The organism is Aquimarina celericrescens (assembly GCF_042682765.1).
In the GTDB taxonomy this organism is placed as follows: domain Bacteria; phylum Bacteroidota; class Bacteroidia; order Flavobacteriales; family Flavobacteriaceae; genus Aquimarina; species Aquimarina celericrescens.
This window is the reverse complement of record NZ_JBHUHY010000002.1, coordinates 576,714-634,384: the sequence shown is the minus strand read 5'-3', so window position 1 is coordinate 634,384 and position 57,671 is coordinate 576,714. Positions and strand designations below refer to the sequence as shown.

The 57,671-nt window shown below is 34.3% G+C and carries 52 protein-coding genes (1 of these 52 only partly in view); 25 read left to right on the top strand and 27 right to left on the bottom strand.

Annotation, left to right across the window (positions count from 1 at the left end):
• The 5 genes from ACFSJT_RS02860 to ACFSJT_RS02840 form a co-directional block, all read left to right on the top strand.
• Nucleotides 1-252, top strand: the final stretch of a protein-coding gene (locus ACFSJT_RS02860; protein WP_378318690.1) for a YncE family protein. The gene continues 1,047 nt to the left of window position 1, outside the view; 252 of the gene's 1,299 nt are visible here — the last part of the coding sequence; its start codon lies off the left edge, out of view; it ends in the stop codon at nucleotides 250-252.
• 461 nt (nucleotides 253-713) lie between these two features.
• Nucleotides 714-1,385 (top strand): hypothetical protein, encoded by a 672-nt coding sequence (locus tag ACFSJT_RS02855; protein ID WP_378318689.1) that lies wholly within the window; start codon nucleotides 714-716, stop codon nucleotides 1,383-1,385.
• 7 nt (nucleotides 1,386-1,392) lie between these two features.
• Nucleotides 1,393-1,977 (top strand): hypothetical protein, encoded by a 585-nt coding sequence (locus ACFSJT_RS02850; protein ID WP_378318688.1) that lies wholly within the window; start codon nucleotides 1,393-1,395, stop codon nucleotides 1,975-1,977.
• Between the two features lie 396 nt (nucleotides 1,978-2,373).
• On the top strand, nucleotides 2,374-4,122 hold the full coding sequence (locus ACFSJT_RS02845; protein ID WP_378318687.1) for a tetratricopeptide repeat protein: 1,749 nt from the start codon (nucleotides 2,374-2,376) through the stop codon (nucleotides 4,120-4,122).
• A gap of 271 nt (nucleotides 4,123-4,393) precedes the next feature.
• Nucleotides 4,394-5,320 carry a helix-turn-helix domain-containing protein gene (locus ACFSJT_RS02840; protein WP_378318686.1) on the top strand — a complete coding sequence of 309 codons (927 nt, stop codon included), beginning with the start codon at nucleotides 4,394-4,396 and terminating at the stop codon, nucleotides 5,318-5,320.
• 28 nt (nucleotides 5,321-5,348) lie between these two features.
• Here the strand turns inward: ACFSJT_RS02840 and ACFSJT_RS02835 are convergent, their stop codons facing one another.
• Genes ACFSJT_RS02835 through ACFSJT_RS02815 form a run of 5 tightly spaced genes read right to left on the bottom strand, consistent with a single transcriptional unit; the run spans nucleotide 5,349 to nucleotide 10,428 of the window.
• Nucleotides 5,349-6,503, bottom strand: coding sequence for a hypothetical protein (locus tag ACFSJT_RS02835; RefSeq protein WP_378318684.1), 1,155 nt, complete (start codon nucleotides 6,501-6,503; stop codon nucleotides 5,349-5,351).
• A 5-nt stretch (nucleotides 6,504-6,508) separates the two neighbouring features.
• Entirely contained in the window at nucleotides 6,509-7,207 is a 699-nt protein-coding gene (locus ACFSJT_RS02830; protein WP_378318683.1) for an ABC transporter ATP-binding protein, read from the bottom strand.
• A gap of 10 nt (nucleotides 7,208-7,217) precedes the next feature.
• Entirely contained in the window at nucleotides 7,218-8,435 is a 1,218-nt protein-coding gene (locus ACFSJT_RS02825; RefSeq protein WP_378318682.1) for an ABC transporter permease, read from the bottom strand.
• Nucleotides 8,436-8,437: 2 nt separating this feature from the next.
• Nucleotides 8,438-9,661, bottom strand: a complete 1,224-nt coding sequence (locus ACFSJT_RS02820; protein WP_378318681.1) for an ABC transporter permease — start codon at nucleotides 9,659-9,661, stop codon at nucleotides 8,438-8,440.
• The gene (locus tag ACFSJT_RS02815) at nucleotides 9,658-10,428 is read right to left on the bottom strand and encodes an outer membrane lipoprotein-sorting protein (protein WP_378318680.1); all 771 of its coding nucleotides are present in this window, start codon (nucleotides 10,426-10,428) and stop codon (nucleotides 9,658-9,660) included. The genes ACFSJT_RS02820 and ACFSJT_RS02815 overlap by 4 nt, the downstream gene beginning before the upstream one ends.
• 267 nt (nucleotides 10,429-10,695) lie before the next feature.
• Here ACFSJT_RS02815 and ACFSJT_RS02810 point away from each other — a divergent pair, with 267 nt between their 5' ends.
• The 4 genes from ACFSJT_RS02810 to ACFSJT_RS02795 all read left to right on the top strand — a co-directional run bounded on the left by ACFSJT_RS02810 (nucleotide 10,696) and on the right by ACFSJT_RS02795 (nucleotide 14,361).
• Nucleotides 10,696-11,346 (top strand): DUF6799 domain-containing protein, encoded by a 651-nt coding sequence (locus ACFSJT_RS02810; RefSeq protein ID WP_378318679.1) that lies wholly within the window; start codon nucleotides 10,696-10,698, stop codon nucleotides 11,344-11,346.
• A 68-nt stretch (nucleotides 11,347-11,414) separates the two neighbouring features.
• Nucleotides 11,415-12,302 (top strand): hypothetical protein, encoded by an 888-nt coding sequence (locus tag ACFSJT_RS02805; RefSeq protein WP_378318678.1) that lies wholly within the window; start codon nucleotides 11,415-11,417, stop codon nucleotides 12,300-12,302.
• A 104-nt stretch (nucleotides 12,303-12,406) separates the two neighbouring features.
• A complete protein-coding gene (locus ACFSJT_RS02800) occupies nucleotides 12,407-13,672 on the top strand; it encodes an NAD(P)/FAD-dependent oxidoreductase (RefSeq protein WP_378318677.1) in 1,266 nt (421 codons plus the stop codon).
• Between the two features lie 65 nt (nucleotides 13,673-13,737).
• The gene (locus ACFSJT_RS02795; protein ID WP_378318676.1) at nucleotides 13,738-14,361 is read left to right on the top strand and encodes an urease accessory protein UreH domain-containing protein; all 624 of its coding nucleotides are present in this window, start codon (nucleotides 13,738-13,740) and stop codon (nucleotides 14,359-14,361) included.
• Here the strand turns inward: ACFSJT_RS02795 and ACFSJT_RS02790 are convergent.
• From ACFSJT_RS02790 to ACFSJT_RS02720, 15 genes are all read right to left on the bottom strand, one after another.
• A complete protein-coding gene (locus ACFSJT_RS02790; RefSeq protein WP_378318675.1) occupies nucleotides 14,358-15,452 on the bottom strand; it encodes an NHL repeat-containing protein in 1,095 nt (364 codons plus the stop codon). The two genes, ACFSJT_RS02795 and ACFSJT_RS02790, sit on opposite strands and share 4 nt — an antisense overlap.
• A gap of 3 nt (nucleotides 15,453-15,455) precedes the next feature.
• Entirely contained in the window at nucleotides 15,456-16,517 is a 1,062-nt protein-coding gene (hypE, locus tag ACFSJT_RS02785; protein ID WP_378318673.1) for a hydrogenase expression/formation protein HypE, read from the bottom strand.
• 17 nt (nucleotides 16,518-16,534) lie between these two features.
• The gene (hypD, locus tag ACFSJT_RS02780; protein WP_378318672.1) at nucleotides 16,535-17,629 is read right to left on the bottom strand and encodes a hydrogenase formation protein HypD; all 1,095 of its coding nucleotides are present in this window, start codon (nucleotides 17,627-17,629) and stop codon (nucleotides 16,535-16,537) included.
• 2 nt (nucleotides 17,630-17,631) lie between these two features.
• Nucleotides 17,632-17,907 (bottom strand): HypC/HybG/HupF family hydrogenase formation chaperone, encoded by a 276-nt coding sequence (locus ACFSJT_RS02775; protein ID WP_378318671.1) that lies wholly within the window; start codon nucleotides 17,905-17,907, stop codon nucleotides 17,632-17,634.
• 4 nt (nucleotides 17,908-17,911) lie between these two features.
• Nucleotides 17,912-20,170: a carbamoyltransferase HypF gene (gene hypF, locus ACFSJT_RS02770; RefSeq protein WP_378318670.1), complete on the bottom strand. Its 2,259-nt coding sequence runs from the start codon at nucleotides 20,168-20,170 to the stop codon at nucleotides 17,912-17,914.
• A 9-nt stretch (nucleotides 20,171-20,179) separates the two neighbouring features.
• Complete coding sequence (gene hypB / locus ACFSJT_RS02765) at nucleotides 20,180-20,881, bottom strand: hydrogenase nickel incorporation protein HypB (protein ID WP_378318669.1); 702 nt, start codon at nucleotides 20,879-20,881, stop codon at nucleotides 20,180-20,182.
• A 71-nt stretch (nucleotides 20,882-20,952) separates the two neighbouring features.
• A complete protein-coding gene (locus ACFSJT_RS02760; protein WP_378318668.1) occupies nucleotides 20,953-21,300 on the bottom strand; it encodes a hydrogenase maturation nickel metallochaperone HypA/HybF in 348 nt (115 codons plus the stop codon).
• A 4-nt stretch (nucleotides 21,301-21,304) separates the two neighbouring features.
• Nucleotides 21,305-22,792 carry a hypothetical protein gene (locus ACFSJT_RS02755; protein WP_378318667.1) on the bottom strand — a complete coding sequence of 496 codons (1,488 nt, stop codon included), beginning with the start codon at nucleotides 22,790-22,792 and terminating at the stop codon, nucleotides 21,305-21,307.
• Entirely contained in the window at nucleotides 22,767-23,036 is a 270-nt protein-coding gene (locus tag ACFSJT_RS02750; RefSeq protein WP_378318666.1) for a hypothetical protein, read from the bottom strand. The genes ACFSJT_RS02755 and ACFSJT_RS02750 overlap by 26 nt, the downstream gene beginning before the upstream one ends.
• A 20-nt stretch (nucleotides 23,037-23,056) precedes the next feature.
• Nucleotides 23,057-23,374, bottom strand: coding sequence for a hypothetical protein (locus tag ACFSJT_RS02745; protein WP_378318665.1), 318 nt, complete (start codon nucleotides 23,372-23,374; stop codon nucleotides 23,057-23,059).
• On the bottom strand, nucleotides 23,371-23,850 hold the full coding sequence (locus ACFSJT_RS02740; protein WP_378318664.1) for a hydrogenase maturation protease: 480 nt from the start codon (nucleotides 23,848-23,850) through the stop codon (nucleotides 23,371-23,373). Before ACFSJT_RS02740 ends, ACFSJT_RS02745 begins: the two co-directional genes overlap by 4 nt.
• Before the next feature lie 30 nt (nucleotides 23,851-23,880).
• Nucleotides 23,881-25,473 (bottom strand): nickel-dependent hydrogenase large subunit, encoded by a 1,593-nt coding sequence (locus ACFSJT_RS02735; protein WP_378318663.1) that lies wholly within the window; start codon nucleotides 25,471-25,473, stop codon nucleotides 23,881-23,883.
• A gap of 18 nt (nucleotides 25,474-25,491) precedes the next feature.
• Entirely contained in the window at nucleotides 25,492-26,451 is a 960-nt protein-coding gene (locus tag ACFSJT_RS02730; RefSeq protein WP_378318662.1) for an NADH-quinone oxidoreductase subunit B family protein, read from the bottom strand.
• Nucleotides 26,452-26,841: 390 nt separating this feature from the next.
• Nucleotides 26,842-28,092, bottom strand: a complete 1,251-nt coding sequence (locus ACFSJT_RS02725) for an NAD(P)/FAD-dependent oxidoreductase (RefSeq protein ID WP_378318661.1) — start codon at nucleotides 28,090-28,092, stop codon at nucleotides 26,842-26,844.
• A 168-nt stretch (nucleotides 28,093-28,260) separates the two neighbouring features.
• Nucleotides 28,261-29,682, bottom strand: a complete 1,422-nt coding sequence (locus ACFSJT_RS02720; RefSeq protein ID WP_378318660.1) for an MBL fold metallo-hydrolase — start codon at nucleotides 29,680-29,682, stop codon at nucleotides 28,261-28,263.
• A gap of 227 nt (nucleotides 29,683-29,909) precedes the next feature.
• Here ACFSJT_RS02720 and ACFSJT_RS02715 point away from each other — a divergent pair, with 227 nt between their 5' ends.
• The 3 genes from ACFSJT_RS02715 (at nucleotide 29,910) to ACFSJT_RS02705 (ending at nucleotide 34,965) form a co-directional block, all read left to right on the top strand.
• Nucleotides 29,910-32,555, top strand: coding sequence for a cation-translocating P-type ATPase (locus ACFSJT_RS02715; protein ID WP_378318659.1), 2,646 nt, complete (start codon nucleotides 29,910-29,912; stop codon nucleotides 32,553-32,555).
• Nucleotides 32,552-34,267 (top strand): adenosylcobalamin-dependent ribonucleoside-diphosphate reductase, encoded by a 1,716-nt coding sequence (locus ACFSJT_RS02710; RefSeq protein WP_378318658.1) that lies wholly within the window; start codon nucleotides 32,552-32,554, stop codon nucleotides 34,265-34,267. The genes ACFSJT_RS02715 and ACFSJT_RS02710 overlap by 4 nt, the downstream gene beginning before the upstream one ends.
• Before the next feature lie 149 nt (nucleotides 34,268-34,416).
• Nucleotides 34,417-34,965 (top strand): hypothetical protein, encoded by a 549-nt coding sequence (locus tag ACFSJT_RS02705; RefSeq protein ID WP_378318657.1) that lies wholly within the window; start codon nucleotides 34,417-34,419, stop codon nucleotides 34,963-34,965.
• Between the two features lie 49 nt (nucleotides 34,966-35,014).
• On the opposite strand, the gene ACFSJT_RS02700 is transcribed toward ACFSJT_RS02705, so the two are convergent.
• On the bottom strand, nucleotides 35,015-35,548 hold the full coding sequence (locus ACFSJT_RS02700) for a hypothetical protein (protein WP_378318656.1): 534 nt from the start codon (nucleotides 35,546-35,548) through the stop codon (nucleotides 35,015-35,017).
• 143 nt (nucleotides 35,549-35,691) lie between these two features.
• A complete protein-coding gene (locus tag ACFSJT_RS02695) occupies nucleotides 35,692-36,282 on the bottom strand; it encodes a CDP-alcohol phosphatidyltransferase family protein (RefSeq protein ID WP_378318655.1) in 591 nt (196 codons plus the stop codon).
• Between the two features lie 679 nt (nucleotides 36,283-36,961).
• Between ACFSJT_RS02695 and corA the strand changes: the two genes are divergently transcribed.
• Entirely contained in the window at nucleotides 36,962-38,029 is a 1,068-nt protein-coding gene (gene corA / locus ACFSJT_RS02690; protein WP_378318654.1) for a magnesium/cobalt transporter CorA, read from the top strand.
• Nucleotides 38,030-38,107: 78 nt separating this feature from the next.
• On the opposite strand, the gene ACFSJT_RS02685 is transcribed toward corA, so the two are convergent.
• The 4 genes from ACFSJT_RS02685 to ACFSJT_RS02670 all read right to left on the bottom strand — a co-directional run bounded on the left by ACFSJT_RS02685 (nucleotide 38,108) and on the right by ACFSJT_RS02670 (nucleotide 42,110).
• Nucleotides 38,108-39,250, bottom strand: a complete 1,143-nt coding sequence (locus tag ACFSJT_RS02685; protein WP_378318653.1) for a saccharopine dehydrogenase family protein — start codon at nucleotides 39,248-39,250, stop codon at nucleotides 38,108-38,110.
• 169 nt (nucleotides 39,251-39,419) lie between these two features.
• On the bottom strand, nucleotides 39,420-39,815 hold the full coding sequence (locus ACFSJT_RS02680; RefSeq protein ID WP_378318652.1) for a hypothetical protein: 396 nt from the start codon (nucleotides 39,813-39,815) through the stop codon (nucleotides 39,420-39,422).
• A complete protein-coding gene (locus ACFSJT_RS02675; protein WP_378318651.1) occupies nucleotides 39,805-40,770 on the bottom strand; it encodes an ROK family protein in 966 nt (321 codons plus the stop codon). The genes ACFSJT_RS02680 and ACFSJT_RS02675 overlap by 11 nt, the downstream gene beginning before the upstream one ends.
• Nucleotides 40,771-40,943: 173 nt before the next feature.
• A complete protein-coding gene (locus ACFSJT_RS02670) occupies nucleotides 40,944-42,110 on the bottom strand; it encodes a baeRF7 domain-containing protein (protein ID WP_378318650.1) in 1,167 nt (388 codons plus the stop codon).
• Nucleotides 42,111-42,347: 237 nt separating this feature from the next.
• Here ACFSJT_RS02670 and acsA point away from each other — a divergent pair, with 237 nt between their 5' ends.
• From acsA to ACFSJT_RS02620, 10 genes are all read left to right on the top strand, one after another.
• Nucleotides 42,348-44,081 (top strand): acetate--CoA ligase, encoded by a 1,734-nt coding sequence (acsA, locus tag ACFSJT_RS02665; protein ID WP_378318649.1) that lies wholly within the window; start codon nucleotides 42,348-42,350, stop codon nucleotides 44,079-44,081.
• Between the two features lies 1 nt (nucleotide 44,082).
• On the top strand, nucleotides 44,083-45,072 hold the full coding sequence (pdhA, locus tag ACFSJT_RS02660) for a pyruvate dehydrogenase (acetyl-transferring) E1 component subunit alpha (RefSeq protein WP_378318648.1): 990 nt from the start codon (nucleotides 44,083-44,085) through the stop codon (nucleotides 45,070-45,072).
• A 2-nt stretch (nucleotides 45,073-45,074) separates the two neighbouring features.
• A complete protein-coding gene (locus ACFSJT_RS02655; RefSeq protein ID WP_378318647.1) occupies nucleotides 45,075-46,076 on the top strand; it encodes an alpha-ketoacid dehydrogenase subunit beta in 1,002 nt (333 codons plus the stop codon).
• Nucleotides 46,063-47,190: a dihydrolipoamide acetyltransferase family protein gene (locus ACFSJT_RS02650; protein WP_378318646.1), complete on the top strand. Its 1,128-nt coding sequence runs from the start codon at nucleotides 46,063-46,065 to the stop codon at nucleotides 47,188-47,190. Before ACFSJT_RS02655 ends, ACFSJT_RS02650 begins: the two co-directional genes overlap by 14 nt.
• Nucleotides 47,187-47,429: an acyl carrier protein gene (locus ACFSJT_RS02645; protein WP_378318645.1), complete on the top strand. Its 243-nt coding sequence runs from the start codon at nucleotides 47,187-47,189 to the stop codon at nucleotides 47,427-47,429. The genes ACFSJT_RS02650 and ACFSJT_RS02645 overlap by 4 nt, the downstream gene beginning before the upstream one ends.
• Before the next feature lie 219 nt (nucleotides 47,430-47,648).
• Nucleotides 47,649-48,740: a fatty acid desaturase family protein gene (locus ACFSJT_RS02640; protein ID WP_378318644.1), complete on the top strand. Its 1,092-nt coding sequence runs from the start codon at nucleotides 47,649-47,651 to the stop codon at nucleotides 48,738-48,740.
• A 1,223-nt stretch (nucleotides 48,741-49,963) separates the two neighbouring features.
• Entirely contained in the window at nucleotides 49,964-52,129 is a 2,166-nt protein-coding gene (locus ACFSJT_RS02635) for an ATP-binding protein (protein WP_378318643.1), read from the top strand.
• Nucleotides 52,107-53,177 (top strand): response regulator, encoded by a 1,071-nt coding sequence (locus tag ACFSJT_RS02630; protein ID WP_378318642.1) that lies wholly within the window; start codon nucleotides 52,107-52,109, stop codon nucleotides 53,175-53,177. Before ACFSJT_RS02635 ends, ACFSJT_RS02630 begins: the two co-directional genes overlap by 23 nt.
• A gap of 260 nt (nucleotides 53,178-53,437) precedes the next feature.
• Nucleotides 53,438-53,908 carry a hypothetical protein gene (locus tag ACFSJT_RS02625; RefSeq protein ID WP_378318641.1) on the top strand — a complete coding sequence of 157 codons (471 nt, stop codon included), beginning with the start codon at nucleotides 53,438-53,440 and terminating at the stop codon, nucleotides 53,906-53,908.
• Between the two features lie 49 nt (nucleotides 53,909-53,957).
• Complete coding sequence (locus tag ACFSJT_RS02620) at nucleotides 53,958-54,629, top strand: NeuD/PglB/VioB family sugar acetyltransferase (protein WP_378318640.1); 672 nt, start codon at nucleotides 53,958-53,960, stop codon at nucleotides 54,627-54,629.
• A gap of 182 nt (nucleotides 54,630-54,811) precedes the next feature.
• On the opposite strand, the gene ACFSJT_RS02615 is transcribed toward ACFSJT_RS02620, so the two are convergent.
• Nucleotides 54,812-55,837, bottom strand: a complete 1,026-nt coding sequence (locus ACFSJT_RS02615) for a hypothetical protein (protein ID WP_378318639.1) — start codon at nucleotides 55,835-55,837, stop codon at nucleotides 54,812-54,814.
• A gap of 1,075 nt (nucleotides 55,838-56,912) precedes the next feature.
• On the opposite strand from ACFSJT_RS02615, the gene ACFSJT_RS02610 reads away from it, so the two are divergent.
• A complete protein-coding gene (locus ACFSJT_RS02610) occupies nucleotides 56,913-57,377 on the top strand; it encodes an Hsp20/alpha crystallin family protein (RefSeq protein ID WP_378318638.1) in 465 nt (154 codons plus the stop codon).
• Nucleotides 57,378-57,473: 96 nt separating this feature from the next.
• On the top strand, nucleotides 57,474-57,599 hold the full coding sequence (locus ACFSJT_RS02605; RefSeq protein WP_378318637.1) for a hypothetical protein: 126 nt from the start codon (nucleotides 57,474-57,476) through the stop codon (nucleotides 57,597-57,599).
• The last annotated feature ends 72 nt before the right edge of the window (nucleotides 57,600-57,671 follow it).

Below are 57,671 nucleotides of genomic sequence, written 5' to 3'. Positions count from 1 at the left end.
ATACCACAGTTAAATTCTAAAGAATTAGATTCAGAAATAAGTATTTTAAGAAAAATGGAAGAACCAAGTCCGGTTTTGGTTTGTTCAGATAAATTTTTATATGTGTTGGCACCCAACCGAATACAAATTAAAGTACTGGAGATAAAAAGTTTAGAACATGTACATACTATCGAACTATTTAGTCCGATAAATAGTTTGATGAAAAATGGTTTCTCTATTGAAGGAGATCAAAATCCTGATTATGAGCATTAAGCATTCTTTTACTCGATAATTGAGATTTGAATGTCTCTTAAGCGCTCCTGGAGATTGTTTATTACTACCGGAAATGTTTCCAAATTTCCGGTAGTAATATTAAACATTGATTAAAGTAGAATTATCATGGGATATTTAATTATATACGTTTTCATAAGATAAACTGTCCTATCTATATTTTGCAAGTGCACTTTTCTAACGCAAGAAGAAATTCTTAATCTCTGACATACTGTAAATGCTAATTAAGAGGTACTTATAAATAGAGTGATTTTTTGAAGAATTTTTCCAATTTTAGAAAATGAAACTGTCTTTTACCATACTTTTAGCTAAGATATATACCGAGTCGTAAAATTACCTGGATTTGTCGTGTTTGTAATAGTAAAATAGGTAGCATTGCTTGTAAATTTGATCGTTGTATCAAAACATGAAAATTTAATAACAAAAAGTAAAAACGATTACATATGAAAAATTTCTACAAGTTCGCATTCACGTTTTGTATTGCTATTTTCATATATGGTTGTGCTAGTTACAAGTCAAAAGATAACAACCTTACTGTTGTCTTATCAAAAACCGAACAAGCAATAACAAAGCTTTCAGAAAAAATAGCTACCACAGATAATGACAGTCTTGCCATAGTACACAGCAAATTAGAAAAAAAGAGTAAAGAATTATTTCCTGCGTTAGAAAAGTGTAACGAAAAATACAGACTCACCAAGAACTATATGGTAACCCTTGAAGTTGCGCAAAAAAAATTGGAACACTTACACGATAATTTTGAAACCTTATCCCATAAAGCTTTTGTGTTAGATGCCATCTACAGGGACTATGATGCCAAGTTAACGTCAATTAATAGCAGTGCGAAGAACGATGCCAATACCAAAGTTAGAGTTATTGTAGATTCTAGCGAGGATGAGGGCTTTTTCGTTTTTGGTAAATTATCTTATGAGCAAGAGTTGGATATCAAGCGTTTTCGGTTTAACAGGCCAACACATAATGCTTCGCTGGACTTTGTGCCTGGTTATTATTTGTTATGGTTAGAAAAAGAGGATAGAGTAGGAGAGCCAGAATTACATCTTATTACGGATAATGGGAAAGAAGAAGAAAAAAAACTGGTTCTAAAAACACCCAAATAACATCAAAATGCCTGTTGCCAAATTAAAAGAAGTCTGGAAAGAAATTACCCTACTTAGTACCTGGATCGCTGCGGTAACAGGTGCTTTTATCATACCGTTACCCTCATGGCATTCGAATGATGAGAATACTTCTTTTCTCATGAAGTTTGGAGTGTTTATAGCTACTGTACTGGCCGGGTTTTTAATTTTGTACTCGCTTAAAAATAAAAAGATCAAAACATGGATGCGTTTATCTATCGAATTTATCGTTTTTTTTATAGGAATTTATGCAGCATATCATTTTACCAGAGAAGCCAAAACCTTGCCTTATCTCGACAAAGATATTGTTATTGGTAATGAATTTGTCGATAATAACCCTTTTGAGGCATTTAAGGCATCGCATGGTTTTTCGCCAGCCAGAGATGAAAAGATGATGGTGATATTGGGTGATCCAGAGAAGGCATGGACCAAAGAAGGTATTATGTTTAATCGAATACAATTAATGGTGCTTTTGTTTTTCTGCTATCTATTTTCTGCGGGTTTTATCATCTCCTTTTGTAATCTGATTATTTTATATAAAGAAAAATATAAGATCAAGATTGAAAAGAAATAGTTATACTGCGTCAATACCTATACTTGTGCGAAGAGGTATGCTATTATTTTTAGATGTCAATCTTTAGTTTGTCTTGAGGATTTTTACAAGATCAACACATATAATATTGCAGAATTTAAATCTTAGGGTTTGTTCTTTTTTAGTTTTTTTTATTCTATTATGATAGATTGAGGTTGTCGAAATGTAGGCTGGCATCTAATTTACTACCAAAATAGAGACCTAATTTAGAACAGTAAGGCCTCATCATTAGAGTTACGTAATTACGCTATTAAGCTCTTTTTGAGTCTTAAACATAGGATTTAACATTTATTACAGGTTCCATTAAAAAAATGATAAGTAGTTTTATAGCTAATTTAAAAAGCTTAAAACTTTTACTACCTGTAACCACAATTTTTCATGAATTTTTCTAATGTTTCTTTATGTCAAATAGAAAGATATTTAGTTATAAAAAATTTAACTGTTGGTATTGTTATTGGAGTTCTTTTCTCTCTTAATCTCACATATGCTGTAGAAAAAACTAAGACAATTGACAGTTTACTACAACAATTAAACTTACATAAAGAAAATGATATGGCAAGGGTTGATCTTCTTAATGCCATTGGTTTTGAATATTGGATTATTAATGCTAATGAGTCCATTGTTTTTGGTAAAAAAGCATTACGATTGTCAAGTACTTTATCGTATGTTGATGGTTTGGCAAAAGCAAATCGTATTATAGGAGTAGCACATTGGGCGCAGGGTAATCTAAATAGGGCTTTAGAATATCTAAATACTTCTCATGAGTTTTATAAGAAGATACAAGATAGAACAGGACTGGCCAATACTAGACTCAATATAGGTATGGTGTATGCAGATCTCAAAGAATATGAAAAGGCACTGCATCACTATGAGCAGGCGATCAACGAATTTACTGCCTTGGGATTAAAGGGCAGAATAGCCACTACCTTTACCAAAATAGGAACTATTCTGATAGAACAGCATAAAGATGCAGAGGCACTACAATATCTAACAGATGCACTACAAATGCATATTGCTAATAATTTTACATACGGAATAGCCGAGGCGCATAATAGACTAGGAGTATTGTATCTTCATAAAAATGAAATTGAACAGGCTTCTTACCACATAAAGAAATCAATGGAACTGGGTAGTGTAGTAAATGATATTGACGGATTGACCAATAACTTAATTATCTACGGAAAAATTTTGAGACTATCTGATCATCTTGATCAAGCAGTAATTAAATTGAACAAAGGTTTAGAGCTAGCTAAAGAAAATAACTTAAAAAAGTATGAATTATCGGCATACGACGAATTAAAAGAATTAAAGAAACAACAATATAAACCTGAAGAGGCTTTATTATTTTATGATAAATATGTAACACTAAAAGACTCTCTTTTTAATTCAGAAAAATCAAAGCAAATAGCTTATTTAGAGTTTGAAAACGAGTTAGATAGAAAAGATAAAGAACTGTTGGCACTCAAAGCACAGGAAAAAAAAGATAGTCTTATTAAAATCATTTTAATTCTCGGGTTTATAATCATATCGATCTGTGGATATATCATCTTTATTATATCAAAACAACGCGCCAAAAAGAGCAAAGAATTATCTGCAAAAAACCAAGAACTTTTAGAATCGGCATATATACTTACTCAAAAAGATTTAGAGAACTCAGAATTAAAGCAACAGGAATTAAAACGACAATTAGACTTTAAAAATAAAGAACTCACTTCATATACACTCAATTTTATAAAAAAGAATGAAGTGGTGCAGCAATTGAAAAGCACTATACAGGATATCAAAAAATCTTCTTCCATTGAAGAAGATAAATTAATTGCTGATCTCAACAAAATAATACGAAAAAACTTAAGTATTGATAGAGATTGGGAAGATTTTACTAGATTTTTTGAAGATGCGCATCAGGGCTTCTATACTAAGCTAAAATCAAAGCACCAGGATTTGAGTACAAATGACCTTAAAATTTGCTCTTTGGTTCGATTGAATCTCAATATTAAAGAAACAGCCAGTATTCTTGGAATATCGCCAGAGAGTGTAAAAACTGCACGTTATCGTCTTCGCAAAAAGCTGGGATTAGACCCCCAACAAGAAATTCTTACCTATCTATTACAATTAGAACAGGGATAAGAGGATGCTTAACACGATTTAACTTTAAATTATAAAATAATGATTATCAGAGTTTTGCAATCTTAATGTCTATCTATTGTACCCCTTTTTTTAATAATTTATGCCCCTGGGTATACGTTTTGTATACGTCGTTTCTATTGAACATATTTAAGTCTTTTTTACTTTTACTTATGAAATCATGGGGTGACGACTATTGCGATTCTCGTACCAATACAATCTTGAGATATTCCTTATGGTTACATAACGTTTTATCTTATAAAAATAGTATTTTATGAAACCTGATACCAGATATGCCAAGAGTGGCGACATTAATATTGCCTATCAGGTTTTTGGTTCAGGCGTACACATCGTTCCCAAACAAAATTACCAAAAGCGACTCTTCACAATTGTTGCAGCGCGAATAATATCTCCAAAAGAGTTGAATTCGAATTCGAAAGAACTTATAGAACAATATGTAACTCAATTTCGCGGAAAAGTTATTCAACATAAGAATGATATCCTTATAGCTGTCTTTAAGGGGCCAAGTAAGGCAGTACATTGCTCTATCAAAATAAAGAATGCTTTTGAAGCCTTGAATATACAAATAGCAATTGGCATAGATATAAGAGAACTCGCAGAGGAAGAGGTCAAAGCAGGAAGTAATAAAATGGAAAACCTGACAGCGGCGATACTTCATCAAGCGAAGTCAAATCAGATTTTGACAACACAAACCGTAAAATTTCTACTCTCGCGATCTGAATTTCATATTACTCAGCACAAATCAATTTTTAATGTGACTACAGAAGAAACCCTTCATTTATACAGTGTTTCTAGTAATTCTGAACCAGATGAGAATCTCGACAATGTTTCTAACGTCCATCTATCTCAAAATGATTCTTTTTTAGAAGATGTACTCAAATACATTGATGATAATCTAGACAATGAGTTGTTTAGAGTAGATACACTGTGTTTAGAGATAGGAATGAGTGTTCGTCAACTACAACGAAAACTAAAAGCTATCATCAATAAATCTCCTAATCAGTTAATTTCTTCTGTACGTCTTCATAGAGCCAAAGAGTTATTACTCGAGAACAGGCATAGCATTGCAGAAGTAGCTTATAAAACTGGATTTTCTAATCCTTCCTATTTTTCAAAATCTTTTAAAAAGGAATTTAATTTGACCCCATCTGTCTTCCTTCAAAAGCAATTTTATAATTAATAATAGTTTCCAATTGAATTATAGTAGATCAAAAACTCCAACGTAGCCTTCCATAAAAGCTATTGCCCAGAGTTTGATATTCGTCAAATTCGAAGAAAGATTGTCCTGTAAAGTCGATCTCCCAGTTCGTTGCTAGCGAATATTTAAAAAAAGGGATGAGTATAGCAGAATGATTTGTTGGCGAATAGATTGCACTCACACTAGCAGAAAAAATTGGAGAAAAATCCTTGGATAGCTGAAGAAAACCAGAATACTCGAATGGCATAAGGTTCTTGGCTGTTATATCTGCAAATAATAGATTTTCTACACTTCTTAAAAAATCATCAGAAGAACTGTTATACAAAACTGATCCATTTATATAGATCCCATTTTTAAAACCATAATCAACTGAAATAGAAGTACTCAATACATTTTCGGTTTCATCTGAACGCTCATATGGGATAAAATAGGAAATCTCTCCTTTAAATCCGGTATTTTTCAGGTTTCCGGCCCAACCAGCACCAATTACCCAATCCTTTTGATAGATACCAGTGAGCACTTGAATATCATAAGACCATGTATTAAATTGATACATCGTGGCAATAATATAATCGTTATCATCTCTTCCCATTTTTGCTGCCAATTCGATTTTACTAAAATCACTTGTGTAATATTGTAATCGCAGCGCATCACTTCCGGGCCTTTCTTCATAGTCGAAATCCAAAAAATTATAGGTATTAAAAATGTCATTAGGATTCCATACTAAATTCCTTCCCCAATTAACACGTTGTCTTCCTAAAGTAATATCCCAATTATCTTCGTTATAGTTAACCAATGCCCTGTCGATGGTTGCATTAAATATGACACTACTATTATCAATTAGATTCCAGGAAAGATTAATCCAGCCATTATCACGAGAAATGACATCAGAAAATGCCGGAATATTTTTAATGTTATCTCCATAAAAAAATCGATTTCTAAACTCTAATCTGGCGGTAATGGTTTCTGAAGGAGTATATTTAAAATTGAGTCTATTGTGCAGAAAAGTGGTCCATTGTATTTGTTCGAGTTGATCAACAAAGCTAAATTCATGGAGGTTTTTGATATATCCTCTTAAAAATAATTTAGTATCCTTTTCTTGGCTAAAAATACTGAAAACAGTTAGCTGGAATAATAGTAGTATTATTTTGGAAAACAGACACATCACATTTAACTTGAAGTCTGTTGTACATCAGAATCTACCTTACCATCTACGAGAGTAATTACTCTCCTTGCTTTTTTTATTACTCTTTGGTCATGAGTAGAGAACAAAAAGGTGATTTTCTCTTCTTTGTTCAATTTTGCCATAATATCCATTAAGTTCTCTGCAGATTTTGAGTCCAAATTAGCCGTAGGTTCGTCAGCTAATATAATTTTTGGTTTAGATGCCAAAGCTCTGGCTACAGCCACACGTTGCTGTTGACCTCCGGATAGTTCACCTGGTTTACTCTTTACTTTATCTTCAAGACCTACTTGCTGTAACAATTCCATAACACGTTCTTCTCTTTCTTTTTTCGGCATCTTTTGTAGTTGAAGCACAAAACCCACATTCTCTTTTGAAGTGAGTACAGGAATAAGGTTAAATGACTGGAAAACAAAGCCTATATTTTTAAGCCTAAAGTCAATTAGTCTATTTTCAGAAAGTTTTGTAATCTCTACTCCGTCTACTATTACCTTACCAGAGGTAGGCTCATCCAATCCACCAATCATGTTTAGGAGTGTAGATTTTCCCGAGCCTGATGGACCAACAAGAGCAATGAATTCTCCTTCTTCAATATGTAAGTGCACATCCTGTAATGCTTTTACAGGCACCATTTTTTTATTATAGGTTTTACTTATGTTATGTGCATCGATAATCGTTTTAGCCATAATTCTAATTCTATATTTTTCGAATTGCTTCTGAGGGGTTTAATTGCAATGCTTTATATGCTGGGTAAATAGCCGATACTATAGCTGTTATCAAACACATAGTCACAATAATCACATATTTTTCTTGATCTAAAGCTGGATAAATCATCGAACTGAATCCGTAGGATGCTAACCCTTCAGAAAACATAGAAATATTAATTCCAGTTTTTCCTAATACAATAACAGTCAACCATCCTATGAGCAAACCAATTGGAGCACCTATGACTGTTAAATAAATCGTTTCCAGCATAATCATTATAAATATTTTACGCTTATTCAATCCAATAGCCATCAACATTCCGAGTTCTCGAATGCGCTCCAAAACAGACATCAGCATTGTATTTATGATGCCAAATGTCAATGCCAAAAGAATGATACCGCTAATGATGTAGGTATAAAGATTAAAGGACTCTATAATCATTCCCAATTCAGGAGACAATTCTTTCCAATCTTCAATCTTACCTTTTGAAACTAAAGTTGCACTGTATTTTTTAATGCTATCTAACTGTTTTTCATCTTTTACCAATATGGCTATTTCATTGCTCTCAGAAGGCTTCAGTTTTAACAGTTCTCGCAAATGTTCTTGTTGGACATAGACATTCACTTCATCTAAAGAAATGTTTTTAGATCTATAAATACCTCCAACTCTAAATGCTCCCGAAACGATTTCCGAATTAATACTGGTAAAGGTTAATACGACTTTACTCTTCAGTTTGATTTTAAGTTTTCTGGCTAGTTTTTCACCAATGAGTATCTCATTGTCTTTTCCCGAATCAAAATATGTGCCTTCTCTCACACTTTTGTTTAAAGCAATCTGTGGAATTTCAGAAGCAGGGTTGATTCCGTAAATCTTTACACCACTTGCTGTTGTTGGAGATGTTATCATTCCTGTTGAAATAACGCGTGAACTTACTGAGGCAATTCGATCATCGGATCGGAATTGTTTTACAATCTCATCTGTATTTTGTATGGTGAATTTAGCATCCTTTTCTTCTTCAAAAGCTGGATGATGTATTTGAATATGAGATAATTGCTTATATACCGATTCATTAATATTATTCTTATATAAACCCCAAGAAAAGGACAAAATAAAAATACCTGCCCACACTCCAATAATGATTGAGCTTATAACCACCAAACTTCTGGATCTATTACGCCATATATTTCGCCAAGCAATTTGAAATAACATAACTAACTATTTATAGCTTCAACAGGTTTTAATTTCATCACTTTAAAGCCCGGATAAAAGGCTAATAAAATGGACAATATCAAAACGATTAAAGTTTGAACAATAAAAATTTTCTCGTGACTAGAAAAATATATGATAGATTCTATGCCGTAATCTTCATAAACTTCCTTTAGCTCACCGGTTAAATGAATTGGATATTTTGTAAACCATTGCACCACAACAATACCCCCTAATATTCCCGCAACACAGCCTATCAAGGAAATCATAATTGATTCCAGCAAAAGAACAAAAGCCAGTAAATGTTTTTTCATTCCTATAGCTATTAATATACCTAGTTCATGTTTTCTTTCGAAGACCATCATTAATAATGTACCAAATAATCCGAATGAAATGATGAAATACAGGATACCTATAATGATATAATGCGCTGTACTATCAGCTTCTATATATTGATCCATTTCGGGCATCATTTCTTTCCAACTCATTACTTCATATGCATCAGAATCGATAGATGCTTGTAAAGAATGTTTCAGTTTTTCCAAATTGGTGGCTTTCTCTAACATCACCGAAACGGAGGTCAACCTATTTTCGGCTCCATGCATGTATTGCGATTGTTTTATGGGCATATACACCACATTGTTATTCAATTCAAGCGCGCCTAATTTTATGAGGCCTTTTACTCTAAATTTTGCAGCAGCACTACTTGCGTGATATCCTTGTCCTAGTAGTACCAATGTATCATTCACTTTTAGTTTTAAGTGAGAGGCTAATCCTTCTCCTAAAACAACTGCAGTATCGTTAATATTTTCGATATATTCACCAGCAACAATTTTATCGTGTAGACTATTAACCTCTCTTTCTTTAACGGGATCTATTCCTAAAACAAGAACACCTTTTGTTTTGTTGGAATATGAGGCTAATGCAAATGTTTGTAAACGAGGTATTATTTGCGTCACCTCGGGGTTTTTGAGTAAGTCTTGATACAATTGTGCATCTTCTGGAAATGTATTATCTATAGATTGCTCATCCCAGTAACCTTTTTGGTGGATTTGCACATAGCCGGAAGAATAACTTACCACATTATGAATCATATTATCGTAAACACCATCCGTTAAGGAACGGAAAATTATTGCCAAAAGCACTGCAAAAAATACCGAAGTAGCAGTGATGATTGTTCGACGTTTATTACGCCATATATTTAACCAGGCTAACTTTAAAAGCATCATTTTAATTGCTTTATATTTCTTGTAGTGAAAAAATTATCGTCTATATCTTTATCAAAAATGATATCATTGTAAATGATCACCGTACTGTTACCTTCCTTATCAACAGGGACCATCTCTAACTTTGAAGTAACTTTTCTTCCTCCTAGCAGTTTTACTTCACTTGAGTTCATGATATTTATTAATTCTCCATCTTCATCGTAGAACGCTGCTTTTAACTGTAAAAAATCTTCAGAATCTACCCACACGATCACTTTTTCCCAGACTATTGCGGCTGTTGGTTTGGGTATCATTTCAATTTTATAACAGTCTCTTCCCCGAATGGTCTCTCTGCCTAAGTGCTTGTGGTCATAATCTACTACAGAAGAAGCTTCTTTTACCAGATCATCGTTAGTAAAATCGGTGCCCATCCAACTTTGTGACATCATAGATGGAGGTAATTTTATAGTGCGCTCTATTGCAGGAATCCAGTTCCAGACTTCTTTTATACGTTTTAGAAAAACAATACCTTTTTCCTTGGCGGGAGCCTTGACTAAGATCATAGTGTAGTCATCTCCTTTTGTCCATGCCTTCATATTCATTTCCCTATTCCAGGTAGGCCGGATAATTTTGACTGTAATATCTGCCTGTGAAGTATTACCACGCATATTATCATCTGCTTTTTTTATAACACTCTTAGCAGTTAAGTCCTGTTGGCTTTGAATGGTCAACATGGGTACCATAAAGATGAAAAAGCCGACGAAATATTTAAGCAGTTGAATTTTTTCCATACTATCAAAACTAGATGATTACAGTATAAAAAAATATGATACTTATCATGGGTAAAAGTATTCTTGTAGATTACAATAGGTGCGTTTGAAAACTCTGGAGAATTATGATGGTTGTTATTTATCGGGGCGATTATTATGATATGTTCTTTAAAGAGAATGTTGTTGAGTTAATATTAAGTTAATATCAAAGTTTACTGATGGAAATCATTTTTTTGACTAGTAAAAGAAAATACATTCAGTTGATCTTAATTTTAAATATAAAACGTGATGAAAAAAATATTATTATTAACGCTAATGGTGTTAGGAACCATAACGTTAACAGCCCAGGATCAGGATAGAGATCGTGACCAAACACGCCTTATGCTAGTGGATGGTGATGTGCTCCAAATCAGAGATCGTGATCAAATACGACTACAGGATAGGATTACATTAAATGATGGCACAGTTTTAAACCCTGATGGTACTTATCAAACAAGGGACCGCAAACAATTACGTCTTCAAGATGGTGAATGTTTGGATATGGACGGTATCAAGTATCGCAATGAGTACCAATACCGATACAAAGTAAAACAAGAAAACAAAGGTCTTGCAGAGGCACGGATACATGAGCGTAATCAGAATAGGGTTCATTTCATGTTTGTAGACGGAGAGGTGTTACAAGTAAGAAATCAATCTCAAAATCGATTACAAAACCAACTTAATCTGGCTAGTGGAGGAATAGTAAATCCTGATGGCACCTATCAAACAAGGGATCGTAAGCAATTACGTCTTCAGGATGGGGAATGTCTCAATATGGACGGAGAGAAGTTCCAGAATATGCATCAGCATCGTAAAACGATGATAAAAAAGCAGATGAAGAAAAAAGGGATAAAAAAACCTGTAATTCCTAAAAAGAAAGGAAAGAAAAGTTCTAGTTAAATATTCAAATAGGAGTTCACCAAATTTGGTAAACTCCTTGTTTATTTTTTAGTGTAATTAGCTCTGTAATGAAAAATCAGATAATCTTATTTGTGTTGTTTTTGGCCATGCAGTCAGTAACGGTTATTGCCCAAAACGACAAAGATACAGAAGATGCCAAATCATACGTTTTAGCAGATGTTAGTTATATTAGCGATGCGGTCTTTATGGGAAGAAGAGATTCTATTAGTGTTCCATATCTTTTGCCTACACTGGGATATTTTGATAAATCCGGCTTTTATGCAAATGCATCTTTATCTTATCTGACTCGATCTAATGAGAGCAGGGTTGACCTTTCTTTGATCACTGTTGGATATAATTTTACTCGTAAAAAATTTACCACAGGAGTCGCTGGAACAGCTTATTTTTTTAATGAAGATAGTTATAATGTACAGTCAGAGATATTAGGAGGCATTACGGCAACTCTGGGCTATGATTTCAAGATCTTAGAAACTTCGTTAACTGCAAGTAGTTATTTCAATGATAATAGTGACGCAGATTTTTTTATTGGCCTACAATTAGAGCGAACTTTCTATGCACTCAAAAAGAACCTTTTAATCATCCCTTCTTTAACCGTGCATGCCGGATCTCAATATTTCTATGAAGAGTATTATCGAAATAATCGTCTGGGTAACGGTAATCGTCAAGGACAAGGAAGAGAAGGAATGGGTGCAGGTGGCATAAACTCTTCTACAGTTAATATTCAGGAAGCGGATCAATTTGATATTTTGAGTTATGAACTCAGTATTCCTTTTCATTTTTATTATAAATCGTTTATTTTTTCTTTCACTCCCGAATTTGCTTTCCCACAAAGTACAGCAACTATAATTACCGAAGAAGAAATATTCCAAGAAGATTTGGATAATGCTTTTTATTGGTCTTTAGGTATTAGTTATTGGTTTTACACAAAAAAATAAGATGAATACATTATTCGATAGTATGACATAAGTCAATTTTTATAAGACTGTGGTTTACTACCTTTAATTTGAATTACAAACACAAGAACAAGGAAGCATTTAAAATGAAATCGAATTATCAAATTCTTATAATAGGGGGAGGTACCGCAGGCATAATGTCTGCAGCTCAACTATTAAAAAAGGATAAAAATCTTGATATAGGTCTTATTGAGCCCTCAGAAACTCATTATTATCAACCTGCCTGGACACTAGTTGGAGCAGGCAGTTATGATTTTGAGAAAACCTCCAGGCCAATGAAAAGTATTATACCAAAAGATGTAACATGGATTAAGGATTATGCTACGGGCTTTGATCCTGAAAATAATTTGGTTCTAACAAAATCCAGTGGAAATATTACTTATAATTACTTAATCGTAGCTCCTGGGTTATCTATTGATACTTCTTTGATAGAAGGTTTACCAGAAGCCATTGATAAAGGATTGGTTTGCAGCAATTATATTGATCCAAAATATACCTGGGAAGTAATTAAAAACTTTGAAGGAGGTAATGCTGTATTTACACAACCAGCCACTCCTATTAAGTGTGGCGGAGCTGCACAAAAAACAACTTATCTTGCGTCTCACTACTTTAAGAAAAGAGGCCTTCTCGACAAAACAAATGTGATTTTTGCTACTCCAGGAACCGTTATTTTTGGTGTTGAGCCTATCAAAAAAACACTTTTAAAAGTTGTGGAAAGATATGGGATACACTTCAGGCCATTATATATACCCTTCAAAATCGATACGACTACAAAGGAGATTTATTTTAGATATAGAGAAGATAAAGCAAAAAAACCTCTTCAATTAACTGAAAGTAATAAAACTAAAGAGAAGATAGTCGATGATAATATCATCAAAATCCCTTTTGATATGCTTCATTTGGCACCACCTCAAGTAGCTCCAAAGTTTGTAAAAGAGTCTGTTTTGGCAGATGATTCCGGCTGGTTAGATGTAAATCATCACTCGCTACAACATAATACGTTCAAAAATATATTTGGGTTGGGTGATGTAGCATCTTTACCTACTGGTAAAACCGGAGCGGCCATTAGAAAACAAGTGCCAGTTGTTGTAGATAATATCTTAAGACTGCTACAAGGCCGGAAAGCTAACAATGGATCCTACAATGGATATTCTTCTTGTCCAATGATCACCGCTTATGGAAAAATGGCACTTGCCGAATTTGATTACCATAATAACTTTACACCAGATCCAAAATTGAAGCAAATGTTAATTTTTGATAGTTCTAAAGAACATTGGCGATTATGGATTCTAAAAAAATACATACTACCTTATCTCTATTGGAACAAAATACTAAAAGGTAAGAAAGTATAGCAGGGGTTTTAACATCATTCAATTACTAAAATTAGTATCTTGAAGTTCAGTTTTGAAATATCAGAATGATAGACTTTCCATTAATAGCAGGTATCTTGGCTTCTATGCTTCATGTGATTTCCGGACCGGACCACCTGGCAGCTGTAACACCGTTAGCAATTGAAACCGAGAAAAAAACCTGGAAAATTGGTCTTTTCTGGGGAATAGGTCACATAGCAGGAATGCTACTTATCGGAGGGCTTTTCCTGGTATTTGCCGCACATATTCCAGTAGAGCGAATATCTGAACATAGCGAGAAATTAGTAGGTATAGTGTTGATAGGAGTAGGGCTTTGGGCTTTTTACAAATTGTTTAATGAGAAAAGAAGTCCGTCTAAAATCCTATCCAGAACAGATAAAAAAAGTATTTTGTCATCCTTGGGGATAGGAATCCTACATGGTTTTGCGGGAATAGCACACTTTTTATTATTACTTCCGGTTTTAGGTTTTAAAACTAATTTTGAGGGAACTCAATATATCATTGGTTTTGGCATCGGTACTGTGCTAGTGATGACCATATATGCTTTTCTTTTAGGAAAAGCCACTTACTTCACAAAAAGACAAAATGCACAGTTCTTCAACGGAATTAGATTCTCTGGCGGTATATTTGCAACTGTAATAGGGATTTATTGGCTGTATCTAGGTTTTTAAAATTTTAGGCAGGTAATCACTAACCTATGATTTCCTGTATCTGCAATCACTAATGTATTGTTTTCGATGCCTATAGAAAATGGCCAGTAAATTGAGTTCTCTGTTCCCATGATAGTATCTTTATTTTCGCTTCCTGTGACAAAATCTAATTTCCCAAGTACAGCTTTTGCAGAAACATTATTAAATTTCGGAATCTCATCGAACCATAAAATTCTACTGTTGCCAGTATCGGCCACTAAAATTCCATTTTTATAAAAGCAAGCATCATATGTCCAATTTAAGGATTGCCCTGAAGGAAATAATCCAAATTGATTTTGTCCACAAGCATTAAAGTCTTCTTGACCAATAATAACATCTGCTGGTTTTGAAAATTCTTTGTTTCCATTATTCCAGAGCAAAACACGAAAAAATTGAGTATCTGCCACTATCATCCCATCATTTTGATTCACCTTTACTGAATAAGGCCAGATAGGTTGGTTAGCAGTATAATCACGGGAGGTGAAATCAGTTTTTCCGATAACACTTTCGGCTTTGACAAAATTTTCTTCCGGAATTGATTTATAAGATAATATTCTACGATTTCCAGTATCAGCAATCCAAAGTCTTTGACCATCAGAAAAAACACCATAGGGCCAATTGAGGGTTTGGGAAGAAGGATTGTTTCCAATTCCTTTAACGTTTGGTAAATTAGATTTAAAATCAGGTTGGCCTATCACTGTATCAGCAGGTTGGGCATTATGAATCGGCATACTATGCCAAATTAATACTCTATGATTCCAGGCATCTGCTACTATCAATTTCTTACCATCACTCCATATTCCAGAAGGATAGTGCAGCGAACTTGAATCAACTTCACTTCCCGCATTTCTGCCGGAATCTTCTATACCAGATTGTCCTAAAATCACATCTGGTTCTGCATACTCTGTTTTGGGAAGAGAATTCCAAATAAACACCCTATTTTGACCGGTATCTGATACAAGTAATGTATTATTAACGATATAGACACCACGAGGAGCCAAAAATGGTTTTTTCAGTGATCCCTTAAATATATAAGAATTTTCGACATGATCTCCTAATGTTTCAAAGTTCATAGACTAGCAGATTCTAGGAAGTTGTTCTCCGGGAAGCATACTAACTACCCTTTTACCACCAATTGCACTTTCAAGAATCACTTGCTTAGGGTGCTCTTCTACAACGCTACCTATAATTTTGGCATGTATACCATTATTATCTTTTTTTAACATCTTCAAAAATTCATCTGCAATAGAAGCGTCTATAAAACTTATAAACAGGCCTTCATTAGCGACATATAATGGATCTAAACCAAGTAATTCGCAGGCATTTGCTACTTGTTCTTCTATGGGTATATTTCTCTGAAAAATATCGATCCCAAGATTTGTAGATTGTGCGGTTTCTTTTAAAACGGTAGCTACTCCTCCGCGAGTTGGATCAGTAAGTAAATGAATATGATTCCCAAACTTTTCAAGCAAGCTAATTATTGTATAATTTAAATTGGTGGTATCGCTTTTTATTTCAGAATCAAACTCCAGCCCCTCTCTAACAGACATGACCGCCATACCATGAGATGCAATATTACCACTCAAGATAATTTTATCCCCTGTTTTTATATTTTTAGAACGAATATTGGCCTTAGTATGAATAGTACCGATACCTGTAGTGTTAATAAAGATTTTATCGCCTTTTCCTTTTTCTACTACTTTGGTATCACCAGTCACTACTTGAACTCCTGCTTTTTCACAGGCATATTTGATCGATACTAAAATTTCCCAAAACTCGCTAACTTTTAATCCTTCTTCAATGATAAAACTAAGCGATAAGTATTTAGGAATAGCTCCACACATCGCCAGGTCATTTACCGTTCCGTTGACGGCTAACTCTCCAATATTTCCTCCGGGAAAAAATATGGGAGATATTAAAAAACTATCTGTGGAAAAGGCCATTTTACCATTCATTTCAATAAAAGCACCATCATGTCTTTCATCTAAAATATCATTGCTCAATAAATTAAAAACACCGCTGTCTAGTAATTTATTAGTCAATATCCCACCGCTTCCATGACCTAAAGTAATGACATCAAAGTCCAGTTTGGGCATCGGGCACTGCAACAGCATTTGTAAATTTTTAGTGTCTGACATTACTAAAAGTTAGAGTTTTATGCTTCTACCATTCCAGAAAAGTGATAATAGGCAGCACAAGCACCTTCACTACTTACCATTGGTGCTCCCAATGGATTAGACGGCTTACATTTCTTGCCAAATTGAGGGCATTCAAATGGTTTTTTGATGCCCTTCATAATTTGTCCGGATATACATTCTGGATTTTCAGGTGCCTTTTCTATAGTAATATTGTATTTTCTGGTCGCATCAAAATCTGCATACTTTGCTTTTATACCATAACCGCTTTGAGGAATCTTTCCTATACCTCTCCACATTTGGTCACGAACTTCAAAAACTTCATAGATCACTTTTTGCGCCTCTTGGTTTCCTTCTTCCCGAACAATTCTAACATATTGATTTTCTACTTCAGCTTTACTTTGTTCTAATTGACGAACTACCATCAAAATACCTTGCAATACATCTAATGGTTCAAAGCCTGTCACCACAATGGGTACTTTATAGTGAGCTGAAAGGGGATAGTATTCGGTATTTCCCATAATAGTGCAAACATGACCTGCTGCTAAAAATCCATCGATCTTACTTTCCTCATCATTAATCACAGCTTTTATGGCTGGGGGCACTAATACGTGAGATGCTAAAATAGAATAGTTTTTGAGGCCTTTTCTTTGGGCATGAATTACAGATAATGCATTTGCGGGTGCCGTCGTTTCAAAACCTACAGCAAAAAATACGATCTCTTTATCTAGATTATCTTCTGCAATTTTTACAGCTTCAAGAGGAGAATACAAAATACGAACATCAGCACCTTCTGCCTTCGCTTCAAGCAGACTTTTTTCTGAACCAGGAACTCGTAACATATCTCCAAATGAGCATAGTATTACTCCTTTCTCTAGTGCCAAATAAACTGCTTTATCAATAAGATGCAAAGGAGTTACACAAACCGGGCAGCCTGGGCCATGAATCATCGTAATCTCTTTGGGAAGCATCTCGATGATCCCGTTTTTAACCAAGCTATGTGTTTGTCCACCGCAAACTTCCATAATAGACCACGGGCGAGATACGGTATTCTTTATTTCTTTTAAATATTTTTTAGCTAATTCAGGATTCCGATATTCTGATAAATATTTCATAGCTAATTATTTTTAGGTAAATACTCATCTACATCTTCCAGTTCTCCCAATTCGCCAATTTCTTCTAAATACTTGAAAGTTTTTTGAGCTTCTTGCTCATCTACTCTACTAATGGCTACTCCTACATGAACTAATACATAATCATTTACCTGCGCTTCGGGTAGCATTTCTAAACTTGCCTCCTTGGTAATTCCTCCAAAAGATACTTTGGCCATTCGAACCATACCGTCGTGCCGTGTTTCTATACTTTTTATTTTACCTGGAATAGCTAAACACATACCTTCAGTTTTTTATGTTTTTATAGTAAAAAAATTGTCCCAACGAAATATTCTCATCGTTACTAGACAATTTACGATTAAATTTTAAATTCAACCTCTCGTTTTCAGCAAATTGCATTAAATATGAAACTAAAATTGCATTCTGAAATACACCTCCGCTGCAAGCAATAATTTTGAAATTGTTTTTTTTGGCGATATTAATAATTATTCGAGCCAGTGTATACATAAAACTTGCTGCAATCTTTTCTTTGTTGACATCTTTCGATATTGTTTGAAACACTTTTTTGATTATATAGCTAGTGGGAATTCTTTCATACGTTTGTCCCTGCAAAAAATCTATATAATCTTTTTTATCATATCTGGAAGCACAATTTTCTAATCTCATTGCTGCTTCACCCTCGAATGTATTTATATCTGTGATATCTAATAGAGAAGCTACAGCATCAAACAGTCTGCCAACAGAAGAAGTTTTTAATGTACTGTTTTGAAGAATTTTTATATAAATTTTCCACTCGGTTTCTGAGAATTTATACTTTATATTGTTTCTGAATTTTTTAGGAGTAAGGCTTAACAATGCCAATCGTGGCTCTTGAGCCATTTTATTGTTGGCAATCCAATCAAAATATTCAAAATGAGTACTTCTTTCTATGTTTCGATTTTGATATACAAAAAATTCACCTCCCCATATTGAATTATCGTCCCCTAATCCTGTACCATCCCAAACTATTCCTAAAATCTTGTTTTTTGAGTCAAAAAGGTTATGTTCTCCCAGGACACTTGCAAAATGAGCTTTATGATGTTGTATTTGGATACATTGGGTAGACCATTTTTCGGCCAAACTCTTTCCTAAAATAGTACTTTGATACTGAGGATGTTTGTCGACAAGAATAACATTTGGTTTGGTTTCGAATACGGAAATATATTTGTTTATGGTCGCTGTATATCGCTCTGATACGTCATAGCTATCCAGATTTCCGAAATACTGACTTACATAAATATTAGCGTTAGGAATAAACGCAAAAGTACTTTTGAGATGCGCTCCCATTGCTAGTGTAGGTTTATTATAGGTACTGTTGACAGTTAAATAATTTGGAGCTAACCCTCTGGAACGTCTCAAAATTAATTGCTGATCTCCTGAAAACTTCAAAACTGAATCGTCTTGAGGGAATTGGATATCTAAATCATGATGTAAAAAATAATCTGCCACCTGGCTCAGATGCTTTTCAGCATCGGTTTGAGTAGAAATAATCGGTGAACCGTGAATATTTCCACTGGTGGCAACTATAGGAGAATTAAGTTTGTTTACTAGTATATGTAAAAGTGTAGAGGAGGGAAGCATTATACCCAATTGGTTTAGGTTAGGAGCAATAGTATTTATGGCTAATTTTTTTGGATGTTTCACAGGCAAAATTACTATAGGAGCTGCTGTAGACGTTAATGCTATTTCTGCTGTTAAGGATACTTCAACATATTCTTTGACTATATTCATAGAGGGATACAACAATGCGAAAGGCTTGTTAGGTCGTTTTTTTCTAGTTCGTAGTTCCTGAATAACTTGTTTATTATTAGCATCGCAACATAACAGGTATCCGTTTGTGTTTTTGATGGCTATGATATTTCCATCAGAAATCAAATTTGCTACTTTTGCAATAATCTCCTGTTGATTTTTCTCTATGGTTTCACTTTTTGAATTTAACAAAGTAAGTAGAACCCCACATTCGGGACAGCTGTTGGTTTGAGAATGAAATCGCCTGTCTGAAGGATTAGTATATTCACTTTTACAAGAATCACACATCATGAAACTATTCATTGAAGTATGTGCTCTTTCAAAGGGAAATTTAGAGGTGATTGAATACCGCGGCCCACAATTTGTACAGGTGGTAAAAGCATATTGAAAGCGCTTATTTTGCGAATTGGTAATTTCATTTTTACATTGATCGCATACTGCAAAATCTGGAGTAAGAGGGATGTTTATCTTACTTTTTTTTTGTGAAATATTGATACTAAAGTCCTTAAAATCTGTATACTCGACTTCTTCTACTTTATGTGATTGAAGGACTGAAATTGAGGGCTTCTTTTGAAGAAGATGTTCTATGAAATTATTAACTTTTTCTTTTGTTGTATTTAGATAAACTACAACACCGTTTTCATTATTTAATACGGCACCCTTGAGCTGGTGTTCTTTGGCTAAGCCATATATAAAAGGACGAAACCCTACACCTTGTACTTGTCCGGTTATGGTAATTTTAAAAGTGTGATACATGTATTACGCTTACACATACTTCTTTTGATTCACTTTATCCAAAAGCCACTCACACCATTGATCAATTCCTTCTTCTGTAATTGAAGAAATTTGTAGTACTTCTATTTCATGATTAACATCCTGGGCATCTTTGGTAACTGCTTCTACTGAAAATGGAAGATAAGGCAATAAATCTACTTTGGATATCAACATCATATCACTGGTTAAAAACATTTTGGGATATTTTTTTGGTTTATCATCCCCTTCGGTTGTTGCCATGAGAGTTACTCGATAATCTTCTCCTAAGTCAAAAGATGCAGGGCAAACCAAATTACCTACATTTTCAACAAATAGCAAATCAATATCTTCTAAATCAAATTGTGGTAGGACCTGATGCACCATTTGTGCCTCAAGATGACAAATACCTCCAGTTACAATTTGCAAAGCTTGAATTCCTGTTTCTCGAATGCGTTTGGCATCACGTTCGGTTTCCAGATCTCCTACCATTACTGCAATCTTAAGCTTATCTTTTAGTTTTTCAGTTGTTTTTTGTAGTAAGGTGGTTTTTCCGCTACCGGCAGAGGAAGTAATATTAACCAACAATGTATTGGCTTCCTCCATTTTTGTTCTTATGGATTCTGCTACAAAATCATTTGCCTTCAATAAATTAATATTGGTGTTTTCGCATTGAACGGTACCTCGTGCTGCTTTTGTTGATTTATCTATACTCATATTTTTGTTTTTTACTAATTCGGCATAGACCCCACTGGATTGTAATACCTGTGAAATCTTATGTATTATAACTAATCTTCAAATTCTACTTTATGTATTAACATTTCTTCTCCTTGTATAATATTCTTACTGGGTCTTTTGCAATTCTCGCACTGGAATTTATAACGTTGTATTTGTGTAATGTGATTACAAAGTTCGCATTGTATTTTTATATCTGTAGATTCTATATGCAATTGAACATGATGGTATTTAGGGTTAGTTAAGTTATAGGCACTATAGGCGTTATGCAATAAACGTGGTTCTATGTTAGAAAGCATTCCTACCTTGAGATGAATTGCCTTCATCCTATTGAGCTTCTCCTTCTCAAACTCGATCTCCAAAGTTTTTATGATACTATTTACAATTGAGATTTCGTGCATATTATTAATTAATTATTGTTCTTAATTCATCTAGTTTCTTAAGATGATTATCAGCTTGCTTCAATAAGTTTTTATCACTTACTAACTTTTTAATTTCAAGAGCTTTAGAAAACATTTCTTGATGTCTTTTTTGTTCCTCGTTATCATTTTTGTTAGGGATACGCCAATATAATTCTAGTTGGTTGAGTAAGGTTAATGTACGCTCAAATGGATAAGTGTTTGCTGTTCTTATCTGTAGAGCTTCTTCAAATAATTCTGAAGCTTTTAGAAGATTGTTATTCAATTTGGCAGGAGGAAAATTTAGTAAAGCAGTAGCATAATTATGGCTAACCGTTGCATATTCGTAGGGATACTGCTCTTTGCTATAAAAAGCCAATGCCTCTTTAAATGAAGAAGCGCAAAAGGCATTCCAGATAGGTTTTTCTTCTTCCGATACTAGGATTTCAGAATAAATTAATGCCAGATTATGATGAATCTCTGCAAATTTTTCTGGATATATACTTCTTTTAAATACTTTTAATGCATCTTGAAAGGCATTGATCGCAGGTTTATAATACTGTGGGTTTCCATTTTTGGACCAAGTATATAATAAGATGGCTTTTTTTAAAGTGGCTTCTGCTAAAAACTCCGGAATCTCTTCTTCTCTAAAATATAAAATGGCTTTATTGATGTGTTCTTTAGAAGTTAGAAAATCTTTTTTGAAATTAGCTACCTCTGACGCGTTGATAGCTAACAATCCAGCTTGTACTTTTTCATTCTTAGATTTATAAAAATCAATACTTTTTTGATATAATGCTTGCACTTCGTCTAATAATTTCTGATTGTGAGGTACTTTAAATTGAGCCATGAGAGCTGAAGCCAATTGGACATTCATCGCATTTTGTGCTTCTTCTGACATTGCCATTTCTTTGAATGAACGTGCCATTTTTTCAGTTTCTTTGTACTCTGAGACATCCAGTAACAGGTTTAAATAATGTTTGGCCGTAAATAGTTTTAGTTCATCATTTTCAGCATAAGTTAGTGCATCCTGATACCTTTTTTTTACTTCGGTATATCCTAAAGAATTATCTAAATATCCATAATGGGATACGATTGCAGTATTATGCCAAGATTTCAAACTAACGAAAGCTATCATTTCTTTTGTAATATCATATCCAAACTTCAATGCAATTATAATATGTAAATGCTGATACAATTCTTCTTGTCCTGAAAGGTATTCGAATGCTTTTTGGTGATTGCCAATTTTAAAAAAGATCAGAGCTAATAGGTTGTTATTGGTAAAACTGACCGGAGGAATAATGTATGGTGGCAATGTGTCATACCAATCCAAAGGCAATTTTATGTAATTATCTTGTATGATTAAAATTTTAGAACTTGATTTTGGTTTATCTGTATATTCAACTACATGGACCAATTCATCCAATCTTTCAACAGATGAAATCGAGCCGAGTATTTGGTTTTTATGATTAGTTGTTGTTAATATGGTAAGCATCTTTATCTACTTTTTTAATACCTCCAGGATCTCTGGAAGCAGTTTTTTGCATATTTTGAGCATAAATTTTTGCTAACCTCTCTGACTGATAGTCTCCAATTTTCTGAATTAATATTTGTTTTGGGTCTTTGATATGTATAAAAATAAGTGACACCTCCCATCTACTATGTACAGAAGTAATTTTGTATTGCACTTCTGCATCAATTAACCAATCATCATTTTTTTGTTGAACTCTTTTCCCCATCTAATAAACATTATTTATAGTCATATTGTTATTTTGATTAGATTTGTCTTTTTGATCCATTCAAAAGATAAATCTTTATCTTTCATATCTAAATCATTATCAATCAAAACCTCCCGAATGGCAAGTGTTCTATCACCTCTTTGATTTCTGGCTTTTAATAAAAACTGTGTGGGTTTATATAATTGTATAAACCACTTACTAGTTACCGGTGTTATCAATATCCTTTTTTGATCTTTTACATACGTCACGTACGCATAGTCTATTTCTTTAAAAACTTTATTTACCAACTCATTATTGAGATATAAATGTGATGATTTTAAAGAAATCTCTGAATTCATGATAACTGAGTTAATTTTAAATCTTTTAAAATATAGTGAACCACCTTATCTCCAGCTTGCTTCACCTGATCACTTAAATTAATTTCTAATTTGGTGTTCTCAATCGCTACGAGATATACCTGAATATCATCGGGGTAATTATCTCGCAGTATTTTTTTTGCGTAAGAAAGGGCCTGGTTCCACTTCATACTGTGCAGAAAGACTATTGGATCTTCTTTTGGGGCTTTCATTATTTCATTAGCTGGAACTTTAAAAAGAGTTCCTACTGGTTCTGATGAGTTAATCACTGCATCTACCAAAATAATCTTGTCATGCCCTTTTAAACCAAAAAGCACTTCAAAAGCGGCTGTTCCCATATCGAAAATGGTGATATGATTTTTATCTCCAATTTTTTTCCTCAGTTCTTCAATAACATATATGCCAACTGCATCATCACTTCGTACCGGATTACCAAAACCCATTATGGCTGTTCGCATAAGATTTTTAGATATTAAGAAACAGAATATTTATAATTTGAATTTAGATAATTCAGCACCGCTTTTTTCATCATGTGCATGTACCGTACAAACCAAACAAGAATCAAAGGACCGAGCTACTAGACCCACTTCAACGGGATCTAATGGATCTTCAATTGTGGTTCCCATCAGGGCACTTTCTATTGGCCCCGGGTTATTACTACCATCCTGAGGACCTACATTCCAAGTAGTAGGAGCTACCACCTGATAGTTTTTAATCACCCCATCCTTAATTTCTATCCAATGTGCCAATGCACCTCGGGCTGCCTCGGTAGCACCAAAACCTTTACCATCTTTTTCGACAGGTTTGATATAAAATTCTCTATCCAGATCAATTTCAGAAAGCCATTGTTCTATAAATTTATAAATTCTTGGCGCTTCGTGCATCCTGCCCAATACTCTGGTAAATACACTCGGGCCAATCTTTTTTATAATATCACCAAATAAGGGATCCCTTATTTGGTGTTCCTTGTTCTTAGGATTAGCATTCATAACTACGCGAGCTAATGGACCTGTCTCACAAGTATACCCGTTATATCTGGGAGATTTTGACCAACTATACTGATTATCAAAATCTGAATGTTCTAATGGTTGTGACTTGGCAGGGGTTGGTAATGGTTCATCCCAAGGATGTAAACCATCTTTTTGGTTGTCGTACCAAGAATGTTTCACATCTTCACTTACCTTTAGATGATCAAATTCGTGATAATTCTCTCCATCAAAAAAACCACTGGGACTAATAAGTGCCTCATTCCTGCCTTCAATTGTTGGATTATTATATTTATCCTTATGTAAATAAGTTCCTGTGGTTAAGAATTTACCTACACCTTGTCCGAATTTATCAATCCCGAATTCTTGCCCAGCTCTAATAAAAAGTCCAAGATCACTATTTCTTTGCGAATCATTTTCATCTACCCAATCCAACATGTCTTGCCAAGACTTAATTTCCATGTAACGTTCTATCGAGCAGCCTAGCCAAACTTTCTCGAGCCAATCGTTCTTAAATTGAGTTAAAATTGCATGAGCTCTTGTAATATCTTTCAATGTTGGTGCACACATTACTCCTCCAGGAACCATATAACTTGAATGTGGCCATTGTCCTCCAAATAGCGCATATATCTGTACCGGAAGCCCACTTGCAGTAAGGCCTATTTGAAATGTTTCTCCTACATAAGCAGCCCATCGTTTTACCACTTCTTTATACAAAGGTTTATTAGCGAATTTTTTATTGGCAAGATCTGTTGCAAAAATTGCATAAAACCATCTTGGGATACTTTGTAAGGTCTCTGTAGCTTGTCCTATTGCTCGTAATAGCAAGGCATTTGGAGGTAATTTGGTTCCCCAGGCAGTATCCAATGCAGATGAAGCACAATATAGATGAGACCCTCCACAAATGCCACATATTCTTGGGGTTACTATAAGTCCTGATTGTGGATCTTTACCGGCCATAATTTTTTCGAACCCACGAAACATAGCAGCTTGAGTATGAGCCCGAGTAACCTTACCGTTATCTATATATACTTTTACATCAAGATCCCCTTCTACGCGTCCGACGGGTGATATGTTTAATTCCTTTACTGACATTTTTTATGATTTGTGTGATTATTTAGAAGTTTCCATTACTCTATCATTAACAGGCATCAGTTTATTGAAACCAGCTTCTATGTAATACGATAGTTTATTTCTTCCATGAGGCACTTCTTTCGGTAAAAAGCCCAGGTGTTTCATAGTCCTAAACACACTACCTTTCTTAAGGTCGTGATGAGGGAAACCAGGTTCAGTACAACCCAAACACGGATGATTTGCACGTGTTTTACTTGATTGTCTGTTCCATAGAATATTGTTGCAAGTCGCTCGAGTCATTGGTCCCCTGCACCCCACCTCATAAAATAGACAGCCTCCTCGTTTTCCAAAATTACCATCTACTTTTTGCGCAAAATTTATAGCATTGGTACATCCTGTCTGGACAAAATCTGTGAAGAATGTTTTAGGACGTTGGTAATCATCAATAAGCACGTCACCAATTCTGCCTACAGATATAGCCACTAAAATCTGAGTAATCCAATCAGGATGTGCGGGACATCCCGGAATATTAATAACGGGTAAACCTCCTTTTGAAATATAGTCTGCACCCAGGAAGCCTCCTTTTTTCTTTTTATGAAATTGTAATCCGGTTGATTCGCTTGGGTTAGGAGGAACTGCAGGAATACCACCCCAGGTAGCACAATCTCCTATTGCAACAACATAACCAGCAACCTTGGATAAATCTCTAATCCAATCCATCATTGGTCTATCTGCAAAGAAATTCATGGTACCGGTGTTATTGGGACCTTGGATTAGTGATCCTTCATATACCAGAATATCCATCTGGACTTTTCCCTCAATGATATCTTTTAATAGATCCTGCACCTGGTCGCCTATTTGAAGCCCCGTGGTTGGATGCCATAAAATATTTAAACCAAAATCAGTTATAAGTTCTACCACGCTGGGTTCCTCGGCATTCAGGAAGGACATAGTGTTTCCGCTACAGGCCCCGCCTTGTAGCCATAATACATTTGCCATATTTTTTTATTTAAGATGTTGTGAATGTAAAAGTTACAAATTTTTAAAAGATTTTATAGAATGGAATTATCCATTTAACATAATTACCCGTATCCTTTTGTAAATACCATGTGCTAAATAAAATCATTTGCTTCAATAGAAGGAAAAGATAAAATCCTACTGTCACCATTACAGAATTTTGTAATTATTTGCCTTCGATTCAATATTTTTGGATTAAAAATATTAAGTAATCTCAATTACTTTAGGTCTTTGTTTTTTTGCTTGTTCATGGATACATCAGGATTAATTAACTTAAATATGTGTTTGTTTACTATGCGTAAATATGATCTAAACTATCCTTAAAAGAGTTGATATAATTTGAACAGTCGTTATCTCTAAAACAAGTTAATTTTATACCTCTTTTCCTTTCAACATCATATTCCAGTACAAAAATGGAAGGATATATTTTTTTAATATCCAAAGCCGCCAATGTTCCTTTGAGGAATCTTTAATCAGCATTCTCTTCAGTTTTGGGTCAGGAGTAAATTTTTTGCTATAATCAAATTCTGCTAGTACCATTTTTCCATATCCTGTTACAAAGGGACAAGAAGAGTATCCGTCGTACCTTTTGTTGCTCAATTTTTGAAGTTCGACTAATCTAATGAGATTGCTTACTACTACAGGGGCCTGTTTTCGTATGGCAGCTCCGGTTTTGGATGTAGGTAAGTTACTTACATCTCCCAAAGAAAAAATGTTTGGATATTTTTTATGTTGAAGTGAATATTGATCTACATCTACCCAACCTGCCTCATCAGCCAGAGGAGATTTTTTTATAAAATCAGGCGGCGTATTGGGGGGTACCAGGTGAATCATATCATATTTGATACCTACAAAACTATTATCCTTATATGTGTCTATAGCCCCATTATGATTAATTTCTTCAAAATCTGGAGTTACCTTAAACCACGCGATTTGTTTTACACTGTCAATCTTTTTAAGTTCATGATTAAATTTAACATTAATTCCCTTTCTATGAACAACTTTCATTAGTGTTTTAGCAATTTCAGGAACCGAAAAAATAATATCCGATGCACTGGCAAAGACTATACCTGTTTTTTTCTTTACTCCGCTTCTTCTAAAATGATCATCTGCCAGATACATAATTTTTTGTGGTGCTCCTCCACACTTATAAGGTTTGGGTGGTTGAGTAAATAATGCAGTACCACCTTTAAAATTTTTGATCACATCCCAGGTATGGTTAGGATTTGTATAATTACTACAAACCACTCCTTGGTCTATGGTTTCCGGCAGTCCTTCCACAAGAGAAGTATCCAGTTTTAAACCGGGAGCAACAACCAAGTAGTCATAGGTATAAATTCCGTTTAATTTTGTGGTTACCGAATTGTCTTCGGGATCAAAAGAGACCACACTGTCTTTTATCCAATCTGCTTTTTTAGGTATAACATCGGCCATCGACCTTTTAGTCCTTTCATAATTGTAAGTGCCTGCGCCTACCAAGGTCCAGGCAGGTTGATACCAATGTGTTTCTGAAGGTTCTATAATACCAACGGCAAGATCAGGATCTTTTCTGAGCAAACCACTAGCGGTCATAATGCCTCCTGTTCCTCCTCCTATAATTAGTATTTCATAATGTGTTTTCATACGTTTAAGTCTTTTAGCTAATTGAAAATTAATCAATTAAACAATTGAGAACGTATGTAACTATTACGCCCTCACGTTAAAAAAATCAAATATCATTTCCTGTAAATAAATTTTTAAAATTTGTTAATATTTGTTTCATCAGTCCAATTTTAGTTTTTGTATATACTACTATAATAATGAGGTAGGAGCTACGTATTCTGAAATCTTAAATTTTTCACTCTCCTTGATAGCTTTCATTCCTCCATGAACATCGATCAGGTTTTTATAACCTTTGGATCTTAGAATAGATACAAATATCATAGAACGATACCCACTTCGACAATGTACATAATAGGTTTTGTTTTTGTCTATTTTAGTCATGCTGTCCTTAAGATAATCCAAGGGGGTATTTATGGCATTTTCTACATGTTCACTATTATATTCACTGGATCTGCGAACATCCAAAATACTTATGTCTTTTGATTGCGCGATCTCAGCAAGTTTTTCTGCCGTTACAGAAGTTATGGTTTCAGTTTCTTTTCCAGCGTTTATCCATGCTTTAATTCCTCCTTTTAAGTATCCCAGAGTGTTGTCAAAACCTACTCTTGCCAGGCGTGTTGCGACTTCTTCTTCACGTCCTTCATCGGCAACAATAAGTATGGGCTGTTTTACATTCATGATGGTAGTACCTACCCAAGTAGCAAAACTTCCGTCTATTCCAATATTATAAGAACCATGAATAAATCCTTTGGCAAAAATTTTCGGGTCTCTTGTATCAATTATGATCGCTTGACTATGGTCTAAAGCTGTTTCAAAAGCTGAAGGGCTTAACGCGATGGTTCCTTTTTCTACCACGTCATCAACGCTTTCATATCCTTGTATATTCATCAATACATTTTGCGGGAAATAACCTGGAGGAGGTGTTAAACCAGTGAGGACTGCGTCAATGAAATCTTCTTTGGTCATATCTGCTCTTAAGGCATAATTTGTTTGCTTTTGATGCCCTAGTGTATCGGTAGTTTCATCACTCATCATTTTTCCGCAGGCACTTCCGGCACCGTGTCCTGGATATATAATAATATCATCTGGTAATGGCATTATTTTATTTCGCAAAGAATCAAATAAATGAGCAGCTAATTTCTCCTGAGTAAGTTCAGAAATTACTTTTTGAGCCAGATCAGGACGACCAACATCTCCAATGAACAATGTGTCACCTGTAAATAGAGAGGTCTGATTTCCATTTTCATCAATAAGCAAATAACAACTACTTTCCATAGTATGCCCTGGAGTGTGAATGAGTTTAATTGAGGCATTACCTAATTTAAATTCCTGACCATCTTTTCCAATAATGGCATTAAAACCGGTTTTCATGGTTGTTGGGCCATATACAATATCAGCTCCTGTTTTTTTTGCCAAGTCAATATGGCCTGAGACAAAATCAGCATGAAAATGTGTTTCGAAAACATATTTGATAATTGCATTTCGTTCTTGTGCCATTTTGATATAAGGATCCACTTCTCTTAATGGATCAATTATAGCTGCTTCACCATTACTTTCAATGTAATAGGCACCTTGTGCTAAACAGCCCGTATAAATTTGTTCTACTTTCATGATTTTTCTTCTTTTTTAAATTTTCAAACTAAAATTACATGGACTCAGAAAGTTTTGCAGTAACTTTTGTTACACAGCCGGGGATACTCCTCATTCCAAAATAAGATTATCTAAAAATATATTTGGAAAGTAACTAATACAATGACCGTTGTCATCTTTTAAATCTATAAGCGATAGTAAATTTGATAACTCTTACCACAACATTAAAAAGTTGTAAAGACTACTACATGAACAAAGATTCTCATGCCATATCAATTTCAGATATTACCACTCGGTTACATGTAGATCCTCAAAAGGGACTTACTTATGATGAAGCTAAAAAACGCCTTAGTTATTATGGTGAGAATAAGCTAAAACATAAGAGAGCAAAAAGTAGTTGGATTATCTTATTAGAACAGTTTCTTGACCCTGTTATTTATGTTTTGGGAATAGCGATGATATTGGCATTTGTTTTTACAGAATGGTTAGAGGGTTTTGCCGTATTGGTAGTCATTCTTATTACCGTTTTAATAGGCTTTTTTATGGAGTTGCAAGCGGTTCGGTCTATAGAATCCCTTCGTAAAATGGTACAAACGATGGCTAATGTAATGCGTGGTGGAAACATACAGCACCTAAAATCAAATCATATCGTGCCTGGAGATATTATTCTATTAGCTCCAGGTGATCTTATACCTGCAGACGCTCGTTTGATTTGGCATCAAAGTTTGGCTGTTAAGGAAGCCGCACTCACAGGAGAAAGTAATCAGGTGGATAAAAATCCAAAGACGCTTCCTATACAAACTTCTTTGGCAGAACAAACCAATATGGTTTTTAAAGGTACTGTGGTGGTAAGAGGCAATGCTAGGGCTGTGGTGACTGCAACCGGGAATCAAACTCATATTGGCCAGATAAGCAGTCTTACGCAAGAAGCAGATAAAAGCAGGAATCCTTTAGAGAAACGATTACATCAACTAAGTCGATGGCTTATTGGATTTACATTGATTCTTGCTTTGATTATCGTTGTAAGTGGATATCTTCAGGGGAAAGACTTGTTTTTAATGATGAAAACAGGAATTGCTCTGGCTGTTGCAGCAATTCCTGAAGGATTACCAATTGTGGCTACTATTGCATTAGCAAAAGGAATGGTTAAACTTTCTAAACAAAAAGTAATCATCAAGAAACTGGAAGCAGTACAAACCTTAGGCGAAACCAACATTATTTGTACTGATAAAACAGGAACATTAACAGAAAATAAAATGTCTGTCCATGAACTTGTTTTGCATGATAGAATATTGAAATCTGCTGATTTCATTGATATAACCTCCTTAAGAGACTTAAAAAGTAATGATGTTTTCACAAAAATTATTGAAGTAGCGGTTTTGTGTAATAATATGGGTTCACAAGGAAAGGAAATGAATGGTGATTCTATTGAAATTGCTCTTATTGATTTTGCTGAAAAAATTGGATATGATATTGTTAAGCTTAGAAATCAATATCCTGAGCTGGAAGAAATTCCTTTTGATGCAGAACAGAAAATAATGGCTACTCTCAATCAGAATAAGGATCAATATACGGTCTATATTAAGGGTGCTATCGAGAATATTATCGAATTCTGTGATACAATTATTACCGAAGAAGGAGTAAGACCTTTAAAGGATAAAGAAAAATGGTTAGCTACAGGAAATTCAGTCGCTTCTGAAGGTTTGCGTGTTTTGGCATTTGCATACAAAGACACAGAAAACAGACCAAACATTAGTGAATTTACAAAGAAACTTGTCTTTGTAGGACTTATAGGATTTTTGGATCCTCCTCGAAGTGATATCAAACAAGCTATAAAAACCTATAAAGATGCAGGAATCAAAGTAGTTATGATCACAGGGGACCATCCAGATACAGCTAGGAAAATCGCTGAAGAAATAGGATTGCTGAATAAAGATGATGTTAATAAAAAAGTCATACACGGTAGGACAGTTCACATTTCAGAAAAATTAGACTCAAAGGAAGAAAACAAAATCCTAAATGCTAAGGTTTTTGCCAGAATGATCCCTAAACAAAAATTGGATTTAGTGAATTTTTATCAAAAGCACAATTCTGTCGTTGGGATGATCGGGGATGGTGTCAATGATGCCCCTGCACTTAAAAAAGCAGATATTGGTATCGCGATGGGTATTCGGGGGACTGAAGCCGCAAAAGAAGTTGCAGATGTGATTCTTATGGATGATCAATTTACTTCTACTGAATTGGCGATACGGCAGGGGCGAACAATATTTGGTAATATTCGCCATTTTGTTGTGTATTTGTTGTCTTGTAATTTTGCAGAGATTATTGCAGTTGCGGTAGCTTCTTTATCCAATTTACCACTCCCTCTACTACCATTGCAAATACTTTTTCTTAATTTAGTAACCGATATATTTCCAGCTTTGGCGCTGGGTATGGGTAGAGGACAAGATGGAATTATGAAACAGCCACCACGTACTCCTGATGAGCCCATTATTACCAAAAAGCTTTGGATATCCATCATTATCTATGGATTATCTATAACATTAGCAGTTATTGGGGTAACAGTGTATGCACATTTTGTAATGGATTTATCTGCCAAAGTTGTGAATAATATGGCTTTCTTTACACTGGTCTTGGCACAACTATTTAATGTGTTTAACATACCTCACCGCCATGTATCATTCTTCAAAAATGAGGTGACCACTAATCTTTGGGTGTGGGGTGCAATTGGGTTATCTTTACTAATCATGTTAATTGCTTACTACATTCCGTTACTAGAACTGGTGCTATCATTGACGACATTATCAAAAGAACAATTTACCATTATAGGCCTTTTTGGAATAAGTGCTTTGGTTTTGACACAAATTATTAAACGATTGGGAGGAACGATATGATAACATTAACAAACAACGCCCTTCAAATTTTGAGAGATCGCTATCTTTTAAAAGATAAAAATAGGAATGTTCTGGAAACTCCAGAGCAAATGTTTCGACGTGTTGCGCGATTTGTTGCTTCTGCCGAGGAAGATAATATAAAGTGGGAGACTAAATTTTTTGAACTAATGTCAAAACTTGAATTTTTACCAAATTCTCCAACATTGATGAATGCAGGAGTAATAAAAGGTCAGCTGAGTGCCTGTTTTGTTCTACCTGTTAAGGATAGCTTGGAAGATATTTTCTCTACCCTAAAAAATTCAGCCCTTATTCATCAAAGTGGAGGGGGGACTGGGTTTAATTTTTCCGAACTACGTCCAAAAGGTGATTGGGTCACTTCCTCTGGAGGTACTTCTTCTGGTCCAGTCGCTTTTATGAAAATATACGATGCCGCAACAGAATACGTAAAACAAGGTGGAAAACGAAGAGGAGCCAACATGGGAATCCTGAATATTAATCACCCCGATATAGAAGAATTCATTAATTCAAAATCAGATGACCGCATTATCCAAAATTTCAATATTTCTGTAGGAATTACCGATGATTTTATGAAGGCAGTACAGAAAGATCTGTATTGGGATTTAATTAACCCGCGGACAAAGACTATCGCAAAAACAATAAAAGCGTTGCACTTATGGGAAAATATAGTACAACAAGCCTGGAAAACAGGTGATCCGGGATTGGTCTTTTTGGATATTATAAATGCCTATAATCCATTACCGGATTCTGGAAAAATACAAAGCACTAATCCTTGTGGAGAAGTTCCTCTGTTGGACTATGAGAGTTGTAATCTTGGATCCATAAATCTTTCTAAACTGGTTATAGTCTCATCTAATACACCTAGAATTAATTGGGTTAAATTGGCAGATCTTATTGCGGTATCTATACGGTTCCTGGATAATATTATTAGTGTTAATCATTATTTATTACCTGAGATAGAAGCCATAACAAAAGCACATCGTAAAATTGGATTAGGGGTAATGGGATGGGCAGAATTATTAATACAATTAGAGATCCCTTATGCTTCAGATGAAGCTGTGCAATTAGCAGAAAAGCTTATGAATTTTATTAAAGAAAATAGTTATAAAGCCTCATCTCAATTGGCAAAAGAAAAAGGAGCTTTTCCTCAATGGGGAAATAGCCACTATTTAAATGATATTAAACTTCGTAATGCCACATGTAATAGTATTGCACCAACCGGAACAATCTCAGTAATAGCAAATACTTCCTATTCTATAGAACCTTTGTTTGCGTTGGCTTATGATCGAGTCGGAATCCTTGGTGGAAAAACTCAAACTGAAATGAATTCACTTTTTGTTCAAAAGATGAATGTTTCAGGATTATGGAATCAAAAACTTAAAAAAGAAATATTAGAACATGGAAGTTTAGATAATATTGATCTAGTTCCTGACGAAGTAAAGAAACTTTTCAAAACCAGCCTCGAGATTCCCTGGCGTTATCATTTACTCCATCAAAAGGCATTTCAGAAATACACCGATAATGCGGTATCTAAAACCGTTAATTTACCTGAAAATGCTACCATCACAGATGTTTCAGAAATATATTATACCGCCTGGAAATATCAATTAAAAGGAATTACAACCTACCGTTACGGGAGCAAAGACAGGCAGGTACTTCAAAAATGCAATTTAAATACAGGAGTAGAGTGTTAAGCTACATTTGTTTATTATTAATTGTTGAGCCTTGGTTGTAGATTTTTTTACTTAATACATATATTTTTTATCAAATACTTTTTTTTGAGCTGACAGTTATCATTTTTTCCCAATGTGTGGTTCGGTAATTTTAATGAAAAATATTAAAGATGAATCGTACTGTCAAAATAATATTAGTTTTCTTATCGGTCATCTTATTATTATTTATAATTGCTACCTGGTACAAGTATGAATTTTCAATGGAGGTAGCCAAGGAATATCAGTTAAATACTCCCAATGAGAATATCAAATTACTCATAGCTACACAAGGAAGCGAATTTAAAGATACTATCACCAAAGGTATTGTTAAGCATTATAAGAGAGATTCTATATTTATTAAAGTTATAGATATTTCATCTTTGGTAAAAGTGAATCCCAATGATTTTACAGCAATTTTGATAATGCATACCTGGGAGAATTGGAAACCACCTACTGTGGTAAGACAATTCATAGAACGAACAGCAGATCAGCACAAGAAAATGGTAGTTTTGACTACTTCTGGTCAAGGTTCTTATTCAATAAAACAAATAGATACTTTATACAATTTAGAAAATATAGACGCTTTAACAGGTGAGTCTAATACTAATGAAACAACTTCTTTTATTAAGGAAATAATTTCAAGATTAGATGACAAAATGCACTCTACAGGAGAATTGTGATGATTTGCTATAATTACGTCTTTATTTATTATAAATTGTTACGGGACAATTAATTCTTAATGTGGAATTGATTAATATCGGTTTTCATTGGTAATATTCCATCGTATTTCATTTGCATGATAATGGCATCTATGTAATCGTTAATTGTAAGTTTACCAAGTTGATAATCATAAATGTCTAAACACATTTCCCAGAGCAAAGACAAATTTTTCGGGATCAGCGTATATATATGTGTTTCTATATGATATATTTTAGAATAGCCATATATGGTATCATATTTCTTTTCAAGTCTTGTTGTTGAAGTAATCATAAGGCCATCAAAACCTTTCTTTCGAATAGAACGAATTAATGAATTTATTTCTTCTTCGGCTTTTTCGGGTGTTGTAAAAACCATTGGATAGATTTCCATACTTTGGTAAGCATTGATATGGTAGCTTTTTAACCTATTTTTCATTGTTTTTTCAAAAATCACACGCGCTTCGGTATCTTCAGTTACTGCAGTGATTACTATTTTTTCGAGATTAAAAATTCTCGATTGTTGCTGCTTTCTATTGGATATAGGTTGAGCAGATAATGTGCTCATAAAGATTGAGTAGAAAAAAATAGTAACCAAATATTTCATTATCTGTGACTTTATTAAAAACGTAAAGTACAAAGAGACAATTTCATAAATAATGATCATCGTCATTCCTCCTCTACGATAAGTACGCCCAACTTCAGAAGAGATTATTTTTTATTCTTTAACCTTCTTTTATCGGTAAGGGCCCAGTATATTCCTTTTACTCCAGCAACCCAATGATCGTACATAAAGATGAGAATAATCTCTTCTAAGGTTTCCAATAATCCTAATACGACCATAAAATAGAACAACCAATATACTGGCCCGAAAAATAGTAACCAAAGAATAAAGACAGCTTGCGTGATGGCGGATAGCTTTGCCATATATGTATGAAAAGCAGTTGTTTTACCATATTTTTTTAATGCAATAAGCATCTGAATAGTGTAAGGAACAAATGCTACTATAATTAACACCATGTTTTCTCTCATAAAATTATATTCGAAGAATAAGAGGCCAGCTAGGCCAATCACCAAGGTGACCTGATCTCCAAATGAATCTAATTGTGAACCCCTAGCGCTTGTGATTTTTAGTTTTCGGGCTAAAAATCCGTCGATTGCATCTGTAAGATAACTTATCAATAAAAACCAAGTAAATAATTCACGTTTATCTAACCAGATTAAAACCAATAAAAAGGGTGCAGCTACAACGCGATAAAATGAAAACCAGTCGGCAATATTATAGTTTTTAAAAAGAATCACGTCTTCTTAGGATTGTGGTTATACAAACATTATGAAAACTATCTACTTCAATATAAATAGCTTTAGGTAATTAGCAAATTAAACCAATTAACCAATTGTTAAGATATTGATATGTTTTGCTATGCGTAATGATAAATATCATTCTTTTTCTATTGCCCTGAAGCTCAAATCTCAATCTATTTTATCTAATTAATGTTTTACCAGGAATTTCAACCAACATTGTTACAACAAGAATTACTATGAAGATGTATATGCTATTGAAATTAAAGTATTAATCCGACACATATCGATGAATTAGTGATCGCTGATCATGCATTAGTTTGGGTAGGTTCTTCTAGACAGTCTTGTACTCATACCGATTTCCAATTGCCCGCCCAAGTTTAATTCATCCAGTATCATACAAACCGCATCGCTTTAATTATTGCCTGCTCCCGAATAGCTGATGATTGTCATATTGTGTTCATTATATGTTTTTTTACAATTTTAAATGTCTCTCTTAGTAATAATTTAACAAGGGTATATACAACAATAAAGAGTACAAAAACGGATATCGCATTTACAAGAAAGTGTTGTCAAAAATAGCAATTACTTTGTCTATCCGAAGGTTGTTTTTATTTGGCCATCCTATTGTAAAGATACTTTAAATATGCTACATTGTCATCATAGAAAATTAGTATACATGGAGTTTAAAACACCATCACCGGCCGAGAAGCAATCTGGTTTAGCTCCGGGTACTGTGGTATATACCGGAGATAAAACTTTAAGTGATTTATATATTGAAGTTTTTGACTACGATAAAGATACTTGTGAAGAAAAGGAACTGGACCGAATAGAAGAGGCTTTTACGTATTCTGATACCGAACCTGTTACCTGGATTAATATGAATGGCCTTAATCATATCAAGGCTATTGAAACAATAGGCGAGCAGTATAAACTTCATCCTCTTATTTTAGAAGATATCGCCAATACGCAGCAACGACCAAAAATTGATGAATATGAAAATTATCTTTTTGTAGTATTAAAAATGTTATATTTTGATAAAGAAGAGAATTTATCTATAGAGCACATCAGTTTTGTTTTGGGTAGAAACTATGTGATATCGTTTCAAGAGGCAGATGGAGATGTTTTTGATGGTGTAAGAAACCGTATTCGCACAGGAAAAGGTAGATTGAGGACTTCTGGTGCAGATTATCTGCTTTATGCTTTAATGGACGCTGTGGTTGACAATTACTTCAACTTAATCGAAGCTATGGGTGATAAAATTGAAGAGCTAGAAGATGATTTATTCGAAGAAAAACCAAATGATGACATTACTTATGATATACAAAGCCTTAAAAAGGAGATACTGAAAATTAGAAGAGCAGTATTTCCACTTAGAGAGGTAGTAAATCGTATTGAAAAAAGTGACCATCCACTTATAGTTGAGAAAACTCAATTTTATCTTCGTGACTTATATGATCATATTGTACAGGTTTCAGAAAATATAGAAATATACAGGGATATGATTTGGGGATTGATGGATATGTATATGACCACCATTAGTAATAAGATGAATGAAGTGATGAAAGTACTTACCATTATGGCATCTATTTTTATCCCTCTTACCTTTCTTGCAGGCATCTATGGAATGAATTTTGAAAATATGCCAGAATTAAAATCTAGATATGGATACTATGTGCTTTGGGTGGTAATGATTATGGTGTTTTTTGGTTTATTGTATTATTTTAAAAGAAAAAAATGGTTATAAAAAGTGGATTATTTTATGATATCTATGTCAACAGTGAGGGGAACTGTGATAGATTTAACCATATTTATTAAAGGATGACTATATTTTCCCATAAACGGGAACAATGAAACTTCCTTCTAAAAACTTATCCGGCTCAATTTGGCTTTGTAATATGACACCAGTATAAGATTCTTCAAGTAATAATTGTGCAGATTGAATCAATGGTACAGCTGTGGTGATCTGAATTGCTCGTAAATAGTGTTGGCCTACTTTATTTGGCGATATCTTCTTTGAAACTTCTCTTCGTCTTAAAACATCTTTTGAATCTTTACCTTCGACAGCAGCATATAGAATAATCTGATCATCTTCAATATGTGGAATTTGTTTTTCCATTTCCTGCTGTAGAGCTCTGATGATATCCTTAGTATTGTCATTGTGGTTAATTTGCCTTTGTACCCAGTCATAGTGGCCAGGATGTCGTAAAGTCTTATAGTCCAGAGAACGCACTTTACCAACGAATACATCAGGTAGGTCAGCCGCACCACCAGATGTCAGGTCTTCTTCGTAAGCAATACCATCAATAATAATAGTGGCTTTTTCAGACAATGAAGGTAGTATTGTTCTTTTATAATCTCGAACTACAACAGCATTTTTTATATACTCGGTAGCCACTCCAACAGGGCTCCAGGTAAAACCATAATAATGGGGAGCAACGGCGTGATTTGTTAAGGCACCTACTTTAAATACTAAGGAATTGACTTTATTTACTTCAAAATCATTACAAAAGTCTTTAAAAAGTTTATTGGCGAGTATGTTAATATACCCAGGAGCAAGACCTGTTTGAAGAATAAACCCGGTTTTAGCATCCTTTGCCAAGGAAATAATTTTATTAGTCTCGTCTACATATTCAGTAAGGTTTGCGTAGTGCATATTATAATCTTTAGCAAATGCTGCGATTTTTGGTGCTAATGTCCCGGGGAGACAATCCAGAAGTATGTCTGCTTGATGAAATATATCTTCCATTTCTGCAGAAATATCTTCAGTATCCAGATGAAACGTATTTATGGTACAAGGTTGGGTAGTACCTTCTTTTATCCATTTTGCTATCTTTTGTGCTTTGGAAATAGTCCTGTTTCCTATAAAAAGGGTAGGTGAGACCTCACACCATTCAGCAAGAATGAGCCCAACAGCCTCAGCTATTCCGCCAGCACCAGCTATAATAATTTTATAATGCTTATTCATAAATTAATTTTTTAATCCTTCCTTGTAGTTTATAAACAATGAACATTTTCAACAAATTATTTCCTGTGTTTTAGTTGAAAAATTAATCATAGAATTATTAGTATTTCCTACGCTCAGTGATCTTTGTAGTATATTAGTGTTTACTATTCTTACATTTGTCAATCGCTAATTATTTTTGAAATAAAGTAGTAAGCTTTGTCAACAGGATCAGTTCTGATTTATTTCTTCCTCTTCCAAATGCTATAGCTATTGCATCACTAGTTTCGATGATTTTCTTTACCATTTCATCAGTAAAGAGATCCTTATTTTCAATACAATAAGTTTTGAAAGTATTAAAAGCTTCATCAGCGGTAGTTTTGTTTTTAATTAAACTTCTTAGAGTTTCATATATAATTTCTTCTGTATGGCTGTTTTCTAAATTTGTAGACCAATATTTTTTTACAAACAGAACGATTTTCTTTTTTTCTTCTATCACCATTTTCTTATCTGCCATGGCAATGGCATAAAATAAATGTGCCAGCTTTTGATAAAAAGCTAAGTTATTTTTTAAATTATCAAACATCATTTTTAAAATCTTTCCAAATCAACGCTGCAGCACCTAAAATTGCAGCATTTTTTTCTTTCATCCCAGATGGCAATAGTTTTACTTTTTTCTTATAGATTTCTAACAAATTTTTTTCCATATATTTTTGTGTTGGCTCAAAAATCCAATGCCCACTATTTGCTAAACCACCCATAAGGAAAAAAGCTTCGGGTTGTGTAAATGCAGTAAAATTAGCCAAGGCAAAACCTAATATTTTGGCGGTATAGTCAAATGCTTTTAAGGCAATAGGATCACCTTCTTCTGCTGCTTTGGTAATATCTTCTCCGTGAAGATCATGATAAGCTATGTCTCTAAACCTACTATCCTCCATATACTTGCAAAGCATATATAATATGGTTCTTTTTAACCCTGTTGACGACACATACGCCTCTAAACCGCCTCTAACTCCTAATCCGGTTAGTCTACCATCCCCAAGAGTTAAATCAATATGCCCTAATTCTCCTGCGAATCCATCATATCCATCAATTAATTGACCGTTAGCAACGATACCACTACCAAATCCTGTCCCCAATGTAATGACTATAAAATCTTTCATGTCTTTGGCATTTCCAAATAGCATTTCACCTAAGGCTGCAGCACTGGCATCATTCATTATTTTTGAAGGAAGGTTAGTTTTTGATTTTAATTTATCGAGAAAGGGGACAACACCTTTCCAAACCAGGTTAGGAGCGTGTTCTATGGTTCCTCTTCTGCTCGAAGCGTTGGGAGCTCCGACTCCGATTCCTAAAAGCGTTGCTGGTTGGGGAAGTTGATTATTTAATTCTTCAATCGAAGTGGTGATTTTTTCTAAAAAGTCATCAAGATCAATATAATCTTTGGTAAGGAAGTTTGTTTGGATAAGATTATTTCCTTTGTTGTCTACTAAACCTATTTTGGTTTTTGTACCACCAATGTCAATTCCTGCAACAATATCCATTTTTTTGTTTTTGAAATCACTATGTAAGATCAGAGATTATTTTTAAAGAACATAAATTTTAATACTAAAATAACGTTATATCTGCAATAACGTTATATCTGCCTCATACTACCTGTTATATGAATGTATTTTGATCATTTCTAACATTACCAACAAATATATTATTCAGAAAATCAGTATCTAAATAATGCATTCATTGGACTATTTTTTATTGGCATTTCATCAGATCCTAAGAAATATATTTCCCCTCCTTTTATAAAGGTCTGTAGAGCAGTTAGATTAATCAAAGAGGCATCACCAATTTTGTTTTTGTCATGAACAGTTAGTTTCATATTTTCTTTATTATAGCGACCAAAAATATCAACACCGTTTTGAATAAATAGCGTATCTATTTTGCCTTGTAAAGCGGCAGGTACAATGTCTGAAATCTCATAAGCCGTTTTGGGAGTATTATAGAGTTCTGTAAACCGAGTTATTTTTTTCTTTTTAGACATTTCGAAATATTCTTGTATTACTTTCCAGGATTGTTCATGCAATTTTATTTTATTTCTAAACTCAGGATCCCCACTAATATTTTTATCATAAAGGTTGGGATGTGAATTTACTTCTTTATAAACCGGGTATAAAGAGTCCACGCAAGCTAAAACCAATGGAGCTTGCCGATTACTAAGAACCTTATGGATTCCTTTATCAATAGTTCTAAAAAAAGTCTGGAGTTCTTTTATAGTATCATCTTTTCCCTCACCATGACCATGAAAAGATCCGCCATGAGTGGCTTGACCACTTCTAAATTGTAGCATTTTGGGTTTATAATCGAACCCAACCACTTTTTCTAATTGATCTGGTACAAAATCTTCAATAAAGAGATCTTTAAAATTATATCTGGAGGCTTCATAAAGTTTTATATAGTCCTGACTTAGCTCTAAGACATAGTACAATCCATCTCCATAATATAAAGGTAGTAATGGTTTTAGATAAAAATGATCTGATACATAAGTTGTGGTCTCAAATACTATTGGTAAAGTATAATAGCTTAATCCTCTTGTGCCTAAAAATATCGCCAATCCATCCGAAGGATTTCTCCATAACTTCGTATTGGTTATGAGCTCTTCAATAGGTTTCAGATATTTTTTTATTTCGCTTTCGTGCATTTGATATGCTGCCAGGGCTTGATGTACATCTTTTATAGAACGTTTCAAATTAGCTTGCGCCAAATGTTCATTTTGTTCTTTACCTGTTTTATGCATAGGCAGGTATATAGATACACAATGTAAACCATGTGTATCTGCTAGGGCTTCAAAGTTCTCTTTGGGTAGTGGATGATTTTCTGATACGTACATAACTCTATTTTTACTAAGGTATACATACCTTAAGAGAAACAAAATGACCAAAGTCAGCTTAATAACTAATTTTTAATTTTTTTTAGGAAGTTTTTTGATAGTATATATCCTAACTTGAAGTCTATTATTAAGTCAACAGTCATTCACATTTTTTACGATTTCGATGATAAATATCATTATTAAACTCATAATTGTAGATTACATTAGTGGATATAACAATCTTATGTATAAATATTCATGGGAGACAATGTATATAAATCACTTCAGAATACACCCAATATGCTTGAGTACGATTCTTTTTGTAGTCAGTTTAGTTGGGAGAATGAATATGATAACTTTGAAGGACTCCCTGGGGGAGGGATTAATATCGCTCATGAAACGGTCGACAGACATGCCAATGGCCATCTTAGAAATATAGTTGCTTTAAGGTGGATCCAAAAAGACAGCTCATTTAAAGATTTTACCTATACTGATCTAAAGGTGCAGACTTCACGATTTGCGAATGTCCTGGAAAAATTAGGAGTAAAAAAGGGGGATACGGTTTTTTCATTAACAGGAAGAATTCCTGCACTATATTTTTCGGCTTTAGGAACCCTCAAGAGCAGAGCTATATTCTGTCCTATGTTTTCTGTGTTCGGGCCGGAACCTTGCTTTCAGCGTTTAAACAAAGGAAAAGCTAAAGTATTAGTAACAACCAAAAAATTATACGAGAAAAAAATCAAATCCTTGTTAAATCGGCTCCCATTGCTTCAGTATATCTTATTGACAGATGTTGAACAAGATATTGACAAGATAGCTTTATCTCTATCTAAACTCATGGGTGAAGTTTCAGATGATTATGTGATTAAAAATACAAAACCTGAAGATCCAGCACTATTACATTTTACCAGCGGCACCACAGGTATGCCCAAAGGAGCATTACATGTGCACAAGGCGGTCCTTACTCATTACGTGACCGGCAAATATGTACTGGATCTTCATCCGGGAGATATTTTTTGGTGTACGGCAGATCCGGGATGGGTAACAGGGACTTCGTATGGGATCATCGCTCCTTTGGTAAATGGCGTTACTAATATTATCGATGAAGAAGAATTTAATGCAAAAAGATGGTATTCTATTTTGGAGGAACATAGTGTTAATGTTTGGTATACGGCTCCAACGGCCATTCGTAGATTAATGCGAATAGATTTCAATCCTCTGGAAAAATATGATTTGTCTCGCTTGCGTGTGATTCATAGTGTTGGTGAGCCTTTGCAACCAAAAGAAGTAATTTGGGGTCAAAATACTTTTAAAATACCGATTTGTGATAATTGGTGGCAAACTGAAACAGGAGGGATTATGATTTCTAACTATGTTTCTATAAAAGTGAAACCAGGATCTATGGGTAAGCCGTTGCCCGGGATTGAAGCTGCCATTGGAGAAATTGAAGGAGAAAAAATACGTCTCTTAACCAAACCAGGAGAACAGGGGCATCTGTTGCTAAGATCCGGATGGCCATCCATGTTCAGGACATACCTGGATGAAGAAGAACGCTATCAAAAATGTTTTAAAGGAGAATGGTATATAACAGGAGATTTGGCAAGAAAAGATGCAGATGGTTATTTTTGGTTTGTTGGCAGGGCAGATGATATTATTAAAACATCCGGTCACATGGTAGGTCCTTTTGAAGTAGAAAGTGCATTAATGGAGCATCTGGCAGTTGCTGAAGCCGCTATTATTGGAAAGCCAGATCCCATTATAGGTGAATTGGTTAAAGCATTCATCGTTTTAAAACCAGGAGTTGAAGCAAATGAACAAGCCCGGTTGGATATTAAAGGTTTTTTAAGAAAAAAATTGGGACCGGCAGTAGCGCCTAAAGAAATAGCATTTATAGAAAGTTTACCAAAAACAAAAAGCGGTAAGATCTTAAGAAGACTGTTAAAAGCAAGAGAGTTAGGATTACCAGAAGGAGACACATCAACACTAGAATGATATGAAAAAGGAACAAACGAAAGCGCAACAGGTAGTTGATCGGGAACTCGGTCTGGAACTGCTATATCAGATGGTCCTGATCAGAAGGTTTGAAGAGAAATCTGCCGAAATGTACACAAAGGAAAAAATACGAGGTTTTCTTCATCTATACATTGGAGAAGAAGCAGTTGCGGTGGGTGCTATGAAGGCTTTGACTAAAGATGATAATATACTAAGTACCTATCGTGAACACGGTCATGCCCTGGCACGAGGAGTTGATCCGGGAAGTATTATGGCCGAGATGTATGGTAAACAGGAAGGGTGTAGCAGGGGACGCGGAGGATCAATGCATTTGTTTGATGTAGGAAAAAAATTTTACGGTGGTAACGCTATTGTGGGTGGGCATTTACCTATGGCCGTCGGTATGGCACTTGCATCAAAAAAACAACGGCAAAATAAGATCACATGTTGCTTTTTTGGAGAAGGGGCAGTGGCCGAAGGAGAATTCCACGAAGCTATGAATTTTGCAGCCCTATGGCAGGTACCCGTTCTTTTTCTATGCGAAAATAATTTGTATGCTATGGGAACAGCGCTTAGATTTTCGCATTCAGTTCAAGAATTAGAAAAGAAAGGTGCCGCATATGGTATTGAATCTGCTGCGGTCAATGGGATGGATGTATTGGAAGTGAAAAAAGCTGTAGAAAAGGCTATAGGGTATATTAAATCCACTGGCAAACCTTATTTTCTGGTATGTAATACCTATCGTTTTAGAGCGCATTCGATGTTTGACCCTCAACTATATCGTGATAAAAAGGAAGTTAATACCTGGAAAGAACGTGATCCCATTCCTACATTGGCCAATCAGCTTTTAAAAGAAGACCTAATTTCTCAAAATGATATTGATGCTATTGAAGAAAGGGTTAAAATCGAGATACAAAAAGCAGTTGATTTTGCAGAGGCGGGAACCTGGGAGCCGATAGAGGAATTAACAAAATTTGTGTATAGTAGATAGTCATGAATGAGACCGGAACAGTAAAAATCACGTATAGAGAAGCTTTGAAACAAGGGCTTCGAGAGGCTTTGATCAATAACGACAAAACATTTTTAATGGGTGAGGATGTTGGACGTTATGGTGGTGCTTTTGCAGTGAGTAAAGGATTTCTTGAAGAATTTGGAGAAGACCGCATCATGGACGTTCCGCTATCAGAATCAGGTTTTGTTGGCGCAGGTATCGGTGCGGCTTTGGGTGGTATGCGTCCGATAGTAGAAGTGATGACAGTTAACTTTAGCCTGCTGGCTTTTGATCAGATCGTTAATAATGCTTCTACCTTATTGCATATGTCTGGTGGCCAGATCAATGTGCCTGTCGTGATCCGAATGAACTCGGGAATTGGCCAACAACTTGCAGCACAACATTCGCATAGTTGGGAACCTTTCTATGCGCATATTCCCGGATTAAAAGTGGTCTCTGTAGGAACTCACGAGGATGCAAGAGGAATGCTTTTGACAGCACTAGAGAGCGCAGATCCCGTGATTCTGTTTGAATACACTTCTTTATTAAATATGGAATCAGAAATCCCTATAAATGCAGGTGCTGTGGATATTGAAAAAGCCAAAGTACGAAGAGAGGGAAAAGATCTGTCAATCATTACTTATGGTCCCGGAGTGTACAAATCATTAGAAGCAGCTGAAGAATTAGCCGAATCAGGAATTGACGTGGAAGTCGTAGATCTTCGTATATTAAATCCTATGGATAACGAAACCATTATGAATTCTGTAACCAAAACCCATCGAGTTTTAATTGTAGAAGAAGCCTGGAGATCTGTTAGCATATCCTCTGAAATCGCTTCTAGAATCATGGAAGAAGCCTTCTATGATCTAGACGAACCGGTACAAAGATTATGTGGTGTGGAAGTGCCTATTCCTTATCCCAAGCATCTCGAAGATGCTTCGATTCCGCAAAAAGAAGATATCATCAAATCAGTTTTAAAAATGGTAGAATATGATCGAATTTAAGATGCCAAGCCTTGGTGCAGATATGGAAGATGGCACACTTATCGAATGGAGAGTGAGTTCGGGAGACGTAGTAAAACGAGGTGATATTATTGCCGAGGTTGATACCCAAAAAGGACTGATCGAGATAGAGGTTTTTGAAGAAGGAACTATCGATAGACTTATCATCAAAGAGGGCATGAAAGTGCCTGTAGGGACAATTATTGCTACCATTATCCCTTTGGAAGAAAAAGTGCCTGTAAAAAAGGAAGCCTTAAAAAAATCTCTAATTAGATCACCAGACAGGATCAAGATTTCACCCTTGGCCAGAAAAATCGCTAAAGAAAAAGAAATAGATTTTTCGATCATACAAGGGACTGGCCCCGAAGGTAGTATTACCAAAAAGGATATAGAACTTGCTGGTAAAAAGAAAATAGAGCCACAGGTTGAAATTTTAGAGGATAAAAGAGACATCGATATACAAGGTGTACGAGCAGCTATTGCCTCTGCTATGAGCAGGTCAAATAAAGAGATCCCTCATTTTTATCTAGAGACAAGAATTAATATGTCCAAAGCAATGAACTGGTTGAAAGAAACCAACAAGCAACTTCCGCTTAGAGATAGATTGCTATCTGTCGTGGTGATAATCAAAGCTATGGCTAAAGCAATAAAAGAAGTACCTGAAGTCAATGCATATTGGGAAGATAGTTTACAATTAAAAGAAGCTATAAATATTGGATTTGCAGTTTCTCTTCGAAAAGGAGGTGTTGTGATTCCTGCAATACTGGATGCTGATAAAAAATCGTTACCTGAATTGATGAAACTTTTAAATGATTTGATCCCACGTGCGAGAGCTCTGAAATTAAGAAGTTCAGAATTAAGTGAATCCACCATTACCCTTACAAATATTGGGGAAGGTAATGTAGATAAAGTTTTTGGAGTGATTTATCCTCCGCAGGTAGCCATTGTAGGATTTGGCAGTGTTACAGATGAGGTCTGGGTAGAAAATAACACAATAAGTATTTGCCCAGTGCTTCATGCAACGCTTGCAGCAGATCATAGAGCTATTGATGGTTATTTGGGAGGAAGATTTCTAAACGTATTAAAAAAGAACCTCCAGCAACCTGAAACGTTATGAATAAGCGGGATATAAAAACAATTGTTTTGCAGTTATTGCAAAAGATAGCACCAGATATTGATCCGTCAACATTAGAAATGGATGATAACATAAGAGAAGTTTTTGGGATTGACTCTTTTGACTTTCTTCAATTTATAGTGGGTCTTGACGAAGAACTCGAAATTAAAACTCCAGAGGAAGATTATGGTAAAATTACGACCCTTAATGCAGTAATTGCTTATGTGAAATCCAAAACATAACTATAACCTATTATCAATTTTAAAAAACATCCTTTATTTATTTAAGTCAAAAAACAAATCAGTGTTCATAAATTTTCATTAAGATCATGTCTTGAAGTTATTATTTTTAAATAACCCCAAACTGACCATTCTCATTTTGTCTTTCTATCCTCAGTTGTACTTTTATCACATTAACTTTTAAGGATTTAATGGTAATTTTTTTTTTAAAGTGTTATTATTATGGAAAGTATTAAGTTCCGCAGCGATAACAATAATGAGCAAAAATTTGCACGTGAAGTTAGGAAGCGTGTACGCTCCTATTTTAAAGATAATAATATTTCTACCTATGGAAACTTCAAGATGTACCTAAAAACTGTTATTATGTTAGGAGTTTACCTAATACCTTTCATAATATTGCTTACGGTACCATTGTCTTCATTGGTGGCATTGGTCATGGCTGTTCTTATGGGTATTGGTGAGGCTGGAATCGGTATGTCGGTTATGCATGATGGAGCACACGGATCTTATTCTTCAAAAACATGGGTAAATAAACTTATGGCTTCTACCATGTTTCTTTTAGGCAGTAATACTACAAACTGGAAGATACAGCACAATATGAATCACCATAGCTTTACAAATATATTCAACTATGATACTGATATTTCAACAATTAGTGTGATACGTTTATGCGAGCATGCTCCACTTAAAAATTACCATCGTTATCAGCATTTGTATGCATTTCCACTTTATGGGCTTATGACATTTGTAAGATTATTTGGTGAGATATCGGTTTTATTAGAATATAACAGAAAAGGAATAACCAAAAAACAGAATGCTAATCCTTCATTAGAATTAGTTAAGCTTATCATTACAAAGGTTATTTATATGGCTCTAATTATCGGCCTGCCACTACTGCTTACCAATTTTACCTTTTGGCAAATATTAATTGGTTTTGTTATTTTACATACAACTGCAGGTATAATAATGAGTACCGTATTTCAAATGGCGCATGTAGTAGAAGGTGCATACCAGCCATTGCCAGATGAAAACAATGTCATTAGAAATGATTGGGTGGTCCATCAACTAAGAGCAACATCCGATTTTGGAAGAAAGAATGGACTATTTAGCTGGTATATAGGTGGACTGGACTTTCAGATCGAGCACCATTTGTTTCAAAATATATGTCATATACATTACTCTGCAATTGCTCCAATTATACAGGGAACAGCAAAGGAATATGGATTTAATTATAACCTAAAACCTACAGTTTTTCATGCTCTTGCTTCTCATTTCCGAAGGCTAAAAGAATTGGGCAGAAAAAAAATACAGTAAAAAATATAAACAATACCATTTAAATTTTGATTGCAAGAATGAGAAATTATTCTGCCAAAACCACATCAAAACAGATTTAATCTCAAAACATTCTATAAATTAAAAAACAAAAAATAAAAACTTTCAGAATTATATTGGTAACTTATACGATATTATTACTTGGGTCCTGTGTTAGCCAAAAAAATATGTAGAGTTAGAGAATAATGCACCGCGATGTGAGAATGATCTAAAATCGAATTAAGATAAGTTTCTTATAACAGAAACAAATCTGGATAATGCAAGGAATAATATAAAGCGTTAGAACAAAGAATAGCGTATTTTAAAAGTACAAATACTGTCTTTGAGGATGAAGATATAAGCATCGAGGTCAAAAAAGGAGTGGTATATATCTCAATATCTGATCGTATGCCGTTTAGATCCGGGAGTTATAAAATTAGTAGTCGGGCACAAGAAGTCATTGGTAAAATAGTATAGATTGTGAATGATCATAAAGAATTAGACATTTAAGTAGAAGGGCATACCGACAACTTACCTATTGCCACAAAATGTATGCTAGATAATTGAGATTTGAGTGTTAAAAGGGCAACATCCATAGTACGACGTATGCAAACAAAATTTGAGGTAGAACCAGAACGAATGACTGCAGGCGGCCGTTCGTAATATATTTCTAAATCAACCAACAAAAAGATAGAAAGGCGAGCCATTAATAGAAGAACAGAAATCATCATATTACCTCAATTAGATCAGTTCTTCGAATTACTCGAACCACTTTTGACCACAAATTGAACGGGACAATTGAATTAAGTCTAAAAGTAATACATGATGACCATAGTCATTGTAATAATTATTTGTCCGAGATATTTTTAGTAACTCTGGTCGAATGATGTAAAAAGTAAAGTTATATGTAACTAAAAATTACTGTGTAGCTTATTAGTAATGCTTAATGTAGATTATGGGTGTAAAAAAACTACTTTACCATACCTGTATAGGAATAAAATACTAAAAGCAAAAGAAGTGTGATAGACTTCATGTTCCAATCTACACCTGAGAGTATGATCTATATCATATTTATGCATCCCGAACATGTATATATTTGAGAAAACCAGCGCACAAATATGTTAGACGTTTGGCAAGAAATAGTTTCTTGTTAAAGACTGCCCTTAAGTACAATATAACTTCCTGGAAGTATAAGTAATTGCAGCCGTATTAGCACATTGGTACAAATGGAATTTAATGATATGGAGAATGTGATACAACATAAAAAAATTTTTCAAAGTATTTTTAGATTCTCAAGTGAAGGAATTCTGATTTGTAGTGAAACAGGAATTATTACAGCGGCTAATCCAGCTATTGACAAAATGTTTGGTTATAACTCTGGAAAGTTAATAGGTCGAAAGCTAGAAATAATTTTTTCTCAAAAATCAATAAAAAAGTTAAAACTACTTTTAAAGAACGACATCAATAATGTATCAATGGTTCAGGATCAAGCGTTATTGGGTTTAAAAAAAGATGGCTCTCAAATATTTGTAAAGTTGAAAGTAAGAGTCTCGAAACATTGTAATAACCAAATATTTACAATTTTTATCGCTAATATCACAAACCATAAAAAAGAAGAATTCCTTAAAAAGCATCTCAGAAAAATACTGAAACTGATTACCCAACACCAATCGTTAGATATTATCGTAAAAAGAATCACAGAAACCTTAGAACTATACATCCTTGACTGCAAATCATCTATTTTAAAATTGGATCAAGAAGTAGGCACCTTATATAACTTATCCAGCCCCAAACTTTCCTATGACTTTCAGCAAGTACTTGAAGGAATAACCATTATTCCAGAAATATGTTCTTGTAGCTGTGCCGCACATGAAAAAAAAGAAATTTTAGTTAGTGATATTACCAAAGAGCCATTATGGAAAAATCATAAAGCTTTATTATCAGAAAATAATGTTAATACCGCCTGGTCATTTCCAATTCTCTCTTCTACTCAAGAGGTTTTAGGTACACTAACCCTATATTCTCATAAAAATAGAAAGCTTACAGAATTCGAAAAAGAGGTAATTGAAGATCTAAACTTATTAGCAGGTATGGCCATAGAACAAAATAATATCCATATCACACTACTGCAAAATCAAAAAGAACTTAAAGGATATAATCAAAGATTAAAAGAAGAAGTAAAAGAACATACCGACGAATTAATGACAACGGTACAAAAACTCGTAGAAACTAATATCAATCTAGAAGATCAGATACAAGTTACTAAAGCTGCAGAAACAATTGCTCAAGAAAATCAAGTAATGTTTTCTGCAATAGCAGAAAACTTTCCAAATGGCATCATTGTAGTGGTTAATAATACTTTTAGAGTTGAGTATATCGAAGGTCAAGAATTAGACAAATTAGCACTTAGGGATCTAATTCATAGAGGTATACTTATCGACAACATCCACGCGTTTTCTGAAGCCAGGAAAACAAGAATAAAAAAAGATCTGCAAAAAACGTTTGATGGAGAGCATCTTGCTTTTGAAACAGAATATAAAAACAACACTTACGCAGTAAATACAACACCACTTTTCAGTAATAATGTAAACAACAAACAGGCTTTACTAGTATATTATAACATCTCACAACGTAAACTGGCAGAACAAAAAATCCTCCAAACATTAGAAAAAGAGCAGAAATTAAACGAACTAAAATCTCGTTTTATCTCTTTAGCTTCTCATGAATTCAGAACACCATTAAGTGCAATTCTTTCATCCACGAATCTGATTAAAAAGTTAAACGCTACCAGGAAAGTACAAAAAAGAGAAAAATACCTGTTCAAAATCAAGTCAAATGTAAAAAACCTCGTGAGCGTCCTTAATGATTTTCTTTCATTGAGCAAACTTGAAGAGGGAAAATTATCTCTACAGTCTAAATACTTCGATTTGATCCAATTTTCAAAGTCCCTAATCGAAGAGATGGAGCCTAATAAAAAAGAAGGGCAAACTATTAAAATCATCAATAAAACTCCTTTTATTGAAGTATATCTTGATTCGAAACTACTAAGGCATGTTCTGTCTAATTTACTAAGCAATGCTATCAAATATTCGCCTGTAAATGCTAAAATTACCATAAGCATCACTCAAGAAGAAAAATGGATATCTGTTCAAATCAAAGACCAGGGAATTGGTATACCTGTTGAAGAACAGAAGGATATATTTCAACGATTTTTTCGAGCAAAAAACGCTATTAATATACAAGGCACTGGCCTTGGATTATATATCGTGAAACAATATATAGAACTAATGGATGGAACTATTAGTTTTAAAAGCAATCCAAAAGAAGGGACTACTTTCTTTATTAAATTACCTCTAAAACCAAAACAAAATGAAAAAAATCTTATTGATTGAAGACAATGTAGATGTGAGAGAAACTACAGCAGATATTCTGGAGCTGTCTGATTATGAAGTAATACCAGCCAAAGATGGCCGGCTGGGTGTTAAAAAGGCACAAAAATACATACCCGATCTTATCATTTGTGACATTATGATGCCAGAGTTAGATGGATATGAAGTATTACAAATACTAAACAAGAGCCCAAAAACAGCCACGATCCCCTTTATTTTTTTAACTGCCAAATCTGAAAAAGTAGATATTCGTAAGGGAATGAACCTTGGTGCCGATGATTACTTGGTCAAACCTTTTGAAGAACATGAGCTACTAGAAGCCATAGAAAGCCGTCTAAAAAAAAACCACTTTTTAAAAAGAAAATATTCTAAAAGTATAGCGGGCATTCATGATTTTATTGAAGAAGCATCAGAATATATGGACCTCGAAGGATTTACCCGAAAATATCAATTGAAAACCTACAAAAAAAAGAATGATATTTTTATAGAAGGATGCAATGCACACAAATTATGTTTCATACAAAGCGGAGTAATAAAAACTTATAAAATCACTGCTGCAGGAAAAGAATTCATTACGGGTATCTACGGTCCTGGTGATTTTATAGGTCAATTATCTTTGCTTTTTAAAGAAGGTACTAATATCGAATCAGCGACCGTAATCGAAGATGCAGAAGTTTGTGAAATCCCAAAAGAAGATTTTATGAAACTTATATATGGTAATAGGGTTGTGGCCAACAAATTTATTGATATGATTTCACATGACTTGATCGATATGCGTGATCAAATGATGCATATGGCTTTTGCACCTGTAAGGCAAAGAGTAGCAAAAGTTTTATTAGAATTGCATGGTAAAGTCATCGTTAAAAATAAAATTAATTCAGGAATCGATATCCCCAGAGAAGACTTTGCAGGGATCATAGGCACAGCAACAGAGACCGCAATCAGAATGTTGTCAAAATTTAAAGACGAAGGTTTGATCTCTATGGGAACCGGAAGAAAACTTATTTTATTAGATAAAAACAGACTTAGAAGAATTGCAAATTTTAATTAAATAAGACTGTATTTTGAAATGCCTGGCGGGCGTATTTAAAATAGTAAGTTAAATTTATCTTGCTGTAGAACGGGATTTAGCTTCATACTTCAAACTTAGGTCGATTTGGCTTATTCGATTAAAGATTTACTTTTTTACACCTTTTTGTTCAACATGATTTAATAAACATAAAAAAATACGACGAATGATTTTGGTCATTCATTTTAATATTTATTAATGATATTTTTATAGGTGTAAGTAAGGACATTTAAAATTTGATGATGAATGCAAAAGTTTCTGGTTGGGAAGAGAAAGCCTTTTACGTAAAAGCATATCAGGATTTATGTAACATAAAGAAAGCCATAAATACTATAAAACAGAACATTGACTCCTCAACACAGTTATCGGTACTCTGTAGAGTACCAACAGAGATTAATAAGGATACTACTCAAAAATTATTGAAAGCGTATAGAGAACAATTATTGGGTACTTCGATGGAACATGGATTTTTTTTTAATTCCCAAATCGGTACTATTTTTATTATCGGTTCTCTGACTTCGATGTTTCTTAGGGATATGGACGGAAAAGTTCTGGGAGCCTTATCTACTGCTCCTTATGCAATTTTAAGAGGCTTGGGGCTTGAGAAAGAAACAGCACAAACATATGTAAACGCACTAAAGCTAGGATGTTGGTTATTAATTTTGAGAGGATTTAAAGACGACTTGTATATTTTGAAGGGTATATTAAATTAATAATCAGTTTACTTGCTACATGCATTAGGATAATAACAATAATCAAAATATGAAACTAAGAAATCTAGTCATTGTAGGAGCAGGTACTTATGGTGAGACACTTCTGACCTATTTAACAGAAGCGGGTCATAAGGTGTTAGGATTTGTTGATGACATTCCAAAATTGAAAGGGCAAAAAATAAATGGCGTTTCAATCCTTGGAAACTACAAGGATTTGTTCAAAGACGAATACAAGCGCAAAATTGACCATGTCATATGCTCCATTGGAAATAATAAGATTAGAAACGCGTATTTATCAGAATTATCTGTCGCAGGTTATAATACTCCAAATTTTATACATGATTCGGTATTATTAACAAAGGATACCATACTTGGGAAGGGAGTTTATATTCTTCCTGGTTCTGTCCTTATGCCACACGTTGTAATACATGATTTTTGCATTATCAGCACAGGATGTAAGGTAGCCCATCATACTATTTTACACCAAGGGGTATTTATTTCGTCTGGTGCTAATGTAGGTGCAGGTATAAAAGTATTTGAGAATACATTAGTAGGTATAGGAAGTACCCTTATGACAGGAGTGAAAACCATTGGAAAAAACAGTATTATAGGAGCAGGCGCGGCTGTGATCACGGATGTACCAGAAAATGCCGTTGTAGTGGGTGTTCCGGCTAAGGTAATAAAATATTCAACTCCCATGGAGGAAGTATACATAAAGTAAAACGAAGTTTTACCAAATAGGTATAAAAGTTTAAGAGTAGGCATTAATTGTGGCCAGAATACAATCAACAAATTTCCTTTACTTTTAACTCGGTTTAACCCTGGTGCCTTACATCTTATATCTTGCCTTTGGGCTACCATCCTTTTTTATAGTTCCATTTTCTGTTTCTAACCTTGCAATTCCTATTTCCCCATCAACTTGATAAGCCTGTATTTTATGCTTGTGGGAACCATGGAATCTAATTTCCGCTGTATTTTTTGCATACCACTTCTTTTCTTTATCCCTTCAATATCTACAGGGTTGTCAGCAATGTCTTTGTAGGAAGGAAAATACGGAGGTTTACCACCATTGTACCACAAATTTCCGTACAACTGGGTTCTTTGATACTGTAAATGATCGTAGTTCAGTTTTACGGCATGCAGTGTATCGTTTGACGGAGCAAATAATGAGATGCTGTTGTTAGGACGAGTCTCGAAGATGCTCTCACACCAGTGCCATGGTACCCAACAACGTTCTATATCCTTGTTGTTCTTCCAAAAATCACGAATATAGACACGTTCAGGCTTGAATTTTAACAAATGGGTGTGGATATCCATTTTTTCAGAATCTTTGTGCGTGTTTAGATTAAGCATATAGGTCACAGCCTTTCTTCTGCTATCCGGATGCGGACTAATTTCATAGGCATGTAGGTACTTCTGGAAAGCAGTTTCTATATGGTTGGGTTCCTTAATTCCAAACTTTTTCTCCAGGGCAGCTTTAAATTTAGGGGTGTTTAAAAATTCTACCAGGCGTTTTAGTAGGGGAGTACTGTAATGCTTCAGTCTAAAAACCAATCCAAACCCTTCTAATAATTCTTTATCCACCGGCCACTCTTCGGCATTGTAAGCCTTTAAATATTTTTTTATAGATGTGGTGCATCCGGGAAAAACCTGTACCTGATATCCGTTCTGTTGAAGATCTTCAATTAGATTTTCTGTACTTGTGGCTGGGGGTCTGTTAATTTCAGTGGCCGTAATTACTTCATTAAAGTGTGCGTCTGACAAAAAGTTCTCAATCTGAATAAATCGGAAAGGATCGTTTCTAAAATTTGCTGCTTCTATCTTTTCAATGAGATAGTCAAATTCAGCGGTAAGGTCTGTTTGCTGAGTAGGTACTTCTGTTATTACCTTGTCAGAATTTTGTAAATCAGCTGGGTTATCTACTTTCATTATCGAATAAATTAAAAGGTTATAATTTAAATTTCTTAACTAAGTATTTACTTAAAAAATAAATTTTTGTATTCTACTTTTCCAAAAACCATGGCTTTCAGAAATTTATAGGCAGGAAACGAGGAATGAATTAATTATTAAATCACCAATGAAATGGGGCTTTATTTTGCTTTATCAAAATACTTGTCCAAAGTAGAACAGGAATTAAAACTAAGCAATGATAATTGTCAGTATTGAAAACAATATTATTTGTGTTGTAATAAAAATTAATGTTTAGAAATTTTAGGCGTCAGTTAAATTTATTATAGGATTTCTATTTGTTAGCTTAAGAAATTACTAGAGTTTCTTTATTTGGTGTATTATGGCAAACAATCATAAATGATTACTAAGGCAGCTCTATATTTCTATCTGCATATCATAATATTTATGTAAACCATGGTTATAAATAAAGAAGCCTATTAAAAAAGAGACCGTCTAAATACTTTTAAGACAGCCTCTTTTATATTGAGATTCAATTTAACTCCTTGTCATTTATAGTATTGATAAGATTATCTATCGTCAAAATAATCTCTAATAAAATTAAGAAAGGTAAAAAAATCTCAGCCCCCAATTTGACGATATGTGTTTAGTGCCATAAAAAAGAAACCAGAACACATAGATGTTCTGGTTTCCCGAAAAGTATTAAACTACTTGATGACCACTTACGGCAACTCAATCTACTTACCTATTACTAAGTTCATATCAAGAATCACCGAGTATAAAAAGCAGTTGCCACTTTTCTAAGACTCTTAGTATATATACTATACTAAAAATCTATTCTTTTGCGTTTTTTTAGTAATTATCAAAGAACGTTTTAAGTATTGGTTATACTTAATTATTAATTACACTGCTAAAGTATAGGTTTTCCATGGTCAAAAAAATGACCTGGGTCAGCCAGATGAATTTTTACATTTTTTTAACTATGGTTCGGTTTTAATACTTCATAATGTCTCCCTGACCCAGGTCATTTTTTTATTATGAGTTTAGTTATAATTTTAGACGTATAAACAAACTATTAATTTAAAATTATAAAGCTATGTCACTAATAAAATTTAGAAGAAGACCATGGAGTAGTATTTTGTCATCAGATTTTTTTGACGGCGACGATTTTTTTGAAAATCGCTTGTTGGATACAAAATTATTTAACAATCGTTTTTGGAACGGAAAATTAAGAGAGCCAGCATTAAATATCATTGAAACAGATAATAATTTTGAAATTGAGTTAGCAGCACCGGGTTTTTCAAAAAAGGATTTTGAAGTTACCATTGAGGATGGATGTCTTAATATTTCAGCAGAAAAATCAGTTTCCAAAAAAGAAGAAGAAGGCAACTATAAACGCAGAGAATTTAGTTATAACTCCTTCGAAAGATCTTTGGTCTTACCCGAAAGTGTAAAAGAAGAAGATGTTAAGGCTAAATATAAGGATGGGATACTAAGTTTCAGTCTGGCTAAAAAAGAAGAAGCCAGGAAGCCTGAACCTAAAGTGATTGAAATTGCATGATGTTATTTATTAGGATCAATCTAACAAAATAAGGAAGTAATCTCTCTAATTCCAATTTATATATGGGTTAAGGAGATTACTTTTACAATTTGTGTAATGTATAATTCGTTAAACGATTTGAAAGATGAAAAATGTAATACCTATTTTTTATTATTGACCATTACGGGTTGTAATAGTCAGGAAAAAGAAAAAGAGAAAACAAAAGAAGAAGAAAAGCAATAAATTGGTATTCAGCCCAAAGAAAAATGGGATGTACGTAAAGAATATGATGAATATGGGAATCTCATCAAATAT

What these genes read in the sequence shown, in the direction of transcription:
- ACFSJT_RS02855 (WP_378318689.1), top strand. Translation starts at nt 714, where the DNA reads ATGAAAAATTTCTACAAGTTCGCATTCACGTTTTGTATTGCTATTTTC.
- ACFSJT_RS02850 (WP_378318688.1), top strand. Translation starts at nt 1,393, where the DNA reads ATGCCTGTTGCCAAATTAAAAGAAGTCTGGAAAGAAATTACCCTACTT.
- ACFSJT_RS02845 (WP_378318687.1), top strand. Translation starts at nt 2,374, where the DNA reads ATGAATTTTTCTAATGTTTCTTTATGTCAAATAGAAAGATATTTAGTT.
- ACFSJT_RS02840 (WP_378318686.1), top strand. Translation starts at nt 4,394, where the DNA reads ATGAAACCTGATACCAGATATGCCAAGAGTGGCGACATTAATATTGCC.
- ACFSJT_RS02835 (WP_378318684.1), bottom strand. Translation starts at nt 6,503, where the DNA reads ATGTGTCTGTTTTCCAAAATAATACTACTATTATTCCAGCTAACTGTT.
- ACFSJT_RS02830 (WP_378318683.1), bottom strand. Translation starts at nt 7,207, where the DNA reads ATGGCTAAAACGATTATCGATGCACATAACATAAGTAAAACCTATAAT.
- ACFSJT_RS02825 (WP_378318682.1), bottom strand. Translation starts at nt 8,435, where the DNA reads ATGTTATTTCAAATTGCTTGGCGAAATATATGGCGTAATAGATCCAGA.
- ACFSJT_RS02820 (WP_378318681.1), bottom strand. Translation starts at nt 9,661, where the DNA reads ATGATGCTTTTAAAGTTAGCCTGGTTAAATATATGGCGTAATAAACGT.
- ACFSJT_RS02815 (WP_378318680.1), bottom strand. Translation starts at nt 10,428, where the DNA reads ATGGAAAAAATTCAACTGCTTAAATATTTCGTCGGCTTTTTCATCTTT.
- ACFSJT_RS02810 (WP_378318679.1), top strand. Translation starts at nt 10,696, where the DNA reads ATGAAAAAAATATTATTATTAACGCTAATGGTGTTAGGAACCATAACG.
- ACFSJT_RS02805 (WP_378318678.1), top strand. Translation starts at nt 11,415, where the DNA reads ATGAAAAATCAGATAATCTTATTTGTGTTGTTTTTGGCCATGCAGTCA.
- ACFSJT_RS02800 (WP_378318677.1), top strand. Translation starts at nt 12,407, where the DNA reads ATGAAATCGAATTATCAAATTCTTATAATAGGGGGAGGTACCGCAGGC.
- ACFSJT_RS02795 (WP_378318676.1), top strand. Translation starts at nt 13,738, where the DNA reads ATGATAGACTTTCCATTAATAGCAGGTATCTTGGCTTCTATGCTTCAT.
- ACFSJT_RS02790 (WP_378318675.1), bottom strand. Translation starts at nt 15,452, where the DNA reads ATGAACTTTGAAACATTAGGAGATCATGTCGAAAATTCTTATATATTT.
- hypE (WP_378318673.1), bottom strand. Translation starts at nt 16,517, where the DNA reads ATGTCAGACACTAAAAATTTACAAATGCTGTTGCAGTGCCCGATGCCC.
- hypD (WP_378318672.1), bottom strand. Translation starts at nt 17,629, where the DNA reads ATGAAATATTTATCAGAATATCGGAATCCTGAATTAGCTAAAAAATAT.
- ACFSJT_RS02775 (WP_378318671.1), bottom strand. Translation starts at nt 17,907, where the DNA reads ATGTGTTTAGCTATTCCAGGTAAAATAAAAAGTATAGAAACACGGCAC.
- hypF (WP_378318670.1), bottom strand. Translation starts at nt 20,170, where the DNA reads ATGTATCACACTTTTAAAATTACCATAACCGGACAAGTACAAGGTGTA.
- hypB (WP_378318669.1), bottom strand. Translation starts at nt 20,881, where the DNA reads ATGAGTATAGATAAATCAACAAAAGCAGCACGAGGTACCGTTCAATGC.
- ACFSJT_RS02760 (WP_378318668.1), bottom strand. Translation starts at nt 21,300, where the DNA reads ATGCACGAAATCTCAATTGTAAATAGTATCATAAAAACTTTGGAGATC.
- ACFSJT_RS02755 (WP_378318667.1), bottom strand. Translation starts at nt 22,792, where the DNA reads ATGCTTACCATATTAACAACAACTAATCATAAAAACCAAATACTCGGC.
- ACFSJT_RS02750 (WP_378318666.1), bottom strand. Translation starts at nt 23,036, where the DNA reads ATGGGGAAAAGAGTTCAACAAAAAAATGATGATTGGTTAATTGATGCA.
- ACFSJT_RS02745 (WP_378318665.1), bottom strand. Translation starts at nt 23,374, where the DNA reads ATGAATTCAGAGATTTCTTTAAAATCATCACATTTATATCTCAATAAT.
- ACFSJT_RS02740 (WP_378318664.1), bottom strand. Translation starts at nt 23,850, where the DNA reads ATGCGAACAGCCATAATGGGTTTTGGTAATCCGGTACGAAGTGATGAT.
- ACFSJT_RS02735 (WP_378318663.1), bottom strand. Translation starts at nt 25,473, where the DNA reads ATGTCAGTAAAGGAATTAAACATATCACCCGTCGGACGCGTAGAAGGG.
- ACFSJT_RS02730 (WP_378318662.1), bottom strand. Translation starts at nt 26,451, where the DNA reads ATGGCAAATGTATTATGGCTACAAGGCGGGGCCTGTAGCGGAAACACT.
- ACFSJT_RS02725 (WP_378318661.1), bottom strand. Translation starts at nt 28,092, where the DNA reads ATGAAAACACATTATGAAATACTAATTATAGGAGGAGGAACAGGAGGC.
- ACFSJT_RS02720 (WP_378318660.1), bottom strand. Translation starts at nt 29,682, where the DNA reads ATGAAAGTAGAACAAATTTATACGGGCTGTTTAGCACAAGGTGCCTAT.
- ACFSJT_RS02715 (WP_378318659.1), top strand. Translation starts at nt 29,910, where the DNA reads ATGAACAAAGATTCTCATGCCATATCAATTTCAGATATTACCACTCGG.
- ACFSJT_RS02710 (WP_378318658.1), top strand. Translation starts at nt 32,552, where the DNA reads ATGATAACATTAACAAACAACGCCCTTCAAATTTTGAGAGATCGCTAT.
- ACFSJT_RS02705 (WP_378318657.1), top strand. Translation starts at nt 34,417, where the DNA reads ATGAATCGTACTGTCAAAATAATATTAGTTTTCTTATCGGTCATCTTA.
- ACFSJT_RS02700 (WP_378318656.1), bottom strand. Translation starts at nt 35,548, where the DNA reads ATGAGCACATTATCTGCTCAACCTATATCCAATAGAAAGCAGCAACAA.
- corA (WP_378318654.1), top strand. Translation starts at nt 36,962, where the DNA reads ATGGAGTTTAAAACACCATCACCGGCCGAGAAGCAATCTGGTTTAGCT.
- ACFSJT_RS02685 (WP_378318653.1), bottom strand. Translation starts at nt 39,250, where the DNA reads ATGAATAAGCATTATAAAATTATTATAGCTGGTGCTGGCGGAATAGCT.
- ACFSJT_RS02680 (WP_378318652.1), bottom strand. Translation starts at nt 39,815, where the DNA reads ATGATGTTTGATAATTTAAAAAATAACTTAGCTTTTTATCAAAAGCTG.
- ACFSJT_RS02675 (WP_378318651.1), bottom strand. Translation starts at nt 40,770, where the DNA reads ATGGATATTGTTGCAGGAATTGACATTGGTGGTACAAAAACCAAAATA.
- ACFSJT_RS02670 (WP_378318650.1), bottom strand. Translation starts at nt 42,110, where the DNA reads ATGTACGTATCAGAAAATCATCCACTACCCAAAGAGAACTTTGAAGCC.
- acsA (WP_378318649.1), top strand. Translation starts at nt 42,348, where the DNA reads ATGGGAGACAATGTATATAAATCACTTCAGAATACACCCAATATGCTT.
- pdhA (WP_378318648.1), top strand. Translation starts at nt 44,083, where the DNA reads ATGAAAAAGGAACAAACGAAAGCGCAACAGGTAGTTGATCGGGAACTC.
- ACFSJT_RS02655 (WP_378318647.1), top strand. Translation starts at nt 45,075, where the DNA reads ATGAATGAGACCGGAACAGTAAAAATCACGTATAGAGAAGCTTTGAAA.
- ACFSJT_RS02650 (WP_378318646.1), top strand. Translation starts at nt 46,063, where the DNA reads ATGATCGAATTTAAGATGCCAAGCCTTGGTGCAGATATGGAAGATGGC.
- ACFSJT_RS02645 (WP_378318645.1), top strand. Translation starts at nt 47,187, where the DNA reads ATGAATAAGCGGGATATAAAAACAATTGTTTTGCAGTTATTGCAAAAG.
- ACFSJT_RS02640 (WP_378318644.1), top strand. Translation starts at nt 47,649, where the DNA reads ATGGAAAGTATTAAGTTCCGCAGCGATAACAATAATGAGCAAAAATTT.
- ACFSJT_RS02635 (WP_378318643.1), top strand. Translation starts at nt 49,964, where the DNA reads ATGGAATTTAATGATATGGAGAATGTGATACAACATAAAAAAATTTTT.
- ACFSJT_RS02630 (WP_378318642.1), top strand. Translation starts at nt 52,107, where the DNA reads ATGAAAAAAATCTTATTGATTGAAGACAATGTAGATGTGAGAGAAACT.
- ACFSJT_RS02625 (WP_378318641.1), top strand. Translation starts at nt 53,438, where the DNA reads ATGAATGCAAAAGTTTCTGGTTGGGAAGAGAAAGCCTTTTACGTAAAA.
- ACFSJT_RS02620 (WP_378318640.1), top strand. Translation starts at nt 53,958, where the DNA reads ATGAAACTAAGAAATCTAGTCATTGTAGGAGCAGGTACTTATGGTGAG.
- ACFSJT_RS02615 (WP_378318639.1), bottom strand. Translation starts at nt 55,837, where the DNA reads ATGAAAGTAGATAACCCAGCTGATTTACAAAATTCTGACAAGGTAATA.
- ACFSJT_RS02610 (WP_378318638.1), top strand. Translation starts at nt 56,913, where the DNA reads ATGTCACTAATAAAATTTAGAAGAAGACCATGGAGTAGTATTTTGTCA.
- ACFSJT_RS02605 (WP_378318637.1), top strand. Translation starts at nt 57,474, where the DNA reads ATGTATAATTCGTTAAACGATTTGAAAGATGAAAAATGTAATACCTAT.